Below are 57671 nucleotides of genomic sequence, written 5' to 3' on the forward strand. Positions count from 1 at the left end.
TTGGCACGCTGTTGAGTTCTCAAGGTGCGGACGCTTCCTTCGTTCCTGTTCCCAGGCCCTCCGGGCGCTTCCTTCGTTTCCGACTCTATCAGATCTTTCCGACCCGATTTCCTCGGTGCTTTCCGGTCCCTTTCGCTTTCGCTCCGGGCCCTTCCTGCGGTTCCGACTCTATCAGACCCTTTCGGCCCTGACTCCCAGTCAGCGGGTTTTGTCTTTGCGGCTGTTGGGCCGTTCCGACGTCTCGAACTCTAGCGGATTCCCCGGGCGGCCCATAATCGGGCCATTCGAATTGAATTCCGGCACGCCGAAATTCATCCCGGTGGGGAGATCGTGCTGAGTAAGAGGTGCCGCTCGCAGCGGCTGAGTGGTTGCCGAAGAACCGTTCCGGCTCTGTGACAACTCGGAGAACACTACGCATCCGGAAGGGGCGTGTCAACCCCGGTCCACGGAGCCGGTGGGCCCGGGTGTTCAGTCGAGGTCGGTGAGACGGCCGCCCGCGTCCGGCTGGGTCAGCTCCACGCGGCGCAGCAGACGGATGAGGATCTCGCCGAGGACGCCCCGCTCCTCTCCCGTGAGGTCCTGGAGCAGGTCCTCCTCGAAGGCGGTGGCCATCCGCATGGCCTCCAGCCACTTCGTACGGCCCTCGTCGGTGAGCTCCACGATCACGCGGACCCGGTTGTTCTCGTCGCGGTCGCGGGTGACCAGGCCCTCGCCGGCCATCCGGTCGATGCGGTGGGTCATCGCCGCGGGGGTGAGGCCGAGCCGCTTGGCCAGCTCGCCGGGACCGAGCCGGTAGGGCTCTCCGGAGAGGACCAGGGTCTTGAGGACCTCCCACTCCGCGTTGCTGATGCCGAGGTCGGCCAGCTGGCGTCCGTACGCCACGTTCATCCGGCGGTTCAGCCGGCCGAGGGCGGAGACGACCTTCTCCACCTGGGGGTCGAGGTCGCGGAACTCGCGCTGGTAGGCGGCGATCTGCTCGTCGAGGCTCGGCTCCTGGGGAGCCACCGGACCGGACCGCTCAGTGGTGTCGGACATGCGGCCGAGTATTCCACGGTCTCCGTTGGCGGTTAAGTCCTTCGACATGTACTGTTAAGACGTTAACTTTACTGTTGAAGTCTTCAAGGCTCAGGGGTACACCTCTGAACCTGTAGCCGAAGTGGGTGAGTGTGACCAAGGCGAGGGGCGCCGCGATGCGCCGTATTCAGGCAGGCAGCGCGCTGAGCGCGTTCGGACTCGGCTTCACCGTGCCGTACCTCTATGTGTACGTGGCGCAGGTGCGGGATCTGGGCGCGGCCACGGCGGGCATCGTCCTGGCCGTCTTCGCCATGGCCGCGCTCGTGGTGCTGCCCTTCAGCGGGCGCGTCATCGACCGGCGCGGGCCGGTGCCCGTGCTGCTCGTGGCCTCGGCGACGGCGGCCGTGGGCGCCGTGGCGCTGGGCTTCGCGTCCAGCGTGCCCGCGGCGGTGGGGGCGGCGGCGCTGCTGGGTGCCGGTACCGCCGTGCTCCAGCCCGCGCTGGCCACGATGATCGTCTGGTGCTCGACCCCGGTCGGGCGGACCCGCGCGTTCGCCATGCAGTTCTTCCTGCAGAACCTCGGGCTCGGGCTCGGTGGTCTGATCGGCGGGCTCCTCGTGGACACCAGCCGGCCGGGAAGCTTCGTCCTGCTGTTCTCGATCGAGGCCGTGATGTTCCTGGTGCTCGCGGTGGTCGTGGGGACCGTGCGGATGCCCGGGTCTCCGGCTCTGTCGGACAGCCGTCCCGCCGGGGGCGGCAAGGGCGGCGGGATGCGCGCGCTGCTCGGGCACAAGGCGATGGTGCAGCTGTGCGTCCTCGGCTTCGTCCTCTTCTTCGCCTGTTACGGACAGTTCGAGTCGGGTCTGGCCGCGTACGGCACGGAGGCGGCGGGCATCCAGCCGTCGACGCTGGGCATCGCGCTCGCCGCGAACACGGCGGTGATCGTGGCCGCGCAGTTCCTGGTGCTGAAGTTCGTCGAGCGCCGCAAGCGGAGCCGGATGATCGCGGCCGTGGGTCTGATCTGGACCGTGGCGTGGCTGATCGCCGGGTACGCGGGTCTGGGGAACGGCAGCCAGGCGATGGCCACGGCCGCGTTCATCTCCACGTACGCCCTGTTCGGGCTCGGTGAGGCGATGCTGTCGCCGACCGTGGCCCCGCTGGTGGCGGATCTGGCCCCGGAATCGATGGTCGGGCAGTACAACTCGGCGTTCGCGCTGGTCAAGCAGTTGGCGCTGGCCGTCGGTCCGGCCGTGGGCGGTCCCATGGGGGCCGCGCTGCACGGTCCGTACATCGTGACCTTCGTGCTCTTCTCGCTCGGCATCACGTTCCTCGCGGTGCGGCTCGGCAAGCAGCTCACGCCGGAGCAGAACCAGCCGTCGCTGGCCCTGCGCCCGTCGAAGGTCGTCGCCCGGCACGAGCCCGTGCGCGACAGCGAGACCGCTTCCGCCTAATCGCGGAGGGCGAACTCGCACCAGACCGCTTTGCCGCCGCCCGGAGTGCGGCGGCTTCCCCAGGACGAGGCGATCGTCGCGACGATGGAGATCCCGCGACCCGCCTCGTCCTCCGTTTCGGCCCGGCGGCGGCGCGGCAGGTGGTCGTCGCCGTCGGTGACCTCGATGATCAGGCGCCGGTCGGTGCGGCGGAGCCGCAGCCGCATGGGCGGGGTGCCGTGCTGGAGGGAGTTCCCCACCAGTTCGCTGGTGGCGAGGACGCCGAGGTCGCGGAGCTCCACGGGGAAGCGCCAGGACGACAGGACGCCGGAGGCGAAGGCACGCGCGCGGGGAGCTGCCTCGACACCGCCGAGGAGTTCCAGGGCCGCGTTGTGGAACAGCTCCGCGTCGGAGCCCTTGCGGGACGGGTGCTGGACGACGAGGACCGCCACGTCGTCGTCGTGCTCGGCGGTGACGCCCAGGGAGCGGAGCAGCCGGTCGCAGACCACCTGCGGGGTGCCGTCGGCGCCGGAGAGGGCGCGGGCCAGTGCGGCGACGCCCTCGTCGATGTCCTCGCGGCGGCGCTCGACCAGGCCGTCGGTGTAGAGGACGGCGGTGGAGCCGGGCGGCAGGGCGATGGAGCCCGAGGTGTGGAGCCAGCCGCCGGTGCCGAGCGGAGGTCCCGTCGGGTCCTCGGCCCGGCGGACCCCGCCGTCCTCGTCGCGGACGAGGATCGGGAGGTGGCCAGCGGAGGCGTAGACCAGCTTTCCCTCGCTGGGGTCGTGGATCGCGTACACGCAGGTCGCGATCTGGCTGGCGTCGATCTCGGCGGCGAGACCGTCGAGGAGCTGGAGCACCTCGTGCGGGGGCAGGTCCAGGCGCGCGTAGGCCCGGACGGCGGTGCGGAGCTGGCCCATGACGGCGGCGGCGCGCACGCCCCGGCCCATCACGTCCCCGATGACGAGCGCGGTGCGCCCGGCACCGAGGGTGATCACGTCGTACCAGTCGCCGCCGACCGCCGCGTCGGTGCCGCCGGGCTGGTAGGTGGCGGCGATCCGCAGGTCGTCGGGCTGTTCCAGTTCCTGCGGGAGCAGGGAGCGCTGGAGGGTGACGGCGGTCTCGCGGTGGCGGCGCTCGCTGGTCCGCAGCCGCTCGGCGGCCTCGGCGTGGTCGGTGACGTCCGCCGCGTGCACGAGGACCCCGCCGCCGTCGACGCGGGGGCTGTCGACGGGCAGGCAGGTGACCGTGTACGAGCCGCCGTCCCGGGTCCTGCGGGACTTCACGGTGCGGGGCTTGCCGCTGCGCAGGACCTGGTCCATGAGCGGCAGCAGGCCCAGCTCCTCCGCCTCGGGGCAGGTGTCGGCGACGGTGGCGCCCGAGGGGCGCGGTCCGAAGGCCGCGGCGTACGCGTCGTTGACGTACGCGATGCGGTGCTCCGGGCCGTACGCCAGGGCGATCAGGCCGGGGAGGCTGCCGAGCAGCTCCCGGACGGCGAAGTCCTCCAGGGTGGGGACGGCCGCTTCGGCCGCTTCGGGGGTGAGCTGCTCCCGCTGCCGCGCGTACTCACCGCGGGCGGCGGGCACGGAGCCTTCGCTCCCCTGCGCCGCGCGTCGCTGTGTGCCGGGGAGACGGGCGCTCCAACGGGTGAAGTTCACGGATCTGTATGCCTCGTGGTGTCGGTGCCGTGCAGAGTCACGCTGTGCAGGTGTGAGCCCACCTATGGTCACACGTCCAGTGTGGACGAGTGCACTGACAGTGATGTCAGGACGACCGCTCGTCGTCGGGGTCGGGCGGCGGTGCGGCCGCCAGTTCGAATTCGGCGCGCGGGTGTTCCAACGAGCCGAGGGAGACGATCTCCCGTTTGAACAGGCCGGACAGGGTCCACTCGGCGAGGACCCGGGCCTTCCGGTTGAAGGTGGGCACCCGGCTGAGGTGATAGGCGCGGTGCATGAACCAGGCCGGATATCCCTTGAATTTGCGTCCGCGGATGTGGGCCACGCCCTTGTGGAGGCCGAGGGAGGCGACGGAACCGGCGTACGCGTGCGCGTACTCCTTGAGGGGCTGCCCCCGCAGGGAGGCCGTGATGTTCCCGGCGAGGACCTTGGCCTGGCGGACCGCGTGCTGGGCGTTGGGGGCGCAGGCCGCGCCGGGTTCCCCGGCGGTGACGTCGGGGACGGCGGCGGCGTCCCCGGCCGCCCAGGCGTGTTCGACGCCCTCGACGGCGAGCCGGGCGGTGCAGCGGACCCGGCCGCGCGCGTCGAGCGGCAGGCCGGTCGCGGCGAGGACGGGGGCGGGCCGGACGCCCGCCGTCCAGACGACGGTACGGGTGGGCAGCCGGGTGCCGTCGCTGAGGACGGCGACGCGGTCCTCACAGGATTCGAGGCGGGTCCCCAGGCGTACGTCGATGTTGCGGCCGCGCAGCTCGCGGACGGCGTACCGGCCCATCTCCTCGCCGACCTCGGGGAGGATGCGGTCCGCAGCCTCGACGAGGACCCAGCGCAGGTCGTCGGGCTTGACGTTGTGGTAGTACCGCGCCGTGTAGCGGGCCATGTCCTCCAGTTCGGCGAGCGCCTCCACGCCCGCGTACCCGCCGCCGACGACGACGAAGGTGAGGGCGGCCTCGCGGACGGCGGGGTCGCGGGTCGAGGAGGCGATGTCCATCTGCTCGATGACGTGGTTGCGCAGCCCGATGGCCTCCTCGACGGTCCTGAAGCCGATGCCGTGGTCGCGGAGGCCGGGGACGGGGAGGGTGCGGGAGACGGAGCCGGGCGCGAGGACGAGTTCGTCGTAGGGGAGGGCGACGGCTCCGACCCCCTCCTCGGCGGTGGCGAGGGTCGCCAGGGTCGCGATCCGTTTGGTGTGGTCGACGGACCGGACCTCGCCGATGACGATCCGGCAGCGGCCGAGGACCCTGCGGAGCGGGACCACCACGTGGCGCGGGGAGATCGAACCGGCCGCCGCCTCGGGCAGGAACGGCTGGTACGTCATGTACGGCTCGGGGGTGACCACGACGATCTCGACGGCACCGGCTCCGAGCTCGGCCCTGAGCTGCCGCTGGAGGCGCAGCGCGGTGTACATGCCGACGTAGCCACCGCCGACGACGAGGATGCGCGCAGGTTCGGTCACTGTCCCATGACGCACCGCCGTCCGTTGTTTGTCCACAGGCCCGGCAAATTGTGTGACGGGAGGGGTGCGGAGGCGCGGGGTGGCGCGCGCTCCGGGGGCGGACGCAACCACGCAGGTCACGATGGCCGCACCGGGTCGTGAGGGGGGTCGGAATCGGGAGTGATCCGGTCCTTGCTCCGATCGGGGGGCGCACCGTACGGAACTCCCCCTTCTGAATTGACCCCGACTCAACTATGTTCGTACTTCGTCGGGGTGTCGGTGGGGAGCGCGTGGACCGATGCGCTCGCAGACCGGAAGTCCCGTTTCAGGGCGGGGAGTCTCCGGGGGGAGACACCATGAGCGGGGGAACGCTTATGCAGATTCAGGATTCACGCTGGCAGTCGGGTGCCGGTACGGCGACCGTGGACGACGGGTTCCACGCGGGCGCCGGTGGCGTCGACGCACGGATCGGCGCGTCGGCCGGTGGCCGGTCCGCGCCGCTGCGGGTGGACGCCCAGCGCAATCTGGAGCACGTACTGCGCGCCGCGCGCGAGGTGTTCGGCGAGCTGGGCTACGGGGCTCCGATGGAGGACGTGGCGCGCCGCGCCCGGGTCGGCGTCGGCACCGTCTACCGGCGTTTCCCCAGCAAGGACGTGCTGGTGCGCCGCATAGCCGAGGAGGAGACCTCCCGGCTGACCGATCAGGCGCGTGCCGCGCTCGGGCAGGAGGACGAGCCGTGGTCGGCGCTCTCCCGGTTCCTGCGGACCTCGGTGGCCTCGGGCGCGGGCCGTCTCCTGCCGCCGCAGGTGCTGCGGGTGGGCGTGGACGACTCGGTGGTGCTGCCGTTCTCCGACGGCACGGACGACGCGGCCCGGGTGCCGTACCAGCGGGGTGTCGGCGAGCCCGCCGACGCGCGCGTGGTCGCGCCGCGCGCCGTGCCCGCCGGTGAGCGGGACGACGCGGGGGCCTCGGAGCTCCTGGAGGTCGTGGGACGGCTCGTGGACCGGGCGCGGGAGGCGGGTGAACTGCGGCCGGACGTGACGGTGTCGGACGTGCTCCTCGTCATCGCCACCGCAGCCCCGGCGCTGCCGGACGCGGTGCAGCAGGCGGCTGCCTCGTCGCGCCTGCTCGACATCCTTCTCGAAGGGCTGCGCTCCCGGTAGAGGGAGCGGTGCGGGGGCGTTCGGCGCGGAGGGCCGTGCCGGTGCCGGAGACCGCCCCGGCCTGACCGTCCCGGCGCGGGAGACCGTCCCGGCGCGGGGTGCCTGACTCGTCCTCGTACGGCTCCGGTCTTCGGTGACGGGAGTCGGCCGGGGTTCCCGTGTGCCGTCGGTCACGGACGTGCCGGGGGGCTTGGTGCGCCGGGCGCCTCCGGGGCGCGGGGATCTCCGTGCGCCGGGCGCGCACCCCGTGGTGTGCGGAGACCGCCGGAGTGGCTGGGGGCGTCGCCCCTGCGTCCGGGCGGACCAACCGGCTGACACGAACGTGTGAGCGGTTACGCCCGGATATGCGAAGTCGCCCCGGACGAGTGGTAAGTGGACGCGGCGCTTCGGCGTGCCCGCGCTCTGTGGCAGGCTTGACCGGTGTTCGGGTCCGAGCGTGCGTACGGGGGCTTCCGCGATGAGCGGTGACAGTCGGGACGGTCCACTGGGCGGAGGCGGCTCGGAGACCGGTGGCCCGCCCTCCCGGCAGGTACCGAGCCAGGGCGGGCCTGGCGGCCAGTCCGGCGCCCCGGACACGGGCACGGCCGGTACCGAGCCCGGTACGGGCACGCCCGGCACGGACCCCCGGGAACTCGGCACGGACCCGCCGGACTACGACCCGGACGCCAGCGTGCCCCCGCAGCGGGCCGGGCACTCCCCCGCCACCGGGTGGGGACCCCGCCCCGACAGACCCTCGGGCACCGGGGGCACTCATCCCGGAGCGACGGCTCCCGGGGGCGTCGCGGGGGCGTCCACCGGGGGTTTCGGCGGAGACGGGGCGGGTGCCGGGGACTTCGGTGACTGGGGCTCCGGTACCGGGGACCCCCGTGCCGGTGACTCCGGTCCTGACGGCCTCACTACAGATAGCGCCGGTACAGATAGCACCGGTACAGATAGCACCGGTACAGACGGCTTCGGTACGGACAGCGCCGACGCGGAGAGCTTCGGTGACGAGGGCGAGGAGCCCGACACCGTACTGCCGCCGCCCCTCGAACTCCCGCCCTCCGACTCCGAGCTCGTCCAGCTCATGCGGGACGGCGACGACTCCGCGTACGAGGAACTGTTCCGCCGCCACTCCGACGCCGTGCGCCGCTACGCCAGGACCTGCTGCCGGGACGCGCACACCGCCGACGACCTGACCGCCGAGGTCTTCGCCCGCACCCTCCAGGCCGTCCGGGGCGGCGCCGGGCCCGAACAGGCCGTGCGCGCCTATCTGATGACCACCGTCCGCCGGGTCGCGGCGACCTGGGCCAGGACCCAGAAGCGCGAACACCTCGTCGAGGACTTCGCGCTCTTCGCCGCCGACGCCGCCCGTACCTCCGAGGTCTCCGACCAGGACACCCTCGACCTCGGCGCCGACGTCCTCGCCATGCACGAGGCCGAACAGTCCCTCGCCATGCAGGCCTTCCGCTCGCTGCCCGAGCGCTGGCAGGCCGTGCTGTGGCACACCACCGTCGAGGAGGAGTCCCCGAGCGAGGTCGCCCCGCTCTTCGGACTCACCGCCAACGCCACCGCCGTCCTCGCCAGCCGCGCCCGCGAGGGCCTCAAGCAGGCCTACCTCCAAGCCCACGTCAGCCAGTCCCTGACGGCGGGCGGCGACTGCGCCCGCTACGCCGACCGGCTCGGCGCCTACGCCCGCGGCGGTCTGCGGATGCGCGCCGAGCGCGGTCTGCGCAAGCACCTCGACGAGTGCGCCCGGTGCAGGCTCGCCGCCGGTGAACTCGCCCACGTCAACGCGGGCATCCCGGCACTGCTGCCGATCGCGGTCATCGGCTGGTTCGCCGCCGGGTACTCCCTCAAAGCCGCCGGGGTCGTCGCCGGTGGCGTCGCGGGCGCGGGCGCGGCCGGTGCCGCCGCAGCCGCCACCGGGTCCACCGGCACCTCCGGCGGCGCGGCCTCGGGCGGCGCCGTCGCCGAGGGCCTCGGCGCACCCGCGAAGGCGGGCATCGCCGCCGCCGTCGCGGTCGCCGCCGCCGCCGGGCTCGTCTGGGCGATGAGCGGGAACCCGCAGCCGGTCGCCGCGCCCCGGCCCGCCCAGCCGGTCGTCACCCCCGCCGTGCCGGCCGCCCCCGCCCCGCCGCCCCGGGCGGTGCCGAAACCCGTACCGCCGCCCCCGCCCGTACCGACCGTGGTGCCCGCGCCGACCCCGACGCCCACCCCGAGCCCCGAGGCGCCGACCCCCACACCGACCCCGACCCCGACCCCCACCCCGGAGCCGACGCCCCCGCCCGAACCCAGCCCCACCCCGACGCCCACCCCCACACCCAGCCCCGAGACGCCGTCCCCTGAGCCGGCCCCGACGACGCCGCCGCCCGAGCCGCCGCGCGTCTACCAGGTCAGCGAGCTGGAGTACGGGATCTTCGGCGACGGCACCAAGCCCGAGGTGTCCCTCTCCGACAGCGGCTGGATGTGGCAGCGGGAGAACCTGTCCATCGGCGGCACCCCGTACGCGCACGGGGTGAGCGTCCACTCGCCCTCCTCGCTGCTCATCGACCTGAACCGGCAGTGCACCCGCTACGACGCGGTCGTCGGCGTCGACGACCTGAGCGCCCTCCTCGGCATCGGCGGCGTCCGCTTCTCCGTCTACGGCGACGACGAGCGGCTCTGGCGCTCGGACGTGGTCCGGGCCGGTGACCCGCCGGTCCCGGTGGGGGTGGACATCTCCGGCCGCCGCACGATCCGGCTGGTCGTCGAGGAGCGGTCGGCGTTCGGCCGGGCCGCCGTCGCCGACTGGGCGGAGTCCCGGATCAGCTGCTCCTGACCACCGACTCCGCGAGGGCCAGCACCTCGTCGACACCGAGGCCCGCGCCCGCCGCGCGGGCCTCGGCCACGCCCGCCGGGCCCAGCGCCGCGAGCGCCCGCTCCGTCACCTGACCGGCGTCCCGCGCCCGGGGCACCGAGCGCGGCCCCCGGCCCGGCCACTCCTCCACGGCGGCCAGGACCCGTATCGCGGGACCCGCCGCGCCCGCCTCCGACAGGACGACGGCGAGACCCTCGGCCAGGCCCGTGGTGATGAACTCGGCGGACTCCGCGTCCCGTGCGACGCGCAGCGCCTCCACGGCCGTGGCGACCGCGTCCGCACCGGGCTCCTCCTGCGACCGCACGCGGGCCGTGAGCCCCACCATCACCGCCGCGAAGTGCGGCGGCGGCGCGCCGGTCGCCACCGTGGCGCCCGCCGTCTCCAACTGGGCGCGGGCCTCCGCCGTCGCACCCCGGTGGACGGCGAGGGTGGCGCGCAGGAAACACACGTACACGCCGGAGTCCCGCACGTGGTGGCGCTCCGCCTCGTGGGCGGCCTCGTCCAGGCCCCGCTCGGCGGCCTCCGTGTCGCCCATGCGGAAGGAGAGTTCGGCCAGGCGGGCGAGGAGGAACGGGGACTCGGCGTGCGCGCCCACCTCGCGGGCCAGCCGCAGGCCCTCCACGTACGCCTCACGTGCCTCCTCGCTGCGCCCGCGCATCATGTGGGCCTCGGCCGTGGCGCTGGCGATCTGCGCGCCCATCCAGCGGTCGCCGACCCGGCGGGCGAGGACGGCCAGCTCGGCCAGGTCCTCGTCGACGCCGGGCATACCGCCGGGCATGTCGACGACCATGTGCGTACGGAACATCAGGCTGACGCCGATCTCCCAGTCACCGCCGTAGCGGCGGCAGTTGGCGACGGCCGCGTCGAGCAGCCCGCGGATCACGGCGGGTTCCTCGGTGAGGTACGAGGTGAACGGCCAGAGCAGGCCGGGGAACCGGGCGGCCTCGGGTCCGGGGCGGGCCCCGAAGGCGTGCCGCACCCGGCGGACCAGCGCGATCGTCTCCGGCTGCTGGAAGTCGCCCACGGTGTGGCTCTCGACCGCGAGGAAGAACTGGAGCATCCGCAGACGCATCCGGGGCCAGTGCCGGGGGTCGTCCTCGTCGTCCGGGTCGGTGCCGAGGGCGGCTGCCCGGTCGGCCCAGTTCAGGCCCTCGGGGCGGTAGTTGCGCAGCCACCAGAACCAGCCCATGGCGAAGACGAGCCGGTGGGCGGCGGCCTCGTCGGGGGCGGTGACGAGGGTGCGGTGCAGGGCGGCCCGGATGTTGTCGAGGTCGCCCTCGATCCGCTCGATCCACGGAAGCTGCTCGGCAGACCGCAGCTCGGGCTCCGCCGCCTCGGCGAGGGCGGTGAAGTGGGCGGTGTGGACGGCCTCGGCGGCGGCCAGCAGCTCCGGGGTCCCGGCGGCGCGCCCGGCCGCGTACTCGTGGATGGTCTCCAGGAGCCGGTAGCGCATCTCGCCGCCGGTGGCGGGGGTGGCGACGACGAGGGACTTGTCGACCAGGGCCCCGAGGACGTCGGCGGCGCGCGGGGAGAGCGCCTCGGCGGCGGCCAGGTCCCAGCCGCCCGCGAAGACCGAGACCTGGCGCAGGAGGGTCCGTTCGTCCTCGTCGAGGAGGTCCCAGGACCAGTCGACGACCGCGCGCAGGGTCTGCTGCCGGGGCAGGACGGTCCGGGAGCCGGAGGTGAGGAGCCGGAAGCGGTCGTCGAGACGGTCGGCTATCTGTCTGGGGGTGAGCAGCCGCAGCCGGGCCGCGGCGAGTTCGATGGCGAGCGGGAGTCCGTCGAGGCGGCGGCAGATCTCGTCCACGGCCGCACCGCCGTCCCGGGCCAGGTCGAAGGAGGGGCGGACCGCGCGGGCCCGCTCGGTGAAGAGGCGGTGCGCGGGGTGGGGCGGCAGGGGCTCGACGGGGCGGACGGACTCGCCGGGGACCCCGAGGGGTTCGCGGCTGGTGGCGAGGACGCGGAGGCCGGGGCAGTGGGTGAGGAGGGTCTCGGCGAGGGCGGCGGCCACGTCGATCACGTGCTCGCAGTTGTCGAGGACGAGGAGCAGCGGGCGGCGCGCGAGGTGCTCGACGAGACGGGCGGCGGGGTCGTCCTGGAGGGCCGTGCCCTCGCGGTTGATCAGGTTGACCTCGCGGAGGCCGAGCGCGGAGAGGACGGCGCCGGGTACGGCCCCGGGGTCGTCGAGCGGGGCCAGCTCGGCGATCCAGGCGGCGGGCCCCTCGGCGCGCAGCGCGGCCTCCTCCGCGAGCCGGGTCTTGCCGGAGCCGCCGGGCCCGGTGAGCGTGACGAGCCGCGAACGGGTCAACTCGGTCCGTAGCGCGGCGAGTTCGGGCTCCCGCCCGACGAAGGAGGTGAGCCGGGGACGGATGTTGCCGGGAGTGGGGGTGAGGGTGGGGGGCTGGGCGGGGGCAAGACCGAGCGCCCGGTCAGGGGCGGAACTGATGACCCGGTCGGGGGCCGGGCCGGAGGCCCGGTCAGCGACCGGGCTGGTGCCCCCGGCCGGGGTGGAGCCGGGCGCCGTGCCGGGCTCGGGAGGTGGGGAAGGGGCAGGCGTACGGGGCGAGGGGGCGGGTTCCTGGGACGGACGGGGGTGGCGATCCGGTGGGAGCGGGGGCCGGAGGCCGGGTGGGGCGGCGGGGCCCGGGGGCTCGCCCGGATCGCGGCTCGGGTGCCTGTCCGGGCGCCGGCTCAAGGGCTTGTCCGGGGAGGTGCTCCGGGGGGCGCTCGGGGAGAGACCCCGGTGCGGGCTCCGGGAGATGCCCGGGGCCCGCCTCGGGGAACTGTTCGAGGGCGGGCTCGGGGGCGTGCCCGTGAGGAGTGCGCGGTGGAGGGCGGTGAGCTCGGGGCCCGGGTCGGCGCCGAGTCCGTCCGCGAGGGTGCGGCGGGCCGCCTCGTACGCGGTGAGGGCGTCCGCGTGCCGCCCCTCGGCCCGCAGGGCGCGTATGAGGTGGGCGCGGAAGGTCTCGTCGTACGGATACGTGGTCGTCAGCTCGGACAGCTCCGGTACGAGTCCGTCGGTGGCGCCCCGGCGCAGATCGGCCTCGACGCGCCGCCGCAGGGCCGCGAGCCGCTGGGCCTCGGGGCGGACCCCCGCCGGGTCGGGCAGGTCGGCGAGGGCGGGGCCGCGGAAGAGCGCGAGGGCTTCTCCGAGGAGCGCGGCGGCGGTGTCGGGGTCGCCCGCGTCGAGACGGGCGCAGGCGTCCCGGACGCGGCGCTCGAAGACGTACAGGTCGATGTCGTCGGGGGCGGCGACGAGCCGGTAGCCGGGTCCGGGGGTGGAGACGACGGCCTCCCGGCCGAGGACGCGGCGGAGGCGGCCGACGAGGGCCTGGAGTGCGGCGGGGGCGTCCTGCGGCGGTTCGTCGCCGTACACGTCGGCGGCGAGTTCACCCGTGGAGGCCGCCCGTCCGCCGCGCAGGGCGAGCGCGGCGAGCAGCGCGCGCAGCCGGGCGCCGCCGAGGGGGAGGGGCGTGCCGTCGGGACGAAGGGCCTCGGTGGTGCCGAGGATGAGATACCGCACCGGCTCATTGTGTCCGGTGGTCCGGGCGGGCGCCTCGGGGTTTACCCCGGAGTGTCCCTGGTAAGGCCCCGGGGGCGTGCGCGCGGGGGCGCGTGGGGCGTGCGGCATCGGAGGCGGGACGCGGGCGGGTCCACGCGGGCGTACGGCACCGGACGGGAGCAGGTCCACGCGGGGTGCGGGCGGGAGGGGAAGCGGGAGTGCGCCGGACGCCTACGGGGTGGGGAGGACGGTCTCCGGACGCTGGTGGCCCGTCAGGCGTGGGCGGCCCCTCGCTCGCGTACGGCCTCCGGACGCGGGTGGCCCCGGACACGGGTGGCACCGGACGCGGTTGGCACCTGGAGCAAGTGGCCTCTGAGGGCGGCCCCGAGGGGGCGTTCTCCGGACACGTACGGCCGCTGAAGGGCGGGCGGCCCCGGACGCGTACGGCCCCCGTGGGACGGGCCGCCTCCGGACGGAGGTCGGGTCAGGTCAGGTCAGGTCAGGTCAGGTCAGGTCAGGTCAGGTCAGGTCAGGTCAGGTCAGAACGCGCCGGTGTCCAGTTCGAAGCCGAGGGGGGCCGGGAGCGGGACGACCGTCCCCAGCTTGTGGACGTGCTTGTGGGTGTAGTCGTCGCCCCGGGGTTCGGCGCAGACGACCGCCTCACCGGCCTCGCGGTCGACGAGCAGGTACAGGGGGATGCCCGCGCGCGCGTAGGCCCGGATCTTCTGTACGCGGTCACGGCTCGCGGTGGAGGAGGAGGTCACCTCGGCGACGAGGAGGACGGGGCCGGGCGCGTGCCACTCGTGCTGGTCGTCGAAGCTGCCCTTGGGGGCGATGACCAGATCGGGAATGACCCGGACGGCGTCGGTGGTCCCGGGGAGACTGAGGCCGATGCCGGTGTAGCGGCCGACCCCCTTGTCATGGTCTCGGACCTGCCCGTTCAGTTCCGACACGATCTCCTCGTGCTCGCCATTGGCCGGAGGCACCACGTAGATCTCTCCTTCGATCAGCTCCACGCGCCAGCCCTTGGGTGCCAGCGCACTGAACAGCTCGAAGGTCTCTCCGACACTCGCGCCCTCGTGGTCGGGCGTGCCCGGGGAGAACGCTTCTTCCGGAACCGGCAGGGGCATCGCCATGCTGGACCTCCTTCGCTCGGTGCGACGCTCTCAGCTTAGGGCGGGCGGTCCCGCCGGGTCGGGAACCGCTTCACCCGAACGAGCGTGCTGAGACGTTTCCGCCGTTCCCCGCCCCACAAGCCCTCACGGCCCGGCGCGCCTCACGCCAGGAGCGATCTCGACGCCGGGACCAGGGGGCCCTGGACCGCGCGGTGGGCGCGGGGTTCCGCGGTGCTGGTCCAGCAGGAGCCCCGGCGGGCCAGGAGGCGGCGGAGCCAGAGTTCGGTGGAGACGAGGTCGGCGAGGCCGTCGAGGGGGACGGGGGCGCCGTCGGCGGCGGCGCGCAGGGCCTCGCGGACGACCCTGGCCTCGACGAGGCCCGCGTCGGCGAGCAGCGGGGCGTCGAAGAGGGCCATGAGGTGGGGGAGGGCGGCGCGCAGCCCCGCGCGGGCGGCCGCGGCCGGGACCGCCGGGTGCGGGGCGCCCCAGCCCGTCGGCAGCTCGTGGACGCCCGCGCCGGAGAGGACGGTGCGGAGCACGCCCGCGCGTGCGTCGGGCTGGACCCGGAGCGATTCGGGCAGCGCCCGGCAGGCGCGGACGACCTGGTTGTCCAGGAAGGGGGCGTGCAGTCGCTGGCCCCGGATCTCGGCGGCCTGTTCGAGGACGCGGTGGTCGGCGGCGGCGCGGACGAGGGCGGCACGTGCGCGTGCCTCGCCCGGCCGCTGGACGGAGGCGGGCAGGGTCGCCGCCCGGTGCAGACGAACCGATACTTCGGCCAGCGCCTCCCCCGTCAGCCAGCGCGCGGCGGGCCCCGGCCGCGACCAGGCCAGTGCGGACAGGGAGGCGCCCAGCGGGCCGAAGTCGTCCTGGGGGGCGCGGTTCGCCTCCAGGACCCGCCGGGCGGCGGCCTCCAGGCCCGTGCGGTACGGGGTGCGGGCCAGTCTCCGGGCCGCCCGGTAGACGGTCAGCGGCACCAGGAGCGAGCCCGCCGAGGGCCCCGAGGCCTTGGCGAGCGCGGTCACGGGGCGGACCAGGGACCGGCGCCTGCGGTCCATCAGGAGGTCGGCGAGGCGCGCGGGGTGCGCGTCGAGGACCTGTTTGGCACCCATGCCGGTGAAGTGGTCGGCGCTGCCGCCCGCGAGCCGTCTGCGGTGCCGTTCGGCGGAGACGAGGGCGGGTCCCGGCTCGTCGGTGAGCGGCCCGTCCAGGGCCGCGTACGGCAGGGCCTCCTCGCCCGCCGCGACGACCACGTGGTGCAGGCGCGGGTCGGCCGCCAGCTCACCCGCCCGTTTGAGCTCCTCCGCGCGGCCGGACCCCGCGCGCGTGGCGAGGTCGTTGAAGGTGACGGCGAGGAGCCGTTCGCCCGCTCCGGTGCCGTGTCCGGTGATCGTGCCGGGCACTCCGGGGAGCCCGGCGGCGAGCAGGGCGAGGGTGCCGGAGGCGCTGCCGCCGGAGAGGTCGGCGCCGATGCCGGGGGCCGGGCCGGCGCCCCGGGCGGCCCGCCGGTCGGCGGGGCCCATGCCGGGGACGGGTCCGGGATCGGGCAGGGGGGCCTCGGGGGCGTGCCGAGGGGCGGTGAGCCGGGCCCGTACGGCTTCGACGAGGGCGTCCCTGACGCCTTCGACGGCCTGTCGGGGGTCCGCCTCGGGGGCGGCGACCGCGAGCGAGGCGACCTGTTCGTATCCGGTGATCTCGCGGGCGCCCTCGCGCAGGATGAGGGCGTGGCCCGGGGGGACCCGCCGGACCCCTTCGTAGGGGGTGGTGTCGCGCAGGGCCTCGGGGGTCTCGGGGCAGGCCAGGAGGGCGGCGAGGTGGCCGATGTCGAGCTGGGCCTCGACGAGGTCGGCGAGCGGCAGGGCGGCGGTGGCGTAGGCGGTGCCGCCCGCCCAGGGGGTGTGGAAGACCGGCCGGGCGCCCGCGACATCACCCGTGACGGTGACGCGTCGACCGGCCTTGACGACCGCGGTGTAGCTACCGGGCCAGGCGGTGAGGTGGCGCAGGGCGCCGCCGCGCGCGGTGAGCAGGCCGATGCGGAGGTCCTCGTCGCTCGCGGCGCAGCAGCCGAGGACGGCGAGCCGGGTCCGGTCGTCGACGGCGATCACGCGGACCTCGTCGGGGCGCCAGTCGCCGACCGCCCACAGCGGGTCGGGGTCGCCCCAGAGGAGTTGTGCGCCCACCGGTTGCACCGTGCGCCCCTCGGTGGCGGTGGTGGGGCCCGCGCCGGAGGTCCGGGAACCGCGGCCGTCCCCGGGCGTGCCGTGCGCGCCGCTGACGTACCCGCCCCGCTCGTCGCCGTAGCCGCCGGGGCCGCCGTGTCCGCCTGGCCCGGCGCCGTATCCGCCCCGTCCGCCGCCGGGGCCGTCGTACCCGTCTCCGTACCCTCCGCCGTACCTCTCGCCGTGTCCCGAGGGGGAGCCGTACGGGCCGCTCGTCGGTCCCGTCCGTGGCCCGGGGGCGGCGGCGAGGTTCGCGGCGGCACTGCTCCAGCCCACCAGCCATCGCATCGGCGCCTCCACGTCCGTTCCGGTGGAGGACATGCTGCCACGACAACGGCGCACGGGGCGGAGACGGGGTGCAGGGGCGCGAAAGGTGAATGCGCCCCTGGCATGGGCCAGTTGGGCACCGACGTCATTCGGCCAAATATCGCCCCTGCCCCGAGGGGCGGGAAGGCGCGCGGGCACGCGTCGGCGCACCCCGGCGACGGCCGGGCCTCCGGCAGTCCGGGGGGCACGCGCGCCCCCCGGAGCCGTCCGCCGCCCGCGGGGAATGGGGCGGCGATGTCCCCCAGCCCACTGGTCCGGGACACCGCTCCCGGCCGAACGGGCCGACCCACGCGTCATTCATGGAAGCGTTCTCCGGCCGAGGACGACGAGAGCGCACGGCCGGGCGCACGGCCACACGGCGGGAGCACGGGCCGGACGGCCAAGAACGATCGTCGGTCGTTCACACAACAATCTCGCCATACGGAACACCGCCCCTTAACGGTAGGGATGCGGCGAACTACGCTGTGCTTACGAATGCCGCACGCCTATGCCCGGTGTCGTGGCGGCCGTCTGGGTGGTCGAGGGGTGGCGTCATGTCCAGGGAGCAACGCGGGCCGAACGAAAAGCTCGGCACGGTTCTCGGCCTCGCGGGAATCAGCAACGCCGGGCTCGCCCGGCGCGTCAACGACCTCGGTGCGCAACGGGGTCTGACGCTTCGTTACGACAAGACCTCGGTCGCCCGGTGGGTGTCCAAGGGCATGGTGCCGCAGGGCGCGGCGCCGCATCTGATCGCCGCCGCGATCGGGCAGAAGCTCGGCCGTCCCGTGCCGCTGCACGAGATCGGGCTCGCGGACGCCGACCCGGCGCCCGAGGTGGGGCTCGCCTTCCCGCGCGACATCGGCGAGGCGGTCCGCTCGGCGACCGACCTGTACCGGCTCGACCTCGCCGGACGCAGGACCGGGGGCGGGATCTGGCAGTCGCTCGCCGGGTCGTTCGCGGTGAGCGCGTACGCGACGCCCACCTCCCGCTGGCTGATAACGCCCGCCGACCCTTCGGTGGAGCGGGACGCGCCGCGCCCGGCGGGCGCCCCCAGACCCGGGACGGTCGCGGAGCACGTGCGCGTGGGCCACAGCGACGTCGCCAAACTCCGCGAGGCGGCCGAGGACGCCCGCCGCTGGGACTCCAAGTACGGCGGCGGGGACTGGCGCTCCTCGATGGTGCCGGAGTGCTTACGGGTGGACGCGGCCCCGCTGCTCCTCGGCTCGTACTCGGACGAGGTCGGCAGGGCCCTCTTCGGCGCGACCGCCGAGCTGACCCGGCTCGCCGGCTGGATGGCCTTCGACACCGGGCAGCAGGAGGCGGCCCAGCGCTACTACATCCAGGCCCTGCGGCTCGCCCGCGCCGCCGCCGACGTGCCCCTCGGCGGTTACGTCCTGGCGTCCATGTCCCTCCAGGCCACCTACCGGGGCTTCGCCGACGAGGGCGTGGACCTCGCCCAGGCGGCGCTCGAACGCAACCGGGGGCTCGCCACCGCCCGCACCATGTCCTTCTTCCGGCTGGTCGAGGCGCGGGCGCACGCCAAGGCGGGCGACGGGGCGGCCGCGGCCACCGCGCTCAAGGCGTCCGAGGGCTGGCTGGAGCGCTCCCGGGACGGCGACGGCGACCCGAGCTGGCTGGGCTTCTACTCGTACGACCGGTTCTGCGCCGACGCGGCCGAGTGCTACCGCGACCTGCGGATGCCCCGTGAGGTCCGCCGCTTCACCGAGCAGGCGCTCTCCCGGCCGACCGAGGAGTTCGTCCGCTCGCACGGGCTGCGCCTCATCGTCTCCGCCGTCGCCGAACTGGAGTCGGGCAACCTGGACGCCGCCTGCGCGGCGGGCACGCGCGCGGTGGAGGTGGCGGGCAGGATCTCGTCGGCACGGACCACGGAGTACGTACGGGACCTGCTGCACCGGCTCGAACCGTACGGGGACGAACCGCGCGTCATGGAGCTGCGGGAGCGCGCCCGCCCGCTGCTCGTCGCACCGGCGTGATCCGCGTCCCACGGCTCGGGCGTTTAACCGCGTTGTCAGTGGGCCAGTGCACTATCGGGGGTGGGAGGTGGCGCTGGTGTTTGACTGTGACGTGCTGGTGATCGGCGGCGGGATCGTCGGTCTCTCGACGGCGTACGCGCTGACGCGGGCCGCGCCCGGCACCCGGGTCACCGTCCTGGAGAAGGAGCACGCCCTCGCGCGCCACCAGACCGGGCGCAACAGCGGGGTGATCCACAGCGGGATCTACTACCGGCCGGGCTCGCTCAAGGCCCGGTTCGCGGTCGAGGGCGCCGCCGAGATGGTCAAGTTCTGCGCGGAGTGGGACATTCCGCACGAGGTGACGGGGAAGCTCGTCGTCGCCACCGCGCGCGAGGAGCTGCCCCGGCTGCACGCACTCGTGCAGCGCGGCCGGGAGAACGGCATTCCGGTGCGCGAGCTGGGACCGGCGCAGATCAGCGAGTACGAGCCCCGGGTGCGGGGCCTGGCCGCGATCCACGTCGGGACCACCGGCATCTGCGACTACGGAGCGGTGTCCGCGCGGCTCGCCGAGTCCTCCGGCGCCCGGATCGCGTACGGGGCGGAGGTCGTCCAGATCGACCGGCGCCCGTGGGGCGTCGCCGCCCGGACGGCGGACGGCCGGATCGTCCGGGCGCGGGTCCTGGTGAACTGCGCGGGGCTGCACTGCGACCGGATCGCCCGGCTCGCGGGCGACGACCCGGAGATGCGGATCGTCCCCTTCCGGGGGGAGTACTACGAGCTGACCGACCCGTCCCTCGTGCGCGGACTGGTCTATCCGGTGCCCGATCCGGCGTTCCCCTTCCTCGGGGTGCACCTGACCAGGGGCGTCGACGGCGGCGTCCACATCGGGCCGAACGCGGTCCCGGCGCTCGCCCGCGAGGGGTACGGCTGGTCCGTCGTCCGCCCCCGCGAGCTGGCCGGCACCCTCGCCTGGCCCGGCTCCTGGGCCATCGCCCGCGCCCACTGGAGATACGGGGCGGGGGAACTGCGCAGGTCGGTGTCGAAGCGTGCCTTCACCGAGGCGGTACGGCGGCTGCTGCCGGTCGTCGAGGAGTCCGACCTGCGCCGGGCCGCACCCGGCGTACGGGCGCAGGCGGTGCTGCGGGACGGGACGCTCGTCGACGACTTCCTGATCCGCGAGGCCGCCCGTACGGTCCATGTGCTGAACGCGCCCTCGCCCGCCGCGACCGCCTCGCTGCCGATCGGGCGTGAGGTGGCGGGCCGGGCGCTGGCCCTGCTGTAGCCCGCCGCTCCCGGACCGCTCCCGTGGGACGGCCGCTTCCGGCCCGTACGGGCGCGGCCGGACTCGGGAGCCGTACGGGCGGCATGGCCGTGCTCACCGGCCGTACGGGCGCGGCCGTCCCGCCGGGGTGCGCCGGTCCGCCGGGGTCCGCCCCACCCGTAAGGCCCCGGAGCGCCTGAGGGCCGTCGGGCGCGCCGTTAGAATCGGGGCATTGTGTCTGAGCAGCCAGAGAACACCCAGCAGCCCGCCGCCGCGCCCGCCGAAGCCGTCCAGCCCGCGCGGCGGGGCAGCCGGATGTTCGCCCCCGGTGAGGGCCCCCTGCCCGACCCCGCGGGCGCCCACCACGAGCGGCGCATCCGGAGCTTCCAGCCGCGCCGCAGCCGTGTCACCTACGGGCAGGCCGAGGCCATGCTGAAGCGCTGGCCCGACTGGGGTCTCGACATCGACGGCAAGCGGGTCCTCGACCTGGGCGAGATGTTCGACGGTCTCCCGGTCGTCCTGGAGATCGGCTTCGGCATGGGCGAGGCGACCGCGCAGATGGCGGCGGCGGACCCCGGCACCGGCATCCTCGCCGTGGACGTGCACACCCCCGGCCAGGGCAATCTGCTGGGCCTCGCCGACCGGAACGGTCTGACGAACGTGCGGGTCGCCAACGGCGACGCGATCATCCTGCTCCGCGAGATGCTGGAGAAGGACGCCCTCGACGGCTGCCGGGTCTACTTCCCCGACCCGTGGCCCAAGGCCCGCCACCACAAGCGGCGGCTGATCCAGGCCGAGTTCCTCACCCTGCTCGCGACCCGGATGAGGCCCGGTGCCGTGCTGCACTGCGCGACGGACTGGGAGGAGTACGCGGAGCAGATGCTGGAGGTGCTCTCCGCGCACCCCGACTTCGAGAACACGCGGGACGACGGCGGGTACGCGCCCCGCCCCGACTTCCGCCCGGTCACCCGCTTCGAGGGCCAGGGCCTGGACAAGGGCCACGTCGTGCACGACGTCCTCTTCAGCCGGAAGTAGCCGGACCGGGACCGGGACCGGGACCGGGACCGGGACCGGACCGGGGCCGGACCGGGGCCGGGGCGGGCCTGGCCCCATCAGTCGGGCCCGGCACCGGACCCCGACCGGCCCTCACCACCGGACCCGCCGGGACCGGACCCCGCCCGGCCGCCCGCTCGAAGTGACCCTGTCCACGCAATCGCCTCGCCCTGTACCGGTGCCGGTCGTTAGGGTCGCTGACGTGTCGAACCCCGTCCCCACCACAGCGGAGGCCACGGCGGACGCCCTGGCGGAGACCACGGCGGACGCCGCGCCCCAAGCCGCTCCCGTGCCCCACCGGGACACCGAGGAACCGGCCTTCCCGGCCGCCGCCGACCGGTCCCAGTGGCGCTACCGGCCGCGCCGGGACTTCTGGCGCAGCCGGCTGTTCCGGGCCCTCGTGGTCATCACCGTCCTCACGACCTGCGCCCTGGTCATCCTGGCCCTCGTCCGCGAACAGACCGGCACCCAGGGCTTCCTCGTCGGCCTGGGGCTCGCCGTGCTTCCCGTACCGCTGCTCATGGCCGCCTTCCGCTGGCTCGACCGGGTCGAGCCGGGCCCCTGGAAGAACCTGCTCTTCGCGTTCGCGTGGGGCGCCTTCGCCGCCGCGCTCGTCGCGATCCTGGCGAACTCCTTCGCGGTCCGCTGGATCGCGACCGCCACCGCCGACCCCGATTCGGCGGACACCCTCGGCGCGACGGTCGTCGCGCCCGTCGTGGAGGAGAGCGCGAAGGCGGTGGCGATCCTGCTGCTCTTCCTCCTCCGGCGGCGGAACTTCGTCGGGCTCGTCGACGGTGTCGTGATCGCCGGATTCACCGCGACCGGCTTCGCGTTCACCGAGAACATCCTCTACCTCGGCAACGCCTTCGGCGAGGACCAGGAGTTCGGCTCCGCCGGGCTGGGCTCGGTGACCGCCACGACCTTCTTCGTCCGGGTCGTCATGTCACCCTTCGCGCACCCGCTGTTCACCGTGCTCACCGGCATCGGCTTCGGTCTGGCCGCGCTCGCCCCGCGCGGAAGACGGCTGCGGAAGGTGCTGCTCCCGCTCACCGGACTGCTGCTCGCCATGGGACTGCACGCCGCCTGGAACGGCTCGGCCACCTTCGGCGGCCCGCTGGCGTTCTTCGCGGTGTACGGGGTGCTGATGGTCCCGGTCTTCGCCCTGCTGACCTGGCTCGCGCTGTGGAGCAGGCAGCGCGAGCTGCGCACGGTCTCCGGGGAGCTCCCGGCGTACGCGGCGGCGGGCTGGCTCTCCCCCGCCGAGCCCTCGGCGCTCTCCTCGATGCGCGCGCGGCGGCTGGCCCGCTCCTTCGCCGCCCGCGCGTACGGGCCGTCGGCCGCACGGACCGTCGGCGAGTACGAGTCGTTCGCCACGGCCCTGGCGTTCCTGCGGGACCGGGCCCGGCGGGGGGCGGCCGAACCCGATTTCGCCGCCCGCGAGCAGGAGCTGCTCCATCACCTCTGGCAACGGCGGCAGATCGCGTCCCCGGCGCTCACCCACGCGGCGCGGGCGACCGGCCGGGCCTGGTCGCCGCCGCAGTACCTGGACTACGACGGCTACAACCCGTACCGGGGCTGACCGCCCGTCCCCCGTCCCGGGACGTCCCCGCCCGCTGGGACGGACCGCCGGGTTCCGGCCACGCGTACCTTGGGGGGACGACGGAACGGGGTACGGCACGTGCCCCGTTCCGACGGGGGTACGCGGAAGCCCCCGGTCCGGTGGAACGCCGGGCCGGGGGCTTCCGCGCGTCCGGTCAGACGGACGCCTCCGTGAGCAGCTTCAGCTCGGCCTCCGAGAGGGTGAGCCCGGCCGCGGCCACCAGCGCCGGGACCTGCTCGACGGTCCGCGCCGAGGCGATCGGGGCGGCGACGGTCGGGCGGGCGGCGAGCCAGGCGAGGGCGACGGTGGCCGGTTCGGCGCCGTGCGCCCCGGCGACGGTGTCGAGCGCGGAGAGGACGGCCCGGCCGCGCTCGGTGTCCAGGTGCCCGGCCGCCCCGGTGGCGCGGACGCTGTCGACGGCGGCGCCGGGGCGGTACTTGCCGGTGAGGAAGCCCGCGGCGAGGCCGTAGTACGGGACGGCGGAGAGCCCGGCCCGCTCGACGGTCTCCAGGAGGGGGCCCTCGTAGGTGTCGCGGGAGACCAGGTTGTAGTGCGGCTGGAGGGCCACGTACCGGGTGAGGCCCTCGGACTCGGCGAAGTCGAGGGAGGCGCGCAGCCGCTCCGGGGAGATGTTGGAGGCGGCGACGGCCCGCACCTTGCCCTCCTTCACGAGCTGGTCGAGAGCGGTGACGATCTCCTCCACGGGGACCGTCTCGTCGTCGAAGTGGGTGTAGTAGAGGTCGACGCGGTCGGTGCCGAGGCGGCGCAGGGACGCCTCGGCGCCCGCCTTGATGGTGGTCGCGGAGAGGCCCTTGAAGCGCGGGTGGGCGCCGACCTTGGTGGCGACGACGATGTCGTCGCGGTTGCCCCGGGAGGCGAGCCAGCGGCCGATGACCGTCTCGGACTCGCCGCCCTCGTTGCCTTCGGCCCAGGCGGAGTAGGCGTCGGCCGAGTCGACGAAGTTGCCGCCCGCCGCCGCGTAGGCGTCGAGGACCGCGAAGGACTGCGCTTCGTCGGCGGTCCAGCCGAAGACGTTGCCGCCGAGGGCGAGCGGGAAGACGCGCAGGTCGGAACTGCCCAGCGGGCGGAGAGAAGTCATGGGACGCTCAACTTCCGCTTCGCCCGGAGTATTCCGGCCCCATCAGGGTGGGCCCCGTAAGGGAGGGCTCCGGCCCGTAGGGGAGGACCCGGTCCCGTCCCGGAGCGTTCCGGGACGGGGGCGCGGTCAGAGCGACAGGCCCTTGGAGCGGAGCCAGGAGGCCGGGTCGACGCCCGCGCCGCCGGGGGTGTGGACCTCCATGTGGAGGTGGGCGCCGGTGACGTTGCCGGTGGCGCCGACGCGGCCGATGGTCTCGCCGGTGCCGACGGACTGGCCCGCACCGACCGTCATGGACGAGAGGTGGCAGTACCAGACCTCGCTGCCGTCGGGCAGTTCCAGGACGATCCGGTAGCCGTACGAGCCGGACCAGCCCGCCGACTTGATGGTGCCGCCGTGCACCGCCTTGACCGGGGTCCCGGTGGGGGCGGCGAAGTCGAGGCCGGTGTGCTGGCCGGAGGACCACATCGAGCCGGACTGCATGTAGGTGGCGGTGAGGGTGTACGAGGAGACCGGCAGCGAGTAGCTCGCGGCGAGCCGGGCGAGGCGCTCGGCCTCCTCCTTGGCCTTGGCGGCGGCTTCCGCCTCGGCCTTCGCCTCCGCCTCCGCCTTCGCCCTGGCCTTCGCCTCCGCCTCGGCGACCGCCTTCTTCGCGGCCTCGGCCTTGGTCTGCGCCTCCGCCGCCGCCTTCTCGGCCGCCGCCTTCTCCACTGCGGCCTTCTCGGCGGCGACGGCGGAGACCTGCTGCTGTTCGGCCTGCTGGAGGATGCGGGCGCGCAGGGCCTCGCCCGCGTCGCCGGTGGCGCTCGCGGCCGTGACGGTCCGCTCGGCCCGTACGGCGGTGGTGGCGCCCGGCTTCTCGTCGAGGGAGGCGTAGGAGGCGGTCAGCGGGTGCGGGTTGGCACGGGCGACGGGGACCGTCTCGTGGTCCTCCTCGGGGAGGAGGTCGCCGACGAGGGGGAGGTCGTGGGCGTCCGGGAGGTCCGGCAGGGATATCGCGACCTTCGGCTTCTCCTGCGCGGTGGCGAGGCCGCCCGCGCCGACCGCGGCGATGACGCCGACGCCGAGGACCGTGGAGGAACGGGCGAAGTTGGAGCGCTGCTTGACGACCCGGTGCCGGCCGCCGGAGCGGTTCTGGGCGCGGAGGGTGTCCTCGGTCGGGTTCCACTCGGTCCCGGGGGCGGCGGGAGCCGAGCCACCGCCGAAGGCGTCGAAGGGGGTTTCGGGTACGGGAGTGTGGGACGCCACGGGGGCGCGCTCCTTTCCTTCCTTCTCGCCTACCGGGTTAGCTGACGGGTTCGGAGCAGGAAGGTCTCCTACGGGCCGGTCGCACGGGTGCGAAGGGCCCGATTCACCCCAAGTGGTGGTTCCCCGGTTCCCTTTCGGGATTCGGCGCGTGCGCACGGTGCCGCCTCTTGCGACGGCTGGGACGACCGCGCTGCGTTATCGAACGTTAATAGACAGGGGTGCTCGATTCCAAGCTGTCCCTCTTGATCATTAACAGGAATGAGGGGGAATCGGGCGAGTTGGCCGCGCTTCGGTGGAGACCGGCACGGGCGACGAGATCTGACGTTATGTCAATTGTTATCGCAGCGACACCCGGTGACTACAGCCGGTGACCGGGTCTGCCCGGCGGCACCACCGGTATCGTCCGCCGCCTCGCCGGCTGCCCCGCCGCCGGGCGGCTCACCGCGAGCAGGGCCATGTCGTCCGTCGATCCGCCGCCCGTGTGCAGGCGTACGTCGTCCACCAGCGCGTCGAGGAGTTCCTCGGGGCCCGGGAAGATCCGGCCCAGCAGGCGCGCCCCCGGGTCGTAGAAGACGCCCTCCGCGTTCCGCGCCTCCGAGAGGCCGTCGGTGTGGAAGAGCAGGGTCGCGCCCGGCGGGAAGGGCCGCGCCTCGGCCCGGTCGGGCCAACTCGCCAGATCGCCCATGCCGAGGGGCAGCGCGGGCTCGGACGGCTCCAGGAGGTCGAGGCGCCCGTCCCCGTGCAGCAGCAGCGGCGGCGGATGCCCCCGGTTGACCGTCCGTACGAAACCGTCGAAGGTGCCTCCGCCGTCCCCGCGCGGGATCTCGGCGAGGACGGCGGTGGTGAACCCCTCGAAGGCGTCGATGCCCTCTCTCCGGATGCCCTCCCGGGCCAGCGCCCCTTCGAGACGGCGGGCCACGCCCTCCAGGTTCCGTTCCTGCTCGGCCGCCTCCCGGAAGGCCCCGATGATCACGGCGACGGCCTCGACCGCCTCCAGCCCCTTGCCACGGACGTCCCCCACCACCAGCCGCACCCCGTAGGGGGTGTCCTGGACGGCGTACAGGTCGCCGCCGATGAACGCGCCCGCGTGCGCCGCCTCGTACCGGGCCGCGCACTGGAGTCCTCCGATCCGCTCGGCGGGCGTCGGGAGCACGGCCCGCTGCACGGTCTCGGCGATGACCCGCGCCGAGGCGAGCCGCTCGCCGCTGCGGCGCACGACCCGGTTGATGAGGAGGGCGAGCGCGGAGACCGTGGCGACGGTCAGGGTCTCGGTGAGGGCCGGGATACGGCTCGCGGTGTCGTTGTAGAGGTGGAGCCCGGCGGAGGCCAGGACGGCGGCGATCCCGGTGAGCAGGGTCGTCAGGGTGGAGAAGAAGGGCGCGGCGATCAGCGGGGCGGCGGAGAACAGCGGCGAGGCCGTGTACTCGGGCGGGGTCAGGATGTCGTAGACGGCCCCGCCCAGGATGATCAGCGGGGGCAGGGCGCGGATGAACCGCCGGGCGCGCCCGTACGGACGCCCGTCGTCGCCCCGCCATCCGCCGCCCACCGCTCTCAGGGGGTGCCCCACCTGTACTCTCCTGCCCGGTCCGTACCGGCCGCGGCCCCGTACCGCGCCCTCCCAGGGTGGCCGCCGCCGGGCCTGGCGGCGACCCCCGGGGGCCGACTGGCGTACGGAGGGGTGGTGCGGCCCGGAGCCGAGCGGGAGCCCGGCCCCGTAGGGCCCCTACGGCCTCAGGAGCCCTACGGGTCTCACGGGCTTTACGGATCCCCACAGCCCTTAGGGGTCCCACGGATCCCACCGGACTTAGGGGTCCCACGGATCCCACCGGCCTTACGGGTCCACGGGTCCCACAGGCCAGGGCCCCTCACACCCCCAGCCGCCCCCCGCGTGACAGCAGGGCCATCGCCGCCGCGCACATCAGGCCCACCGCGCACAGCGCCAGCCACGGCACCGCCGACCAGCCGGTCACGTCGAGCAGCGCGCCCGTCCCCAGGTTCCCCAGAGTGATCCCGATCCCGCACACGGTGTTGTAGAGCCCGTAGTGGGTGGCCACCCAGCGGCCCTTGGCCAGGGCGACGACGGTGTCCATCTCGTACGGGTAGAGCACCGCGTTCGCCACGGCCAGGACCGCCGCGCAGAGCAGCAGCCCCGGCAGGCCCCGGCCCAGGGCCGCCGGGAGCAGGAACGCCCCGCCCATCAGGGCGAGCCCGAGGACCAGGCACCGCTCCCGGCTCAGGCGCCGCTTGCACCAGGCGGTGATCCGCAGCTGTCCGGCCAGCGCGACCAGCGCCGAGACGACGAAGAGCGCCGTCGTGGGGCCCGTCCCGCCCGCCGCGAGCGGCAGCGCCAGATAGACCTGGAAGGACAGCACGTACGAGCCGGTCATGGCCAGCGAGAAGAGCCAGAAGGTCCGGTGGGAGAGGACCGTGCGGAACTGCCCCCGCCCTTCCCCGTCCTCGGTCTCCTTCGCGTCCTTCCCGCCCCTTACGGGCATGTACCGGAGCTGCACCAGGGTCAGTACGGCGAACAGCACCGCCGCCACCAGGCACGTCAACTGGAACGACACCCCCGTCAGGGCCACCCCGACGAGCGGCCCGAGCAGGATGCCCGCCTGGTAGTAGACGTTGAACAGGGCGAAGGCCTCCACCCGGCGCTCCTCTCCCGCCTCCGCCGCGAGGCAGGCACGGACGGCGGGGTTGAACAGCGCACCCGCGAGGCCCGTCGCCAGGGACGCGGCGATCAGCATCGGCAGCGACTGGGCGAACGCGAGCGCCCCGAACCCGGCCGTCCGCAGCGCGCAGCCCGCCACGATGAGCGGCTTGAAGCCGAAGCGGTCGGCGAGCGCCCCGCCGACCAGGAACATCCCCTGCTGGGAGAGGTTCCGGGCGCCGAGGACGAGCCCGACCGCCCAGGCCGCCATGCCGAGCCCGTCCGCGAGGTGCGCGGCGAGGTACGGCATGAGCATGTAGAAGCCGAGGTTGATGGTGAGCTGGTTGAGGAAGAGGAGCCGGACGGCCGGTTCGAAGCCCCGGCTCTGCCTCCACACCCCGCCCCGGGCCGCCTTCGCGGGACCCGGGGTGGTGCCGGTCGTGCTGCTCAACGGTTCCGTCCCGCCCGGTCCATGGCCCTGCGGGTCCAGCCGTCGACGGGCGTGCCGTCCTCGTACCCGGCCGGGTCCTCCCGTACGGGCCCGTCGAGCAGGCCGTGCGCGGTGCAGAACTCGTCGTTGAAGACGGTGTCGAAGTAGCGCTGCGGCCCGTCGGGGAAGACGGCCGCGATCCGGGTGCCGCGCGGCCGGGTGCGGGCCAGCCAGCCGGCGACGAGCGCCACCGCGCCGACGCTCCAGCCGCCGGTCGCGAAGTGCCGCGAGGCCAGGCGGCGGGCCGCCCGTACCGCCTCGGCGGGGCCCACCCAGTGGACCTCGTCGAAGGCCCCGTGGTCCACGTTGCCCGGGTGGATGGAGGAACCGAGGCCGCGCATCAGCCGCTCCCCCGCGGGCAGTCCGAAGACGGTGGAGCCGATGGAGTCGACGCCGACGAGTTCGAGGGCGGGGCTGCTGGTGGCGCGCAGGGCGCGGGCGATGCCGCCCGAGTGGCCGCCGGTGCCGACCGCGCAGACGAGCACGTCGATCCGGTCGAGCTGCCCGGACAGTTCGGCCGCGAGCCCGGTGTAGGCCTCGGGGTTGTCGGGGTTCCCGTACTGGTTGGGCCACCAGGCCCCGTCGAGGGCCCCGAGGAGTTCGGTGACCCGGTCCATCCGGGCCTGCTGCCAGCCGCCGTGCGGGCTCGGCTCCGGCACGACGTGGACGCGGGCGCCGTGGGCGACGAGCATCCGCTCGACGATCGGTTCGAGCCCGGGGTCGGTGACGACGTGCACGGGGTGGCCGTGCAGCACCCCGGCGAGGGCGAGCCCGAGCCCGAGGGTCCCCGAGGTCGATTCGACGATCGGGGCGCCGGGCCGCAGCTCTCCGCGCCGACGGGCCCGCTCGACCATGTGGAGGGCGGCACGGTCCTTGATGCCGCCGAAGTTGAAGCCTTCGAGCTTGGCCCAGTAGCCGTCGTCGGTCCACAGGACGGGCGTGTTGCCGACGGTCTGCTCGGCGAGCGGCAGCAGCCCCCCGGGCAGCGTCCGGTCCGTGGGCGACAGCGGGCCCGTGGGGAAGCCGGGGGACGAAGACGAAGGGGACGAGGGGGATGCCACGGGGCCCGGGGAGGTCCGGGTCTCCCCGGAGACCGGGGGGACGGGTGCGACCGGGGAGGTCGCGGACAGTGTGGTGCCGGGCAGCGAGGTGCTCATGACGGATACGTCCTTGGGATGGCATGGGGAAGGAACCTGGTCACGCGTGAGGCGGGACCCGGCTCAGTTCCGGTCCACTCCGAGGGCGATCAGCAGCCTGCCCGGCTGGGGGCCGGGGCCCGCCCGGCCCCGGACGCACCGCGCGCGGGGGTCGTCGCCGAGGACGGAGACGTACGGCAGGAGGACGGCCCCGCCCGCGTCGGGTGTGGCCAGGGAGGCGGCGGAGTACTGCGCGGGGAGGTGGGCGTCGAAGGACCAGCCGCTCCCGGACTGCTCGCAACCGTGCGGCAGGGCGGGCGCGGAGACCGTGGCCTCGGCGCCGGACGAGGGCAGTATGTGCCCCTGCGCGCCGTGGCAGACGCTGACGACGAGCGCGAGGAGCGCGAGCAGGACGAGGAGGGCGGGCGCCCTCCGGTGCACATCGGCGGGCGCCCGCCGATGCACGCCCGTCACAGTGTCGTCACTCATGGTGTGCGCGACACTACGATGGGACACCGCCCGCCCGCAAAACGGCGGGCGCGGTTTTGGACAGCGTTTACTTCCGGTGCTTCCGGGACTTCCGACTGCCGGAGCCGTCCGGCTCCGGACCCCCGGCGCGCCCGGCCTCCCGGCTAGAGGTCGCGCTCCGCGTAGATCTCCAGCGCGTCCCGGACCAGGACGGCGGTGCCCTCGCCGTGCTGGTCGTAGTGGGCGGCGAAGCGCGGGTCGTCGACGTACATACGGCCGAGACCGATCACGTACTCCTTGCTCGGGACCGCGGTCGCCGAGAGCCAGACGACCTGGCGCCGCGCGATCTCCTGCACCGCGTCGTCACCGGCGCCGAGCCCGTCCGCGAGGGCTCGCGCGAAGTCCCGGGCGATGACCTTCTGCTCGTCGAGGAAAGCCCTGCGCTCCCCCTCGCCCAGCCCCCGCCACCACTGGTCGCCCTTCTGGTGAGCGTCACGCCCCCAGCGCTCGGCGACCTCCTTCTCGTACACCGTGTGGTCGAAACCGTCGAACACTTCGTCGGCCATGAGTTCCTCTCCCTTTTCGGTCCTGTCGAGAGTGGTCCGTACGGACGCGATCCGGCGTCCCAGCAGCTCGCGCTCCTGCTCCAGGAGCGCGAGATGGGTCCGCAGGGCCGCCGCCGTGTCCCGCTGCCCCGCGAGGAGCTCGGCGATGGCGGACAGCGAGAGCCCCAGCTCGCGCAGCAGCAGGATGCGCTGGAGCCGTACGAGCGCAGCCTGGTCGTAGTACCGGTAACCGTTCGCGCCGATCCGGCTCGGCTCCAGCAGTCCGCGCTCTCCGTAGTGCCGGAGGGTGCGGCTGGTGGTGCCCGCTTTCCTGGCGACCTCTTGGATCGACCACTCCATGCCGAGAACGCTAGAACTTGACGCCGCGTAAAGGTCAAGCCGCGCGGGCGGGGCCGGGGCGCACACGACGAAGGCCCGGATCCAGTGACTGGATCCGGGCCTTCGCTGCTACTGAGTAGCGGGGACAGGATTTGAACCTGCGACCTCTGGGTTATGAGCCCAGCGAGCTACCGAGCTGCTCCACCCCGCGTCGGTAAACACGACTCTACGTCATGACCGGGGCGATCCGGAAATCGGACTCCACCAGCACCGCGAAACGCGGATCGCCGACACTGGCGAGCAGGGGCCAGGCACCGGCGACCGGGGGCATCCGCGCTGGTCACCGGGGGTTTCAGCACCGGCCACGGGCCGACGACGGCGCCGACCACCGGGGGACGTCAGCGCCGACCCCGGGCTGGCCGTCCACACCGGCCACCGGCCACCGGCCGACATCAGCAGCCGCACTCGCCCTCGACCGGCGCCGTGAGCGGGTCCGCGGTCTTCTCCGCGGGGCCCTCCCACGTCTCGTACGCGAAGCCCTCCCGGACCCAGTACTCGAAGCCTCCGAGCATCTCCTTCACCTGGAATCCCCGCTCGGCGAGGGCCAGCGCGGCGCGCGTGGCACCGTTGCAGCCGGGACCCCAGCAGTACGTGACCACCGGCACCGCCCGGTCGAGCAGCCGCTCGGCCTGCTCCGCGATCAGCGCGGTCGGCAGGTGCGTCGCGCCGGGCACGTGCCCCTGGTCCCACGAGGCGGTCGAGCGCGAGTCGATCACCACGAAGCCCGGGTCGGTGCCGTCGGCCGCGGCGGTGGCCAGCGCGGACGCCACATCGGAGACGTCCGCGTGGAAGGCCAGGCTCGCGGAGAAGTACGCGGCAGCGGCGGCGGGCGAGGCCGGCGGGGTCCGGAGAACGGGGTTGACCTGCGTCGATGTCGTCGTCATGGTGATCAATCTACGGACGGCGACCAGCGGGCTGAAGCGACGATCCACGGCGATCGAGGCCACTGGCCGGGGAATCCCGGGCGTTCACCCCGAGACGGCGTGGATCTCACACACCGGACCGGACGAGCCGGAAACGAGCCGGACCGGAGCGCACCGGCCCGTTGCGGGACGAGCCGCCGCCCGCGCGCCACGAGCACCGCCGAGGCCCGTGTCACATCGGCGCGGTCCGATCCGTCATGAGGGCATGGGCATGACGGTGGTACGCGAACGGGGGAACCGACGAGTGGACCGGCGAGTGGACCGGGAAGACCGACCGGCGGACCGGGAAGACCGGCGCATGGACCGCGACGAGGAACCGCTGGCCCGGCGCTTCGAGGCCGACCGGGCCCGGCTGCGCGCGGTGGCCTACCGGATGCTGGGCTCGCTCGGCGAAGCCGAGGACGCCGTCCAGGAGACCTGGCTCAAGCTCCACCGCAGCGACGTCGACGCCGTGACCAACCTCAGCGGCTGGCTGACCACCGTCATCGGCCGCGTCTGCCTCGACATGCTCCGCTCGCGCGGCTCCCGCCGCGAGGCACCCCTGGAGCACCACGTCCCCGACCCCGTCGCCCGGGTCGCCGACACCACCGACCCCGAGCGCGCCGCCGAACTCACCGAGTCCGTCGGCCTCGCCCTGCTGGTCGTCCTGGAGACCCTCTCCCCCGCCGAACGGCTCGCCTTCGTCCTGCACGACATGTTCGCCGTCTCCTTCGACGAGATCGCGCCCGTCGTGGACCGCACCCCGGCCGCCGCCCGGCAGCTCGCCAGCCGCGCCCGCCGCCGCGTACGGGACGCCGCACCCGCCGTCGCACCCGCCGCCGGGCCGGACGTCCGGCGCGGACGGGAGATCGCCGACGCGTTCCTCACCGCCGCGCACGGCGGGGACTTCGAGGGGCTGCTCGCCGTCCTCGACCCCGACGTGGTGCTGCGCGCGGACGGCGGCCGGACCCTCGCCGCCGTCTCCAAGGTCGTCCGGGGCGCCGAAGCCGTCATCGCCCAGGCCCTCGCCTACGCCCGGTTCCGTACGGGACGCCTCCCGATGGTCGTCAACGGCGCGCCCGCCGTCCTCTCGGTCACGGACGGGCGGCCCGGCGCGCTCATGGTCTTCACCGTCGCGGGGGACCGGATCGTGGAACTGCACATCCTGGCCGACCCGGAGCGGATCGCCGCGCTGGGCCTCACGGAGGAGGATCTGGCGCGGGCGACGGGCTGAGCGGCGAGGGAAGCGTCCGGGGGCCGGGGCGGAGGCGGGGCAGGGGCGGGGCCCCTGAGGATCCCTTGAGGGCCGGTCACTTCCTCCAGGTGCGCGGCAGGGACGCGCCGACCGCCAGCGACACGACGGCGCTCCCCATGCCGAGGACCGCGCCCGCGGCGACATCACCGGGATAGTGCACGCCCGTGTGGACCCGGGAGTAGCCGACGGCCATCGCGAGCACCTGGAGGGGGACCGCCGCCGGGGGCAGCACCACGCCCACGGCGGTCGCGAAGGCGACCGCCGACGCGGTGTGCCCGGACGGGAACGACGCCGAGTCCGGCATCGGCACGTACCGGCCCGCCACCACCCGGACCGCCTCCCGGTCCGGGCGCGGCCTGCGGACCAGCCGCTTCCCGAACAGGTTCGCGGAGGCCGAGGCCACCGCGACGGCCCCGAGCCCGGCGAGCGCCGCCCGGCGCGGACGCCCCGGGAAGAGGGCCAGCGCACCCGCCACCGCGAAGGAGATCTTGGAGTGGTTCGCGGTGGTGGAGAGCCTGCGCAGGCCCGTGTCGAGCGTGGGCGTAGGAGTGGCGGCGACGGCCGCGTACACGGCTCCGTCGAGCGCGCGAAGATCCCGGAGCACCGCCCGGAGGGGTCGGGTCGTGGTCGTTCCGGTGGTGCCGGTCATGTGCCGCTCCTCGGTGCGGGGTGATGGTTCGGAGGGAAGGCGAGCCGGACGACCCGCCGCCAGTCGATGGGCGGCTGGGGGTCCGCGGCCCCGGGCCGGTGCCGCGGCACGAGCACCCGCAGCGCCCGGGGCCGGAGCACACAGACGACGGGGGTGTCCATGACCAGCGCCTCACCGTCGACGGCGACGGCGATGGAGGTGGAGGTGGAGGTGAGACCGGTCCCGGAGCTGGTCCCGATCCCGGAGTCGGAGCCGGTACGGGACTCGGTACGGGAATCAGAGCCGGTACGGGAATCGGAGCCGGTACGGGACTCGGCTCCGAGGCCGGAACCGGAGGCGGGGCCGGTCCCGGAGCCGGGGGCCGAGCCGGGCCCCGGCGCCGGATCGCCGCCGCCCGGGGAGCTGCCCCCGGAGCCGGACGCGGGCCCCCGACCGGAGTCGGACCCCTCACCGGAGTCCGGGTCCGGAGCGGACCCGGACTCCGGGCCGGGGCCCGAGAACAGGCCGGGTCCGGGGCCCGTCGGTGCCTCCGCCTTGCCCGTGACCTCGACGCGGGTCGCGGTCAGGACGTTCAGGCCGGTCGCCTGGGCCCCCCGTACCGCCAGTTCCGCGGCCTGCGCGGCGCCGTCGACGCGGATGCCGATCACGCCCAGCGTGCCGCCGTCGAGCCGGGGCCGCCGTACCGTGGCCGCGCCGAACGGGTCGGGCACGACGTACGGGTTGTTGCTGACGAGCAGGGCCTGCTGGGCCGGGAGCGGGGCACCGTCCACGAGTGCGTCGAGCCGGTCGCCCTCGCCGCCCTGGAGCAGGTCGGGCAGGACGTCGAACGCGGTGCCCGCCTTCGCGTCGCGGTACTCGGGGCGCTGGACGACGTCCGCGTACACGCCGAAGGAGACCGTGTTGACGAAGGGGCGGCCGGAGACCCAGCCCAGGTCGACGCGGAGTTCCTCGCCGTCGACGAGCGCGTCGAGGCAGTTCGCCGGGTCGACCCGGTCGAGGCCGAGGTCGAGGGCGAAGTGGTTGCGGGTTCCCGCCGAGACGACGAGGAACGGCAGGTCGTGCTCGGCGGCCACGGCGGCGACGAGCGCCTGGGTGCCGTCACCGCCCGCCACCCCGAGCAGATCGGCGCCGTCGGCGACGGCCTGACGGGCCAGCGCGGCGACGTCGGTCTCGGCGGAGGGGTCGATCAGGATCACCCGGGCGCCGAGGCGTTCGGCGCGCTCGACGAGCCCGAAGCGGCCGACCTTCCCGCCCCCGGACTTCGGGTTCATGATCAGGACGGGCCTCCGGGGCCGGGGCCGCCGCTCGCCGCGCGCCCGGTCGGTCCGCCCGGCGTCGCCGCGCGCCGCCCGCAGGCGGCGCAGCGAGGCCCGCCCGCAGAGCGCCGCCCCGGCCCACAGGACGAGGGCGACGAGCGCGATCAGCCACAGCCCGCCGACGACGTAGAGGCTGAGCACGGCGAGGGGCGCGCCGACCGCGAGGAGCGCGCCGAGGACGCGCACCGTCCCCCGGTGCGCGAGGAACCACCAGAGGCCCACGGCCGAACAGGCGAACCCGACGAGCCCGCTGAACAGGATCAGCAGCCCCCCGGCACCGAGCCCGGTCAGCAGGACGACGGCACTGGCCGCCGCGGCCCCCAGCGCGCACCGGGCCAGCAGTCTGGCCTCCCCCACCGGATCACCGGATCCGCTCTCCACCATCGACCCCACCTCCACCGTGTCGGACGTCCCCGCCCAGATTCCCCCACGCCACCCGGCACCGCGCCCCGGGAAACCCTTCCGGCCCGGCACCGTCACTCTCCTACCCGTACAACGCGGGACATGCCTCAGGGGGTTGAGCGGCGGGGACGCCTGAGCGACCCCGGAACCTCCGACCGGCCCGGTGGTACCTGGTCAGTCAGGTGTGGGCAGGGGGCAGAGGTTCAGCTTCCGAGACGGCGAAGGAACTCGTCCTCGTCCACGACCTCGATGGGCCAGCCGGCATCGAGCAGGGCCCGCGCTTCCTTCAGCTTGCCGCTCAGTGTGTCGCCGGGCTTGAGCTGGGTCTGCGTCGCGGAAACCAGGATGTCGGTCTTCCTGGTCACCGTCTTCACGGGCTGGGCTCCGGCCTCGGCGAGGCGGTCGAACGCATCGGTGCGCTTCATCGAGGTCAGGGTGCCGGTAAGGCAGACGGTCAGTCCGTACAGAGCCCCTTCGGGGTCGGCGGCGGGGTTGGCACTGGGGACGGGCAAGAGGTCACGGCGGCTCTCGCCCCGGTACCGGCTGCCGTGCCACTGGCGGTCGGCGGTCATGGAGCCCCAGCGGATCCGGTGCTTGTCGAGCAACTCGTCGAGTGTCGTCGTGCCGGCTTCGCGCATGGCCGAGAGCATGATCTCGGCAGAGGCCCGGGAGTCCACTCCGGCCTGGTGATGATCGGTGAAGGCGTGCCCGGCAGCGTCCATGCAGTAGGGCAGTCCGTAGGACAACAGCTTCCAGGTACGGCGGGCGACGACCTGGGAACAGGTGTACCGGAGCTCGGGCCAGGCGATGCCTTCGGTGTCGCAGGCGGCCCGGATGACGCCGAAGTCGAAACCGGCGTTGTGGGCGACCAAGGGCCGCCCGTCGGCGAAGGAGAGGATCTCGGCGAGCGCGGCCTTCCAACCGGGCGCGGCGACGACGTCGGTCGCCTGGATGCCATGGACCCGTACGTTGTAGGGGTCGAAGCGGCCGAGCGCGGGCGGCGGCTGTATCAGCGTGCTCCAAGTGCCCGTGACGGCTTGCCCGTCGACTGCTGTCATGCCGACGGAGCACGCGCTGCCACGGTGCTCGTTCGCCGTCTCGAAATCGATCGCTACCCAGGAAGACATGACTGAAGTGTCCTGAAGCGGTCTACGGGACGACAGGGCCGAAAGTCTCCCCCGACGTCCGCTGCGCCAGCCACTCCGCAGGTGAGAGCGACCGGGGCGTTCCCGGATCTGCCGACGTCGACAGCTCTCCGCCCCGCCGACGTGCTGCTCGGTCCCGGCGAACCACCACGCCGGACAGATGAGTCTCGGCCTCCCGTAGGTGACCCGTCGAAGTCGCGGGAAGGCGGGAAGTCCGTAGTCCGGTGGGCGGCTCACGGCAGCCGGAGGCCCACCGGGCGGCCTTCGGCTGCCGGACGTACCGGCGGGCACGGCCGGGACGCACTCTCCGTACGGGTCATCAGGGACGAAGGCGTCAGCCGTCGGAGGCCTCGCTCACGCACCGAGCCCTCCGACGAAGAAGCGCTCCACCCGGCCAAAGCCGGGTGGAGCGCTTCTTCACAGGTCACAGGCTTGCGCCCGCCCGGTGCTCGGTAGGCCGTGTGGGACTCGAACCCACAACCAACGGATTAAAAGTCCGCTGCTCTGCCAATTGAGCTAACGGCCCGTGGACAGCACACCCGTGCAGCATAGCCCGAGAGGCACCCGGAACCGATCGGGTATCCGACACGGGGGGTCTCGTGCCGTGGGGTGGGGGCCGGGGCGGGCGGCGGGGTCCGCCGTCCGCCCCGGCCGCCGCCGTCCGCCCCGGTCGCCGCCGCACGCCGGGGTCGGAACAGGGGCGGGCGGCGGCAGAGCACCTCGACGACACCGCAGCCGCCGCCCGGCGGGGTCAGAACAGGGACGTGAAGACGTTCCAGCCGCCGCCGAGGAGCACCCGGCCGCCGTACAGTCCGCCGCCCGTGCCGTGGTAGGCGTACAGCGCGCCGCCGGTGTCGCGGGCCACCAGGTCCGTGCGGCCGTCGCCGGAGACGTCACCGACGCCCGCCAGGGACGAGTACGCGCCCCAGCCGCCGCCGACCCGGACCCGGGCCGTGACGCCGCCGGTGGCCGTGCCGTAGTACCGCCACAGCACGCCCGCGGCGTCCACGCCGAGGAGGTCGCCGCGGCCGTCGCCGTTCAGGTCGCCCGCGCCCACGATCTTCTTGTACAGCTTCCAGTTCGTACCGGTCCTGACCCGGCTCTTCACCCGGTGGTCGGCCGTACCGGCGTAGAAGTACATGTCCCCCGTGGACGTCTGGCGGGCGATCAGGTCGGTGTACCCGTCGCCGTTCACGTCGCCGGGGGAGGTCAGGACGTCGTACTGGCCCCAGCCGGAGCCGATCGTGGTGTACGGCGAGGACGCCGACACCACCGCGCCGCAGCCGGGGCGGTACGCGCGGAGCTGGTCGCCCACCTTGGCCAGGACGTCCGCGCAGCCGTCGCCGTTCACATCGCCGAAGGGCACCAGGACGGTGCCCTTCGCGAACTTCGCGCCGGTACCGGTGACACGGGCCGACAGCCCGCCGAACGCGTTGCCCCGGTACATCGACACCTGCCCCGCCGCGTCCGTCGCCAGCAGGTCGCCCTGCCGGTCGTTCCCGGCCAGGTCCCGTCGTCCGGGCGTGCCGCCGGTGAGGGTGACCGTGCCGGAGAGCACCAGGTCGCGGCCCTTGCCGTCGGCGGTGTTCGCCGTCAGGTCCCAGGTGTACGGGCCGTTGGCCGCCGGCTTGCCCGCCGAGGTCCGGCCGTCCCAGACGGCCTCGATCCGGTTGCGGGTCTCCTGGCCGCCGAAGGAGCGGACGGCCGCCCCGGTGTACGGGTCACGGACCGTCAGCCGCCAGATCGACGCGGGCTTGGAGAGCGCCCAGGCCGCCTTCCAGCCGTCCTGGGCCCGTGCGCTGCCCGGGGTCCTCGCCGAGGCGGCGGTCAGGTCGGAGGCGGCGACGCCGGGCCACACCACGTGGACGAGGTCGTCGGCGTCCTTGTAGGCGACGCCCCCGCCGAAGCGGTCGACGGCCCATGCCTCGCGGCGGGGCCCGTGCACCGGGACGGAGTCGACGAGGGCGCTCGCCACGGCACGGCCGGAGGTGAAGTCGACCAGCCGGAGCGAGGAGTTGTTCTGGTCCACGTAGTAGCCGTCGCCGAGGAGACCGCCCTGGCCGTACGAGCGGGGCAGGGTGATCCTGGCGCCGCTCTTCAGGTCCACGACGCCCTGCTTGGCGTACGAGCCGCAGGCCCAGTACAGCCAGCGGCCGCCCGCGGCCTGGAGCTCCGTCAGGGGGCAGCCGGAGCCGGTCGTGACCTTGCCGAGGTCCTTGCCGGTGGCGAGGTCCTTGCGGGTGACCTCGCCGGTGGCCGCCGTGCCGGTGAACAGGGTGTCGCCCCACAGGGCGGCGGCGGTCTGCGTCTGCCGGGACAGGACCTTCGAGGCGTCGGTGTCCACGACGACGGTCTGCCCGTCGGTGACGAGCTGCCCGGGGAAGGTGGGGGTGCCCGTCTGGAAGACCGTCCAGCGGCCGAAGGAGTCGGCGATCCGGCCGTCCTGGCCGACGGCGACCCGGGTCGTCCGGCCGTCGGCGGCGCGGGAGACGACCGCCCGGTCGGTGTACGGGATGCGCGGGTAGGAGACGGTACGGCCGTCGCCGCCGTCGAAGAGCGGGGTCGGCCGCTGCTCGGCGTCCGTCTCGGCGCCCTGCCACACCGGGGCGGACTGTCCGCCGTGGACGGGGCCGACGGGCAGGGTCCGGCCGTAGAAGCCCCGGCCCCCCGGCCCGTCCTGCTCCAGGGTGGTGAGGCGGCCCGCGCCGAACGCGATCCCGTCGGTCCTGGCCGCCAGCGGCTCGATCCGGCGGAGCTTCTCCAGCACCGGGGCGCCGCCGCCCTTGCCGGGGACGGCCTTGAGGAGGGCCCAGTCGGTGGCGGAGGTCCCGCCGACGACGGCAGTGCCGCCGCCGGTGATCTGGGTCAGCCGGTCCTCGGCACCGCTCAGCAGTCGCTGCCGCCGCCCGTCGGGGTGGAGCGCGACGAGCTCCCGTCGCGGCGAGGCGTCGGTGCCGGACGCCTCGCCGAGGACGAGGACCCAGTCCCCGACGAGCCCGATCCGGGCGGCGGAGAGGTCCTCCGGCAGCGCGAAGGCGCGCTCGGCGCCGGTCGGGTCGGTCCGGTCGCGCAGGTGCACGGTCCGGTCGAGGTCCACCCAGGCGAACCGGTCGGGGCTGACGGCGACCGGGGCGACGAGCACGTCCTGGGAGGAGGTGGGGGCCGGGACCACGGTCATCCGGCCGGTCCGCAGGTCGACGAGACCGAGGTCGGTGAAGTCGTAGGAGTACGGGTCGGTGGAGCGCCCGAAACGGATCACGGCCGTGGAGGCGTCTCCGGCGGCGAGCCGCGCGTGGTGCAGATGGGCGTCGGCGGGCCAGCCGGTGACCTCCACGGGCGGTGCGGCCGGGTCGTCGGCGCGGAGCAGGTAGTACCCGGTGGTGGTGCCGAAGTCCTCGGCGGAGGCGTACCGCTGGAAGAGCAGGGTGTCGCCGAGCAGCCCCCGGTAGCTCGCGTCGCGGGGCATGTCGAGCGGGCGCTGGGTGCCGGTGACGAGATCCCGCAGGACGTGGATGCCGATGCCGGGCTGGGCGTACGCGTACCGGCCGCCGGTGCCGAAGTCGGCGAAGGTCCCGTTGCCCACGCCCGCGCCGAGCGGGGTGTCCGCGCCGGTCGTGAGGTCGGTCCACACCACGCCGTCGCCGAAGGACTCGTCGGCGTCCTCGGGCGCGTGCGCGTAGCCGGTCGGGCCGACGGAGAGGACGGTGTCGTGCCGGGGCACGGTCCGGGGGTTCGGCGTGATGTCGATCCGGTCGAACCGGTCGAACCGGTCGGTCCCGGCGGCCGGGGCCGCCGCCGCGAAGGGCGCGAGACCGGCCCCGGAGGCGAGCAGCGCGGTGGTCAGGACGGCGATTCGCGCGCGGGGCCGCCGCGCGCGTGTGAAACGAGACAAGAAGGGTCCCTCCCCGGGGGTGACCTGCTGTGCGGGGCGGAGGGGAGAGCCTTCGCCGGGCCCCCTGGCCGGCGCTCCCCCGTGTCTCCCCCGCGTCGATCGGCCGAGCGTATCCGGTCGTACGGGGGTACGAATTCGGGGCCCGTACGACACGAGGTCGTACGGGCCCCGCACATGACAGGGCCCGTACGAGCGAGTGACGCTCGTACGGGCCCTGTCACATCAGATCAGTGGCGCTCAGCCGTTGCGCTTCCAGCGCGGCTTGTCGTCGCGGCGGGCGAAGGAGCCGCCGGTCGACGGGCCGGTGCCCCGGTGGTCGTCACGACGGCCGTAGGGACGGTCGCCACCGGAACGGAAGCCGGTCGACGGACGGTCGCCGGCGGGGCGGTCGTCACGACGGTCACGGTTGAACGGACGGTCGCTGCCACGGTGGCCGGTGGAGGGGCGGTCGTCGCGGCGCTCGAAGGAACGGCCGCCACGGTCACCACCGCGGTCGTCACGGTTGAAACCACCGGACGGACGGTCGTCACGGTTGAAGCCGCCCGAGGGACGGTCGTCACGACGGAAACCGCCGGACGGACGGTCACCACCGGAGCGGAAACCACCACGGTCGCCACCACGGTCATCACGGTTGAAACCACCGGACGGACGGTCGTCACGACGGAAGCCACCGGACGGACGGTCACCACCGGAGCGGAAACCACCACGGTCGCCACCACGGAAACCGCCGCGGTCGCCACCGCGGTCATCACGGTCGCCGCCACGGAAACCGCCACCGCGACGCTCGAAGTTGCCCCGCTCGTCACGGGCCGGGCGCTCCTCGCGGCGCTGCTCCTCGGCGCGCGCGGCACGCTCGGCCTCGACGGCGGCGGCGGCGACCTCGGCCTCGGCGGCCTCGGTCATCTCGGCCACGGCGGCCTCCGGGTCCTCGCCGCGCTCACGGGCGGCGCGGGCCACCAGGCGGTCGGCCTCCTCGCGGAGCTCGACGGCACGGCGCTGGAGGCGCTCCAGCTGCTTGGTCAGGTCGACGACCTCGCGCTCGGCCTGCTTGGCCGAGTTGTTCGCGGAGTCGGCCTGGACCTCGGTCAGCGAACGGGCGCCGGTGATCTCGGCGACCTCCGGGTCGAACGCGCCGGCACCACCGACGATGTGGCGCGAGGCGTCGACGCCCGCGTCCTCCATCAGCCGGAAGATCTGGCGGCGCTGGTGCGGCAGCGCCAGGGAGACCACGACACCGGAGCGGCCGGCACGGGCGGTACGGCCCGAGCGGTGCAGGTAGTCCTTGTGGTCACCGGCCGGGTCCACGTTGAGGACCAGGTCGATGCCGTCGACGTGGATGCCACGGGCGGCGACGTCGGTCGCGACGAGCGCGTTGACGTAGCCCTCCTTGAAGTCGGCGAGGGTCCGCGTACGGGCGCCCTGGGTCATGCCGCCGTGCAGCGCGTCGGCCTTCACCCCGGAGTCGCGGAGCTGCTCGGCGATGCGGTCGGCGCCCAGCTGGGTGCGGACGAAGATGATGGTGCGGCCCTTGCGGGCGGCGATCGCGGCCGTGACCGGCGCCTTGTCCTTCGGCTTCACGACGAGGACGTGGTGGGTCATGGTCGTGACGTTGCCCTGGGCGCTGTCGACCTCGTGCGTGACGGGGTTGGTCAGGTAGCGCTTGACCAGGGTGCCGATCTCGTTCTCCATGGTGGCGGAGAAGAGGAGGCGCTGACCGCCCTCGGGAACCTGGTCGAGCAGCTCGGTGACCTCGGGCAGGAAGCCCAGGTCGGCCATCTGGTCGGCCTCGTCGAGGACGGCGATCTTGACGTTCTCCAGGGAGCAGGCGCCCCGGTTGATGATGTCGCGCAGGCGGCCCGGGGTGGCGACGAGGACGTCGACACCGCGCTCCAGGGCGTAGATCTGGTTGCCCATGGACGTACCGCCGCAGACGACCTTCATCTTGAGGCCGAGCACGTCGCCGTACGGCTGGAGGGCGTCCGCGACCTGCATCGCGAGCTCACGGGTCGGGGTGAGGATGATGCCGCGGGGCTTCTTCTTCTCGGTACGGCCCTCGGCCAGGGTGGTGAGCAGCGGCAGACCGAAGGAGAGGGTCTTGCCGGAGCCGGTACGGCCGCGGCCGAGGATGTCCTTGCCGGCCAGGGCGTCCGGGATGGTCGCCGCCTGGATCGGGAAGGGGGTGGTCACGCCGTTCTGCGCGAGCTTGCGGACGACGCCCTCGGGGAGACCGAGGTCACCGAAGGTGACGGTCGGCTCGCCGGACTCCTCGTCGGAGTCGGTGTCGGCGTCGAGCTCGGTGTCGGCGTCGATGTCGAACTCACCGTCGATGTCGGTGTCGGTGTCGAGCTCGGCGTCGACGGTGTCGTCGAGGTGGTCGGCCTCGATCACGACGGTCTCGGTGGCCTGGGCGGCCTCGACGATCTCGTCGTTCTCGGGCATGACGGCGTGGTCAGAACTGAAAATGGACATGCGAAATGCGAAACCTTCCGGAGTCTCGGCACGCGCCCGTCAACTCCGTGATTTCGCAAACGACCGCCTCAATGCGGTCAGCCACGGCTAGGGAGAGTACGCGCCACACGGCGCTCTTCTGTGTCGGCGCCGGGCAATGGGATCAAACGATCTACCACCATACGCACCCTCCCCCACCTATGGCAAATCGGACCGCGTCACACCGGTCCGACCTGCGGGGATGCCACCGGCTCCGGGGGCACGCCCGGCCCGCCCGCCATACGGAGGGCACCCATCTGGGTGTCGGTGCCGGACTGCGGCGGATCGGTCGGGTTCGAGGTCGGTTCGGGAGTGGGTTCGGGCGTCGGATTCACGGTCGGTTCGGGGGTGGGTTCGGCGGTCGGCACGGTCGGCTCGGGGGTCGGGGTCGCCCCGCCGGAGCCACCGGAACCGCCACCGCTCCCGTTCCCGCCGCTCCCGCCGGAGCCGCCGGTCCCGGCGGTCCCGCCCGTACCGCCGCCCGGGTTCTCGTGGCCGCCGCCCGTCGGCTTCGGCTTCGGGGTGCCGCCCGGCCCCTCGACCGGCAGCACCGCCCCCGCCGAGGGGTGCGCGGTGCCCGAGGGGGAACCGCTGGGCACCGGGGACTCCCCTCCGGCTCCGGCCACGTCCGGCCCGGTCTGGCCCGGACGTCCGTTCCAGGACCCGGTGTCGCCGCCCGCGCCGCCGCCGGCCTCGGACTCGGCGGCCACGCCCCGCTTCCCGCCGGACGCGCCGGGCGTCGGCTTCGCCCCGTCGTCACTCACACTCATACAGCCGCTCAGACCGGCACAGGCGGCGACGGCCAGCGCGGTGGCGGCCCATCTCACCGGGGTGGGCAAATGGCGCACGGAGGCACCTCCAGGGACACAACAGGCAGGAACGGAACGCGTTGCACTGCCCAACTCCCCAGGCGTCACAAGGGACACGCCCGAAACGGCCTCAGCCGTAGCCGAGGGCGTGCAGCCGTTCGTCGTCGATGCCGAAGTGGTGGGCGATCTCGTGCACCACGGTGATCTCGGTCTCCGCGACGACGTCCTCGCGCGACTCGCACATCCGCAGCGTCGGCCCCCGGTAGATCGTGATCCGGTCCGGCAGCACCCCGGCGTACCACTCGCCCCGCTCGGTCAGCGGCGTCCCCTCGTACAACCCGAGCAACTCGGGATCGTCGGGGGCGGGCTCGTCCTCGACGAACACCGCGACGTTGTCCATCAACCGCGTCAGCTCGGGCGGAATCCGGTCCAGCGCCTCGGCGACAAGCTCCTCGAACTCTTCGCGCGTCATCTCCAGCACGGCCCCATTCTCCCCCCGGCGGAAACCGTTTTGGCGATAGCGCCCGACATCCCATATGCTTCTCACGTCCCCGAGGCGCTGCGAAGCGCCCAGGTGAGCCTCTGGCCCTCATCGTCTAGTGGCCCAGGACGCCGCCCTTTCAAGGCGGTAGCACGGGTTCGAATCCCGTTGGGGGTACGTTACAAACGTGTGCGAGACTTGCTCTCGCGCACCACAAGGTCCTGTGGAGCAGTTGGTTAGCTCGCCACCCTGTCAAGGTGGAGGTCGCGGGTTCAAGTCCCGTCAGGATCGCTGGAACTGGAAACGGTTCCCTTCCCGAGCTCTTCGAGCAGGGGACAGTCCGGCTGGGTAGCTCAGTTGGTACGAGCGATCGCCTGAAAAGCGATAGGTCGCCGGTTCGATCCCGGCCCCAGCCACAAGACAGAAGGCCCCGTTCGAAAGAACGGGGCCTTCTTCGTGTCCGGACGACGCAGGGACGGCGGAGCCCCCGACCGGCGGAGGCTCCGGGACGGCAGAGCCCCGGAGCCGCCAGGCCGGGGCCCTCCGGACGGGAGAGGAGCTGGGCGCCCCTCCCCCGAGCACCGTCACGCCCCTTCCTGCTCCTGCTCCCCCTGACGCCTCCCCCGCCTGCCCCGCACCGCGAGCACCAGCGCCACCACGGCCACCACCGCGACCAGCAGCGCCCAGTCCGGGACCGCCCGGCCGAGGGAGGCCACCCGCTGCTCCACCGCGAACGACTCGTCCACCGACAGCAGCCCCGGCAGCGCGGTCGTCCCGTCGAAGACCAGGAACAGCGCCCCGAGGGCCACGAAGAACAGCCCCGAGAGCACCGAGGTGGAGTGCAGCGTGAACCGGCCGAGCCGCAGCGCGCGACCGCGCAGCCAGGCCCGCCGCCCCAGGTCGTAGCGCTCCCAGAGCAGCGCGAGGACGAACAGCGGGACCGCCATGCCCAGCGCGTACACCGCGAGGAGCAGCCCCCCGTACGCCGGGCTGCCGCTCAGCGCCGCCACCGTCAGGACGCTGCCCAGGATGGGGCCCGCGCAGAAGCCGGCCAGGCCGTAGACCAGACCGAGGGCGTAGACCGAGAACGCCGACGTGGGCCTGATGCGGCCGCTGGCCTCGGCGATCCGGCGGGAGGCGAAGCCGAGACCCAGGATCTGGAGGACCCCGAGCCCGACGATCAGCCAGCCGCCGACGGTGACCAGCAGGTCCCGGTGGCCGTAGAAGAGGCGGCCCGCGAAGGACCCGGCCGCGCCGAGCGGGACGAGCGTGGTCGCCAGACCCGCGTAGAGGATGCCGGTCCTCGCCACCAGCTTCGCGCGCGTGTCGACGGAGTACGCGAAGAACGCCGGGAGCAGCAGGGCGCTGCACGGGCTGAGGAGGGCGAGCAGTCCGCCGAGGAACGCGGCGAAGTAGCCGATGCCGGAGGTCACTGTCCGGCCCCGGAGGGCTCCGGGGTGCCGGGCTTCCCGGGGGTGCCCCCGGTGGTTTTCCCGGGGCTGTTCCCGGGGGCGCTCTTCGCCGCCTCCGCCGCCGCCTCGATGGCCTCGGTGAAGGTCTCCAGGGGCTGGGCTCCGGCGATGGGGCGGCCGTTGACCAGGAAGGACGGGGTGGAGGTCGCGCCCAGGGAGTAGCCCTGCTCCTGGTCGACGCGGACGGCCGCGCGGGCCGCCTCCCCCTCGCTGTCCCGGGCGAACCGGGCCGCGTCGGGGACGCCCGCCTCCCGCGCGAGGACGGTCAGCCGCTCCTTCCCGAAGCCCTTCTCCTTGGCGCCGTCCGCGTAGGCGGCCCGGTGGAACTCCCAGAACCGGCCCTGCTGCCCGGCGGCCCAGGAGGCGCGGGCGACGGCCTCCGACTCGGCGCCGAAGATCGGGAAGTTCCGCCACTCGATGCGCAGGACTCCCTCGTCCACGTACTTCTTCACCAGGAGCGGTTCGGTGTCCCGGGCGAACTTCCCGCAGTAGCCACACTTGAAGTCGGCGTACTCGATGAGCACCACGGGCGCGTCGGCGCGGCCGAGGGCGAGCTTGTCGGAGGGGTCGCGGCGGGCGTACGCCTCCAGCTCGGCGTAGACCCCGGCGGACGGGTCCACGGAGACGTCGGCGACCGGGGAGGAACCCGAGGCGCCGGGGGCCGAGGGCTTGGTCGCGGTGTACGAGACGAGGCCGAGCAGCGCGGCGGCGGCGGCCACCCCGGAGACGACGGCGATCCGCCGGGACCGTGACCCGGCCACGGGCTTGGCCGGGGACTTGGCCGGGGACTTGGGCTTGAGCTTGGGCTTGGACTTGGACATGCGGAAGCGCTCCTGGACACGGAGAAAGGGGACGAGAGGACGGACGGCGGAGGGCGACCGTCCGTCTACACCCTCAGGACGGAGAGCTCCACGGGAGACGGGGGTACGCGCGCGGGTGGCTCCCGGCCCGGCGGGACGGGCGGGGCGTCCGCCCCGGGGTGCCGGGCGCCGGGCACCGTACGGTCGGCGGCGAGCGCGGGCAGCACCTCGGCGAAGCCGTGCGCGCGCGGCGGCAGGACCGGCCGGGCGGCCCCCTCGCTCCCGGACCGCCCTGGACCGTCACAACCGGGCACCCCCATGCCGTCCCCGACCGCGCGGACCTCGGCGGGCCCGGTCGTACGGAAGGAGGAGGACCGGACGGCGGGGGCCTTCGTGAGGAGATCCGTACGGACGGCGGAGGACCGAGCGGTACCGGCCTCCGTACGGACAGCGGGCGACCGGACCGTACGGATCCCGACCGGTCCGGCGGCCGTACGGATCGCCACCTCCCCGGAAGCATCCACCCCGGCAGACGCATCCGCCCCGACAACAGCATCCGCCCCGGTGGGCAGATCCGACCTGGAGGGAACATCCGTCCACGCGGACGCGTCCGCCCCGGCGGCCGGGCCCGTACGGGCCGCGGGGGCGCCCGCCTCGGCGGCGGGTCCGGCCCGGAAGGCGGCAGGCGCCGGGCGGATCACCGGGCCGCAGGTCAGCAGCAGACCCAGCACCAGAGCCGCGAGGGCGGCGAAAGCCACCGGCCCACGGGCGGTGCGGAACATGCGAAACCTCTCCGGTCCGGTCGACGTGTCCGAAATAGTACGCACCCGGGCCGCCACGCCCGGGAACGCCGCCCGTAAATCGGTTCGCCGCTTCTCGGCCGCAGGTGCGATCCTGGACGCCGTATGTCTACTTCCTTCGCCGCCCTCCAGTCCGTCCTGGCCGAGGTCTCGCTGCGGGACTCCCACCGGCTCGGCCGCCGTCTCGAAGGCGCCCGCCGCATCCGCAAGCCCGAGGCCCGCGCGGCCGTCCTGGACGAGATCGCCGCCGAGGCGGCCGCGGCCAAGGAGCGCGTCGACGGGCGCGCCGCCCGCGTGCCCCCGATCACCTACCCCGAACAGCTGCCCGTCTCGCAGAAGAAGGACGAGATCCTGGAGGCGATACGCGACCACCAGGTCGTGATCGTCGCCGGTGAGACGGGCTCCGGCAAGACCACCCAGATCCCCAAGATCTGTCTGGAGCTCGGCCGGGGCGTCCGGGGCATGATCGGGCACACCCAGCCCCGCCGGATCGCCGCCCGCACGGTCGCCGAGCGGATCGCCGAGGAGCTGCGGACCCCGCTGGGCGAGGCCGTCGGCTGGAAGGTCCGCTTCACCGACCAGGTGAACCCCGAGGCGACCTTCGTGAAGCTGATGACCGACGGCATCCTGCTCGCCGAGGTCCAGACCGACCGCGAGCTGCGCGCCTACGACACGATCATCATCGACGAGGCCCACGAGCGGTCCCTCAACATCGACTTCCTGCTCGGCTATCTGGCCCAGCTGCTCCCCAAGCGCCCCGACCTCAAGGTCGTGATCACCTCCGCGACCATCGACCCGGAGCGCTTCTCCCGCCACTTCGGCGACGCCCCGATCGTCGAGGTCAGCGGCCGTACGTATCCCGTCGAGGTCCGCTACCGGCCGCTGCTCGAAGAGGACTCCGAGGACGCGGACCGCGACCAGATCACCGCGATCTGCGACGCCGTCGACGAACTCCGGAGGGAAGGCCCCGGCGACGTCCTGGTCTTCCTCTCCGGCGAGCGCGAGATCCGGGACACCGCCGACGCGCTGGAGAAGCGGAAGCTGTCCGGCACGGAGGTCCTGCCGCTCTACGCGCGCCTCTCGCACGCCGAGCAGCACCGGGTGTTCCAGGCGCACTCCGGACGCCGGATCGTCCTCGCCACGAACGTCGCCGAGACCTCCCTGACCGTTCCCGGCATCAAGTACGTGATCGACCCGGGCACCGCCCGGATCTCCCGCTACTCGCACCGCACGAAGGTGCAGCGGCTCCCGATCGAACCGGTCAGCCAGGCCAGCGCCAACCAGCGCAAGGGCCGCTGCGGCCGTACCTCCGACGGCATCTGCGTCCGGCTGTACTCGGAGGACGACTTCCTCACCCGCCCCGAGTTCACGGACGCGGAGATCCTCCGTACCAACCTGGCCTCCGTCATCCTGCAGATGACCGCCGCCGGGCTCGGCGAGATCGAGAAGTTCCCCTTCATCGACCCGCCGGACCACCGCAACATCCGGGACGGCGTGCAGCTCCTCCAGGAACTGGGCGCGTTCGAACCGGCCGAGAAGTCCCCCCAGGAGGGGAAGCAGGAGGGGAAGAAGGGGCAGCGGCTGACCCCGGAGGGCCGCAAGCTCTCCCAGCTGCCCGTGGACCCGAGGCTCGCCCGGATGGTCCTGGAGGCCGACCGCAACGGCTGCGTCCGCGAGGTCATGGTCATCGCGGCGGCGCTCTCCATCCAGGACCCGCGCGAGCGGCCCTCCGAGAAGCAGGCGCAGGCCGACCAGCAGCACGCCCGGTTCAAGGACGAGACGAGCGACTTCCTCGCCTATCTGAACCTGTGGCGGTACGTCCGCGAGCAGCAGAAGGAGCGCGGCTCGTCCTCGTTCCGCCGGATGTGCAAGCAGGAGTACCTGAACTTCCTCCGCATCCGCGAGTGGCAGGACATCTACAGCCAGCTGCGGACGGTCGCCAAGCAGATGGGCATCCACCTCAACGAGGAGGACGCGCCGGAGCAGTCCGTGCACGTGTCCCTGCTGGCGGGTCTGCTCAGCCACATCGGTCTGAAGGACGTCAAGGAGTCCAAGGACGGGGCGAAGGACGGGGGGAAGGACGGCGGCCGCCGGGAAGGCGGCCGGAACGAGTACCTGGGCGCGCGGAACGCCAAGTTCGCGCTCTTCCCCGGCTCGGCGCTCTTCAAGAAGCCCCCGCGGTTCGTCATGTCCGCCGAACTGGTGGAGACCTCCCGCCTGTGGGCCCGGGTCAACGCGCGGATCGAACCCGAGTGGATCGAGCCGCTCGCCCAGCACCTGGTGAAGAAGACGTACAGCGAACCGCACTGGGAGAAGGACCAGGCGGCCGTCATGGCCTTCGAGAAGGTCACCCTGTACGGCGTCCCGATCGTCACCGACCGCAAGGTGAACTACGGCCGGATCGACGCCGAGGTCTCCCGCGACCTGTTCATCAGGAACGCGCTCGTCGAGGGCGACTGGCGCACCCACCACAAGTTCTTCGCGGACAACCGCAAGCTGCTCACCGAGGTCGAGGAGCTGGAGCACCGGGCCCGGCGCCGGGACATCCTCGTCGACGACGAGACCCTCTTCGACTTCTACGACAAGCGGGTCCCCGAGCACGTCGTGTCCGGCGCCCACTTCGACTCGTGGTGGAAGCACAAGCGCCACGAGGAACCGGAGTTCCTCGACTTCGAGCGCGAGATGCTCATCAACGAGAAGGCGGGGGCGGTCACCAAGGACGACTATCCGGACTCCTGGCGGCAGGGCCCGCTGAAGTTCCGGGTGACGTACCAGTTCGAGCCCGGCGCGGACGCCGACGGCGTGACCGTCCACATCCCCCTCCAGGTCCTCAACCAGGTCACCGACGAGGGCTTCGAGTGGCAGATCCCGGGGCTGCGCGCCCAGGTCGTCACGGAGCTGATCCGCTCCCTGCCGAAGCCGATCCGCCGCCACTACGTCCCCGCGCCCGACTTCGCGGGCCGCTTCCTCGACACCGTGGTGCCCGTGCAGGAGCCGCTGACGGGCGCGCTCGCCCGCGGCCTCCAGCGGATGGTCGGCGTCCCCGTCACCCCCGAGGACTTCGACTGGGCGAAGGTCCCCGAGCACCTCAAGGTCACCTTCCGGATCGTCGACGAGCGGCGCCGGAAGGTCGCCGAGGACAAGGACCTGGAGGCGCTCCGCCTCCAGCTGCGTCCCAAGGCCCGCCAGGCCCTCTCCCAGGCCGCCGCGGCGGCCACCGGCGGCCCGGACGGCTCCGGGCCCTCCCTGGAGCGCACGGGGCTCACCGACTGGACGATCGGGACGCTCACCAAGGTCTTCGAGACCCGGCGGGCCGGCCAGCCGGTCAAGGCCTACCCGGCGCTCGTCGACGAGGGCGCGACCGTCGCCGTCCGGCTCTTCGACACGGAGGCCGAGCAGGAGCGGGCGATGTGGCGGGGCACCCGGAAGCTGATCATGCTGAACATCCCGGTGAACCCGGCGAAGTTCGCCTCGGACAAGCTGACCAACCAGCAGAAGCTGGCCCTGTCGGCGAACCCGCACGGCACGATCCAGGCCCTCTTCGACGACTGCGCCACCGCGGCGGCGGACAAGCTGATCGCGGACCACGGCGGCCCGGTCTGGGACGAGGAGTCCTTCCGGAAGCTGTACGACAGGGTCCGCGCGGACCTGGTGGACACGACGGTACGGACGGTGGGCCAGGTCCAGCAGATCCTGGCGGCCTGGCAGGCGTGCGAGCGGCGGCTGAAGTCCGCGAACAGTCCGGCGCTGCTGCCGAACCTCCGGGACGTACGGGCGCAGCTCGACCGGCTGGTGCCGGCCGGCTTCGTGACCCTGACCGGGCTGAAGCGGCTCCCCGACCTGATGCGCTATCTGGTGGCGGTGGACCGGCGGCTCCAGCAGATGCCGACCGGGGTCCAGCGGGACACCACCCGGATGGAGAAGGTCCAGGAGATGCAGGACGAGTACGCCTGGCTGCTCGAACAGCTCCCGAAGGGGCGCCCGGTGCCGTCCGGGGTCACCGACATCCGCTGGATGATCGAGGAGCTGCGGGTGAGCTACTTCGCCCACGCCCTGGGTACGGCGTACCCCGTGTCGGACAAGCGGATCGTGAAGGCGATCGACGCGGCGGCCCCCTGAGGGGCCCGGCCGCCGACGAGTTCGACCGCACCCGCTGACCTGGGGTACAGTCATCCTCGCAGCCGCTTACAAGGGGTTGCGAGCAAGGTCCTGTGGAGCAGTTGGTTAGCTCGCCACCCTGTCAAGGTGGAGGTCGCGGGTTCAAGTCCCGTCAGGATCGCCGTTCGAAAGGCCCGCATCGTGAGATGCGGGCCTTTCTTCGTGTCCGCTTCCTTGACGGGGCCGGGTGGCCACGGGTACCCCGGACTTCAGGGAAACGGGGCCCCACACCGGAGGTGGCGCATGGCCGCGGCGTCCATGGCACGGCACGACACCGGAGCACTGCTGCGCGCCCATCTGGCGGCCGCCGCGCGCCTCGGGCACCTGACGCGCCGCTGCGCGGTCTGCCACCGGCTCCTGAGGCTCGCCATGGAGGGCGGAGAGGGGCCGGAAGCCGTCGGGTACGGGCGGAAGGCCCCCGGGAGCCCGAACCCCTCCGTGCCGTCCGTACGGGCCGCGCCGCCGGAGCCCCGCGAATCCCCCGTGGGCCCCGCGACCTCCGGGTCCGGCGAGCCCGGCGGGCGGGAGGCCCTCAGCGGCTCCGGCGGGGGCGGCGGGATCGAAGTCCCGGGCGGGCCCGGCGGGTCCCGTGGGCCCGGAGGCCTCGGTGACCCCGGCGGGAGCTCCGGCGCCCCGGGCGGTTCCGGTGACGCCCGTGGTCCTGGAGGCCTCGGTGTCCCCGGCGTCCCCGGCGACCCCGGGGACGAAAGTCCCATCGGCCGGTGACCAACGGCGGGTTGAGCGCACTCCTGTGAGTGGGAGGCTGTTCTTTGGCAAGGCTTCGCCAGTGTGACGGGTGTCACTGAAAGAGTTTAAGAAACCGCTTCACTTACACCCTTCCTACACCAGCGCGATTTAATATGTGCAATTGCACCACCAGGAACAGGGTGGCGCCGGACACAAAAGAAGATCGCGCCAGACCCGGCGGAGTCCAGCGCGATCGGTGGCGGAGTCCCGTTGGGGCGGGAGTTCGCCGGCAGAGCTAGGGGTGGGCGACCGGATTGGGGGATCCGGACGGGCCCGGTGTTACGGGTGGTGCGGGGTGTGCGTGACCTCAGGCCTCGCTGCGCTGCTGGGGAATGCCCGCCAGCAGGGCGCGGACCTCAGCCTCGCGGTAGCGACGGTGTCCACCCAGGGTGCGGATGGACGTGAGCTTGCCGGCCTTCGCCCAACGGGTCACCGTCTTCGGGTCCACGCGGAACATCGTGGCAACCTCGGCAGGGGTCAGCAGCGGCTCGGCATCAGGGGTGCGAGCGGTCATGAGCGGCCTCCTCGGGAGAACCGAACCAATCTCGGTTCTTTCCTCTAAATTCTGCACCTTGACCCGCGTTGCCCGAAATGGCAGAAGCGGGCCGAGTCGGTTATAGGACGAACGGCTTGTCCTCGGCACTACAACTACACCATCCGTCCAGCCACGTCGGCCAAACCGATGGAATTGCCCTCGCAGGTGTTCATCAGCGGCGGAAGTCGATGGACCATGCCATAACGGACAGTCACGCGACTGTGACGATCAGTCACAGAGCGATCAGGAGTCCTCAGACCCCCCATAGAGTGCAATGCTGAGCGTTCCGCCCATAGATGGACGGAAGGAACCCTCCCCGGACTCCTTGTCCTATTTTGGCACGAGGGTGGGTGATGGGCGCAAGGGTGCGTTAAGTGCTGTCCGTCACGCTTGAGCCAAAGGCCCGGATCGGGACCAACGGCCCCACCCGGCAGGTGCCGAAGGGCCCGGACACCACCGCGCGACCAGAACCGGCCACCCGGAACATCCAGGTCTTGAAGATCATTTACCCCGATCGGACATGTCTTGTCGATACCGACCTGACGAAGATGCCCGACTGATGTCAGTTCGCGAACCTCAGCTCCCTGACGATCCGCCAGCGCTCGGCCAGCCGCCCGTACGCCTCGCCCGCCGCCTCCGTGTCCCCCTCCCGCAGCGCCGCGAACCCCTCCGCGAGCTGCGCCGCCGACCGGTCGCCCGCCAGCCACTCCTCGGGGACCGCGTGCACCAGACCGCCGAAGTCCAGCTCCACCAGGGCCTTCGGATGGAACTCCTCCAGCCAGCGCCCCACCTCGATCAGCCCCTCCGTCATCGGACCGTCGTCGATCGACTCCCGCAGCGCCCGGAGCGCCCGCGCGAGCCGCCGGCGCGCCTGCGCCATCGTCGTCCGGTACCGCAGCACCGGGGCCCGGCCCTCCGCGCCGCCCTCCGGCGTCCCCTTGGCCCGCCCCGGCTCGTACTCCCGGTCCTCGTCCCCGAAGAGCGAGAACCACCGCAGCGGCACCTGCCACACCGCCGTACGGATCCACGGGCGCGCGTCCGGGTTCCGCTCCAGCCAGCGCTCGTGGTCCGCCGCCACCTGCGCCCGCACCACCGGCGGCAGCATCGCGTCCAGGACCGGCCCGGGGAACTGGTCCGCCACCTCACGGAGCGCCAGCCAGCCGCGCAGCCGGGTGCGCCACGGACAGATCACCACCACCCCGTCCAGCAGGGCGACGAACGCGTCCGCGCTCTCGTGCACCGGCACCGGGACCGGCGGGGTCGGCAGCAGGTCGGCGAGGGACCCGCGCAGCTCGTCCTGCACCCCCGGGGTGCGCGGGAGCCGCGCGTACCGGGCCCAGTGGGTCCGCTCCGGCTCGGGGAACGCGGCCAGCGGTTCGTACACCCGCAGATAGGACGCGTAGGGGACGAGGACCGAGGAGGCGACCGACATGTCGCGCATACTTCCACGGAGGTACCCCCCGAGGGGGTGATCCTGAGCACTGCCGCTGATCTACGCCCAGGTAGGACTTACCCTCGTGCCGAACTGGTCCTCCCCCACCCTCAGGGAGGCCCGAAACCGCCGCTTCGTACTTGGGAGTCACCACCGTGACCGATGTGACCGGCGTTCCTGCTGACGTACTGCGCACCCTGTTCCACTCGGAGCAGGGTGGCCACGAGCAAGTCGTGCTCTGCCAGGACCGCGCAACCGGCCTCAAGGCCGTCATCGCCCTCCACTCCACCGCCCTGGGCCCGGCCCTCGGCGGCACCCGCTTCTACCCCTACGCCACCGAGGCGGAGGCGGTCACCGACGCCCTCAACCTCGCGCGGGGCATGTCGTACAAGAACGCCATGGCCGGTCTCGACCACGGCGGCGGCAAGGCCGTCATCATCGGCGACCCGGAGCAGATCAAGACCGAGGAGCTCCTCCTCGCCTACGGGCGGTTCGTCGCCTCCCTCGGCGGCCGGTACGTCACGGCCTGCGACGTCGGCACCTACGTCGCCGACATGGACGTCGTCGCCCGCGAGAACCGCTGGACCACCGGCCGCTCCCCCGAGAACGGCGGCGCGGGCGACTCCTCCGTCCTCACCGCCTTCGGCGTCTTCCAGGGGATGCGCGCCTCCGCGCAGAGCCTGTGGGGCGACCCGACCCTGCGCGGCCGCAAGGTCGGCGTCGCGGGCGTCGGCAAGGTCGGCCACCACCTGGTCGAGCACCTCCTGTCGGACGGCGCCGAGGTCGTCGTCACCGATGTCCGCGAGGAGTCGGTGCGCCGGATCACCGACCGGCACCCGCGGGTGACCGTGGTCGCCGACACCGAGGCGCTGATCCGCGTCGAGGGCCTGGACATCTACGCGCCCTGCGCGCTCGGCGGCGCCCTGGACGACGAGACCGTGCCGGTCCTCACCGCGAAGATCGTCTGCGGCGCGGCCAACAACCAGCTCGCCCACCCCGGCGTCGAGAAGGACCTCGCGGACCGCGGCATCCTCTACGCGCCCGACTACGTGGTCAACGCCGGTGGCGTGATCCAGGTCGCCGACGAGCTGCACGGCTTCGACTTCGACCGCTGCAAGGCGAAGGCCGCGAAGATCTTCGACACCACCCTGGAGATCTTCGCACGTGCGAAGTCCGATGGGATTCCGCCGGCGGCAGCCGCCGACCGGATCGCGGAGCGGCGGATCGCGGACGCCCGGCTCGCCTGAGCCGCGCGCGGACCGGCCCGCCGCCCGGGGCGCGGAGGAGGCCACGGCGGGGACCGTGGCGAGACTTCCCTCACGCCGTTCGGCGGGTCGGCCCTCAAGAAGAGGTTAAAATCGCGATTGACCAGCGAGGAAAGGGCACCTCGATGGTTCTGTACCGGGGTATGTGATGCGCGCGGCGTACCGTAGACCCGCGGAAACAGGTACCGTTGAAGCCCTACGGGCCGGTCTCTCTGTCGAGAGTCCGTTCCGACTCATGAACGCGTGTCAAGACTCTGGGGCCGACGAGCCCCGTCACCGAGGGGGTCGAGCCATGGGGCGCGGCCGGGCAAAGGCCAAGCAGACCAAGGTCGCCCGCCAGCTGAAGTACAGCAGCGGCGGGACTGACCTGACGCGTCTGGCCAATGAGCTGGGCGCTTCGACTTCGAACCAGCCGCCGAATGGCGAGCCGTTCGAGGACGACGACGACGAGGAAGACGACCCGTACGCCCAGTACGCGGATCTCTACGACGAGGACGACGAGGACGAGGACGACCAGTCCGGTCCGAGTGGTGCCTCCCCCCGTCGCGCTTGACCTTCTGAAACACCGAAACCCGGTCCGGGACCACCCGGCCGGGTTTCCGTGCTGTCCGCGCACCGCTGCCCGCACACCCTCGTGTGCCGGGACCGGACGCGTCCCCGTATCCACACGGAGGACCGGGCCGCGGGCCCCCGTACGGGCCCCCGGGCAGGGGGCGTCCGGGGGTGTCACGCGGACGGGGCGCCCCCTCAGGAGCGCCCCGTCGCGTACCGCTTCCGTCCCGCCTACCGCGCGTGGTCCCCGACCAGCTCGGCGCCCGTGGCGCGGTCCCCGCGCCCGGTGATCTCGCCCGCCACCCAGGACTCGACCCCGCGGTCCGCGAGCGTCGTCAGGGCCGCGTCGACGGAGTCGGCGGGGACGACGGCCATCATGCCGACGCCCATGTTCAGGGTCTTCTCCAGCTCCAGGCGGTCCACCCGGCCGGCCGTGCCGACCAGGTCGAAGATCGCGCCCGGCGCCCAGGTCGAACGGTCCACGGTGGCGTGCAGACCGTCCGGGATCACCCGCGCCAGGTTGGCCGCGAGGCCGCCGCCCGTGATGTGGCTGAAGGCGTGGACCTCCGTGGTCCTGGTGAGGGCCAGGCAGTCCAGGGAGTAGATCTTCGTGGGCTCCAGGAGCTCCTCGCCCAGCGTCCGGCCGAGCTCCTCGACCTGCTGGTCGAGGCTCATCCCGGCGCGGTCGAAGACCACGTGCCGGACGAGCGAGTACCCGTTGGAGTGAAGCCCGGAGGAGGCCATGGCGATGACCGCGTCCCCCGTACGGATGCGGTCGGGGCCGAGCAGCCGGTCGTGCTCCACGACGCCGGTGCCCGCGCCCGCGACGTCGAAGTCGTCCGGGCCGAGGAGGCCCGGGTGCTCCGCCGTCTCGCCGCCGACCAGGGCGCAGCCCGCCAGGGTGCAGCCCTCGGCGATGCCCTTGACGATGGCGGCGACCCGCTCCGGGTGGACCTTGCCCACACAGATGTAGTCGGTCATGAAGAGCGGCTCGGCGCCGCAGACGACGATGTCGTCCATGACCATCGCGACGAGGTCGTGGCCGATGGTGTCGTACACGCCCAGCTGGCGGGCGATGTCGACCTTCGTGCCGACGCCGTCGGTGGCGGAGGCGAGCAGCGGACGCTCGTAGCGCTTGAGGGCGGAGGCGTCGAAGAGTCCGGCGAAGCCGCCGAGGCCGCCCAGGACCTCGGGGCGCCGTGTCTTCTTCACCCACTCCTTCATGAGCTCGACGGCGCGGTCGCCCGCTTCGATGTCGACGCCCGCGGACGCGTAGCTGGCACCGGTGGTCTCAGACATGGGTTGAGAGCTTTCGTGTCGTACTGCGGGGCGCAGCGGGGCGTGACGGGATTACGGGCGGCGGAGCGCGTCGGCGGCGGCGGTGGCCGCGGGACCGGCGGCCAGCTCGGTCTCCAGGAGCTGCTTCCCGAGCAGCTCGGGGTCCGGCAGCTCCATCGGGTACTCGCCGTCGAAGCAGGCACGGCAGAGGTTCGGCTTCTGGATGGTGGTCGCCTCGATCATCCCGTCGAGGGAGATGTACGAGAGCGAGTCCGCGCCCAGCGACTTGCCGATCTCCTCGATCGACATGCCGTTGGCGATCAGCTCCGCGCGGGTGGCGAAGTCGATGCCGAAGAAGCACGGCCACTTCACCGGCGGCGAGGAGATCCGGATGTGGATCTCGGCCGCGCCGGCCTCGCGGAGCATCTTGACCAGGGCGCGCTGGGTGTTGCCGCGGACGATCGAGTCGTCGACGACCACCAGGCGCTTGCCCTTGATGACGTCCTTGAGGGGGTTCAGCTTCAGCCGGATGCCGAGCTGGCGGATGGTCTGGGAGGGCTGGATGAAGGTGCGCCCGACATAGGCGTTCTTCACCAGGCCGGCACCGAAGGGGATGCCCGAGGCCTCGGCGTAGCCGATGGCGGCGGGGGTGCCGGACTCCGGTGTCGCTATGACCAGGTCGGCC

At 73.4% G+C, this 57671-nt stretch carries 41 protein-coding genes, 6 tRNA genes and 1 riboswitch (1 of these 48 running past the window's edge); of the genes, 17 read left to right on the forward strand and 30 right to left on the reverse strand.

Annotated elements, in window-relative coordinates:
- Positions 1-468: 468 nt before the first annotated feature.
- Positions 469-1035: a MarR family transcriptional regulator gene (locus ACIO92_RS09425; RefSeq protein WP_366444895.1), complete on the reverse strand. Its 567-nt coding sequence runs from the start codon at positions 1033-1035 to the stop codon at positions 469-471.
- Between the two features lie 131 nt (positions 1036-1166).
- Here ACIO92_RS09425 and ACIO92_RS09430 point away from each other — a divergent pair, with 131 nt between their 5' ends.
- Complete coding sequence (locus ACIO92_RS09430) at positions 1167-2465, forward strand: MFS transporter (RefSeq protein ID WP_402280341.1); 1299 nt, start codon at positions 1167-1169, stop codon at positions 2463-2465.
- Here ACIO92_RS09430 and ACIO92_RS09435 read toward each other — a convergent pair.
- Both ACIO92_RS09435 and ACIO92_RS09440 read right to left on the reverse strand, forming a co-directional pair.
- Positions 2462-4099, reverse strand: coding sequence for a SpoIIE family protein phosphatase (locus tag ACIO92_RS09435; RefSeq protein ID WP_366444893.1), 1638 nt, complete (start codon positions 4097-4099; stop codon positions 2462-2464). The genes ACIO92_RS09430 and ACIO92_RS09435 overlap by 4 nt on opposite strands.
- Positions 4100-4205: 106 nt before the next feature.
- Positions 4206-5570: an FAD-dependent oxidoreductase gene (locus ACIO92_RS09440; protein WP_366444892.1), complete on the reverse strand. Its 1365-nt coding sequence runs from the start codon at positions 5568-5570 to the stop codon at positions 4206-4208.
- 353 nt (positions 5571-5923) lie between these two features.
- Here ACIO92_RS09440 and ACIO92_RS09445 point away from each other — a divergent pair, with 353 nt between their 5' ends.
- Both ACIO92_RS09445 and ACIO92_RS09450 read left to right on the forward strand, forming a co-directional pair.
- Positions 5924-6712: a helix-turn-helix domain-containing protein gene (locus tag ACIO92_RS09445; RefSeq protein WP_366444891.1), complete on the forward strand. Its 789-nt coding sequence runs from the start codon at positions 5924-5926 to the stop codon at positions 6710-6712.
- Between the two features lie 457 nt (positions 6713-7169).
- A complete protein-coding gene (locus ACIO92_RS09450; protein WP_402280339.1) occupies positions 7170-9512 on the forward strand; it encodes a sigma-70 family RNA polymerase sigma factor in 2343 nt (780 codons plus the stop codon).
- Here ACIO92_RS09450 and ACIO92_RS09455 read toward each other — a convergent pair.
- From ACIO92_RS09455 to ACIO92_RS09465, 3 genes are all read right to left on the reverse strand, one after another.
- Positions 9499-13074, reverse strand: coding sequence for an AfsR/SARP family transcriptional regulator (locus ACIO92_RS09455; protein WP_402280337.1), 3576 nt, complete (start codon positions 13072-13074; stop codon positions 9499-9501). The two genes, ACIO92_RS09450 and ACIO92_RS09455, sit on opposite strands and share 14 nt — an antisense overlap.
- A 518-nt stretch (positions 13075-13592) precedes the next feature.
- The gene (locus tag ACIO92_RS09460) at positions 13593-14183 is read right to left on the reverse strand and encodes a Uma2 family endonuclease (RefSeq protein WP_402280387.1); all 591 of its coding nucleotides are present in this window, start codon (positions 14181-14183) and stop codon (positions 13593-13595) included.
- 146 nt (positions 14184-14329) lie between these two features.
- Entirely contained in the window at positions 14330-16672 is a 2343-nt protein-coding gene (locus ACIO92_RS09465) for an asparagine synthase-related protein (RefSeq protein ID WP_402280385.1), read from the reverse strand.
- A gap of 572 nt (positions 16673-17244) precedes the next feature.
- On the opposite strand from ACIO92_RS09465, the gene ACIO92_RS09470 reads away from it, so the two are divergent.
- The 4 genes from ACIO92_RS09470 to ACIO92_RS09485 all read left to right on the forward strand — a co-directional run bounded on the left by ACIO92_RS09470 (position 17245) and on the right by ACIO92_RS09485 (position 22556).
- The gene (locus ACIO92_RS09470; RefSeq protein WP_366444887.1) at positions 17245-18684 is read left to right on the forward strand and encodes an MFS transporter; all 1440 of its coding nucleotides are present in this window, start codon (positions 17245-17247) and stop codon (positions 18682-18684) included.
- A 76-nt stretch (positions 18685-18760) separates the two neighbouring features.
- A complete protein-coding gene (gene lhgO, locus ACIO92_RS09475) occupies positions 18761-19945 on the forward strand; it encodes an L-2-hydroxyglutarate oxidase (protein WP_366444886.1) in 1185 nt (394 codons plus the stop codon).
- Between the two features lie 294 nt (positions 19946-20239).
- A complete protein-coding gene (gene trmB, locus ACIO92_RS09480) occupies positions 20240-20959 on the forward strand; it encodes a tRNA (guanosine(46)-N7)-methyltransferase TrmB (RefSeq protein ID WP_402280383.1) in 720 nt (239 codons plus the stop codon).
- 220 nt (positions 20960-21179) lie between these two features.
- Positions 21180-22556, forward strand: a complete 1377-nt coding sequence (locus ACIO92_RS09485) for a PrsW family intramembrane metalloprotease (RefSeq protein WP_402596715.1) — start codon at positions 21180-21182, stop codon at positions 22554-22556.
- 175 nt (positions 22557-22731) lie between these two features.
- Here ACIO92_RS09485 and ACIO92_RS09490 read toward each other — a convergent pair whose 3' ends face one another.
- The 9 genes from ACIO92_RS09490 to ACIO92_RS09530 form a co-directional block, all read right to left on the reverse strand.
- Entirely contained in the window at positions 22732-23676 is a 945-nt protein-coding gene (locus ACIO92_RS09490; RefSeq protein WP_366444885.1) for an aldo/keto reductase, read from the reverse strand.
- Positions 23677-23802: 126 nt separating this feature from the next.
- A complete protein-coding gene (locus tag ACIO92_RS09495; protein ID WP_366444884.1) occupies positions 23803-24921 on the reverse strand; it encodes a M23 family metallopeptidase in 1119 nt (372 codons plus the stop codon).
- Positions 24922-24932: 11 nt separating this feature from the next.
- Positions 24933-25078: riboswitch (cyclic di-AMP (ydaO/yuaA leader) on the reverse strand.
- Between the two features lie 201 nt (positions 25079-25279).
- Positions 25280-26488: a PP2C family protein-serine/threonine phosphatase gene (locus ACIO92_RS09500; RefSeq protein WP_401235450.1), complete on the reverse strand. Its 1209-nt coding sequence runs from the start codon at positions 26486-26488 to the stop codon at positions 25280-25282.
- A 298-nt stretch (positions 26489-26786) separates the two neighbouring features.
- Complete coding sequence (locus ACIO92_RS09505; RefSeq protein ID WP_402280334.1) at positions 26787-28022, reverse strand: MFS transporter; 1236 nt, start codon at positions 28020-28022, stop codon at positions 26787-26789.
- Entirely contained in the window at positions 28019-29218 is a 1200-nt protein-coding gene (locus ACIO92_RS09510; protein ID WP_366444882.1) for a PLP-dependent cysteine synthase family protein, read from the reverse strand. The genes ACIO92_RS09505 and ACIO92_RS09510 overlap by 4 nt, the downstream gene beginning before the upstream one ends.
- Before the next feature lie 63 nt (positions 29219-29281).
- Positions 29282-29686, reverse strand: a complete 405-nt coding sequence (locus ACIO92_RS09515) for a hypothetical protein (RefSeq protein ID WP_366444881.1) — start codon at positions 29684-29686, stop codon at positions 29282-29284.
- A 143-nt stretch (positions 29687-29829) separates the two neighbouring features.
- On the reverse strand, positions 29830-30570 hold the full coding sequence (locus ACIO92_RS09520) for a MerR family transcriptional regulator (protein ID WP_366444880.1): 741 nt from the start codon (positions 30568-30570) through the stop codon (positions 29830-29832).
- Positions 30571-30686: 116 nt separating this feature from the next.
- Positions 30687-30760, reverse strand: a tRNA-Met gene (locus ACIO92_RS09525).
- A gap of 241 nt (positions 30761-31001) precedes the next feature.
- The gene (locus ACIO92_RS09530; RefSeq protein ID WP_366444879.1) at positions 31002-31493 is read right to left on the reverse strand and encodes a rhodanese-like domain-containing protein; all 492 of its coding nucleotides are present in this window, start codon (positions 31491-31493) and stop codon (positions 31002-31004) included.
- Between the two features lie 337 nt (positions 31494-31830).
- Here ACIO92_RS09530 and ACIO92_RS09535 point away from each other — a divergent pair, with 337 nt between their 5' ends.
- The gene (locus ACIO92_RS09535; RefSeq protein WP_402280330.1) at positions 31831-32745 is read left to right on the forward strand and encodes a sigma-70 family RNA polymerase sigma factor; all 915 of its coding nucleotides are present in this window, start codon (positions 31831-31833) and stop codon (positions 32743-32745) included.
- A gap of 76 nt (positions 32746-32821) precedes the next feature.
- Here the strand turns inward: ACIO92_RS09535 and ACIO92_RS09540 are convergent, their stop codons facing one another.
- From ACIO92_RS09540 to ACIO92_RS09575, 8 genes are all read right to left on the reverse strand, one after another.
- Entirely contained in the window at positions 32822-33415 is a 594-nt protein-coding gene (locus tag ACIO92_RS09540) for a phosphatase PAP2 family protein (RefSeq protein WP_366444877.1), read from the reverse strand.
- Complete coding sequence (locus ACIO92_RS09545; RefSeq protein ID WP_402280328.1) at positions 33412-35115, reverse strand: diacylglycerol kinase family protein; 1704 nt, start codon at positions 35113-35115, stop codon at positions 33412-33414. Before ACIO92_RS09545 ends, ACIO92_RS09540 begins: the two co-directional genes overlap by 4 nt.
- Before the next feature lie 221 nt (positions 35116-35336).
- Positions 35337-36260 (reverse strand): exonuclease domain-containing protein, encoded by a 924-nt coding sequence (locus ACIO92_RS09550; protein WP_402280326.1) that lies wholly within the window; start codon positions 36258-36260, stop codon positions 35337-35339.
- 471 nt (positions 36261-36731) lie between these two features.
- Positions 36732-36804, reverse strand: a tRNA-Lys gene (locus ACIO92_RS09555).
- Positions 36805-37029: 225 nt separating this feature from the next.
- Complete coding sequence (locus ACIO92_RS09560; RefSeq protein WP_402280324.1) at positions 37030-40170, reverse strand: FG-GAP-like repeat-containing protein; 3141 nt, start codon at positions 40168-40170, stop codon at positions 37030-37032.
- 237 nt (positions 40171-40407) lie between these two features.
- On the reverse strand, positions 40408-42639 hold the full coding sequence (locus ACIO92_RS09565; RefSeq protein WP_401235427.1) for a DEAD/DEAH box helicase: 2232 nt from the start codon (positions 42637-42639) through the stop codon (positions 40408-40410).
- Positions 42640-42836: 197 nt separating this feature from the next.
- Positions 42837-43505, reverse strand: coding sequence for a hypothetical protein (locus tag ACIO92_RS09570; protein WP_402280321.1), 669 nt, complete (start codon positions 43503-43505; stop codon positions 42837-42839).
- Positions 43506-43596: 91 nt separating this feature from the next.
- A complete protein-coding gene (locus tag ACIO92_RS09575) occupies positions 43597-43947 on the reverse strand; it encodes a metallopeptidase family protein (protein ID WP_033208941.1) in 351 nt (116 codons plus the stop codon).
- 104 nt (positions 43948-44051) lie between these two features.
- Between ACIO92_RS09575 and ACIO92_RS09580 the strand changes: the two genes are divergently transcribed.
- The 3 genes from ACIO92_RS09580 to ACIO92_RS09590 all read left to right on the forward strand — a co-directional run bounded on the left by ACIO92_RS09580 (position 44052) and on the right by ACIO92_RS09590 (position 44363).
- Positions 44052-44124, forward strand: a tRNA-Glu gene (locus ACIO92_RS09580).
- A gap of 40 nt (positions 44125-44164) precedes the next feature.
- Positions 44165-44238, forward strand: a tRNA-Asp gene (locus tag ACIO92_RS09585).
- Positions 44239-44289: 51 nt separating this feature from the next.
- Positions 44290-44363 (forward strand) — tRNA-Phe (locus tag ACIO92_RS09590).
- A 168-nt stretch (positions 44364-44531) separates the two neighbouring features.
- Here the strand turns inward: ACIO92_RS09590 and ACIO92_RS09595 are convergent.
- From ACIO92_RS09595 to ACIO92_RS09605, 3 genes are all read right to left on the reverse strand, one after another.
- Positions 44532-45380: a cytochrome c biogenesis CcdA family protein gene (locus ACIO92_RS09595; protein WP_366444863.1), complete on the reverse strand. Its 849-nt coding sequence runs from the start codon at positions 45378-45380 to the stop codon at positions 44532-44534.
- A complete protein-coding gene (locus ACIO92_RS09600) occupies positions 45377-46240 on the reverse strand; it encodes a DsbA family protein (protein ID WP_402280319.1) in 864 nt (287 codons plus the stop codon). The genes ACIO92_RS09595 and ACIO92_RS09600 overlap by 4 nt, the downstream gene beginning before the upstream one ends.
- 65 nt (positions 46241-46305) lie before the next feature.
- Complete coding sequence (locus ACIO92_RS09605) at positions 46306-47001, reverse strand: hypothetical protein (protein ID WP_366444861.1); 696 nt, start codon at positions 46999-47001, stop codon at positions 46306-46308.
- 123 nt (positions 47002-47124) lie between these two features.
- Here ACIO92_RS09605 and hrpA point away from each other — a divergent pair, with 123 nt between their 5' ends.
- The 3 genes from hrpA to ACIO92_RS09620 all read left to right on the forward strand — a co-directional run bounded on the left by hrpA (position 47125) and on the right by ACIO92_RS09620 (position 51903).
- A complete protein-coding gene (hrpA, locus tag ACIO92_RS09610; protein WP_366444860.1) occupies positions 47125-51138 on the forward strand; it encodes an ATP-dependent RNA helicase HrpA in 4014 nt (1337 codons plus the stop codon).
- Positions 51139-51224: 86 nt separating this feature from the next.
- A tRNA-Asp gene (locus tag ACIO92_RS09615) sits at positions 51225-51298 on the forward strand.
- A gap of 122 nt (positions 51299-51420) precedes the next feature.
- A complete protein-coding gene (locus ACIO92_RS09620) occupies positions 51421-51903 on the forward strand; it encodes a DUF6274 family protein (protein WP_402280316.1) in 483 nt (160 codons plus the stop codon).
- 328 nt (positions 51904-52231) lie between these two features.
- On the opposite strand, the gene bldC is transcribed toward ACIO92_RS09620, so the two are convergent.
- Positions 52232-52438 carry a developmental transcriptional regulator BldC gene (gene bldC / locus ACIO92_RS09625; protein ID WP_003949541.1) on the reverse strand — a complete coding sequence of 69 codons (207 nt, stop codon included), beginning with the start codon at positions 52436-52438 and terminating at the stop codon, positions 52232-52234.
- Positions 52439-52833: 395 nt separating this feature from the next.
- Here bldC and ACIO92_RS09630 point away from each other — a divergent pair, with 395 nt between their 5' ends.
- Entirely contained in the window at positions 52834-53019 is a 186-nt protein-coding gene (locus ACIO92_RS09630) for a hypothetical protein (protein WP_402280314.1), read from the forward strand.
- Positions 53020-53021: 2 nt separating this feature from the next.
- On the opposite strand, the gene ACIO92_RS09635 is transcribed toward ACIO92_RS09630, so the two are convergent.
- Positions 53022-53891, reverse strand: coding sequence for a hypothetical protein (locus tag ACIO92_RS09635; RefSeq protein ID WP_366444896.1), 870 nt, complete (start codon positions 53889-53891; stop codon positions 53022-53024).
- Between the two features lie 155 nt (positions 53892-54046).
- On the opposite strand from ACIO92_RS09635, the gene ACIO92_RS09640 reads away from it, so the two are divergent.
- Together ACIO92_RS09640 and ACIO92_RS09645 are read left to right on the forward strand one after the other, a co-directional pair.
- Positions 54047-55138 carry a Glu/Leu/Phe/Val dehydrogenase dimerization domain-containing protein gene (locus ACIO92_RS09640; protein WP_366444857.1) on the forward strand — a complete coding sequence of 364 codons (1092 nt, stop codon included), beginning with the start codon at positions 54047-54049 and terminating at the stop codon, positions 55136-55138.
- A 310-nt stretch (positions 55139-55448) separates the two neighbouring features.
- Positions 55449-55709, forward strand: a complete 261-nt coding sequence (locus tag ACIO92_RS09645; protein WP_351789820.1) for a DUF3073 domain-containing protein — start codon at positions 55449-55451, stop codon at positions 55707-55709.
- A gap of 230 nt (positions 55710-55939) precedes the next feature.
- On the opposite strand, the gene purM is transcribed toward ACIO92_RS09645, so the two are convergent.
- Together purM and purF are read right to left on the reverse strand one after the other, a co-directional pair.
- Positions 55940-57007, reverse strand: a complete 1068-nt coding sequence (gene purM / locus ACIO92_RS09650) for a phosphoribosylformylglycinamidine cyclo-ligase (protein ID WP_401235419.1) — start codon at positions 57005-57007, stop codon at positions 55940-55942.
- Positions 57008-57058: 51 nt separating this feature from the next.
- Positions 57059-57671 carry the final stretch of an amidophosphoribosyltransferase gene (purF, locus tag ACIO92_RS09655; protein ID WP_366444855.1) on the reverse strand. The gene runs 914 nt beyond the window's last position, so the window shows 613 of its 1527 coding nt (coding positions 915-1527); its start codon lies beyond the right edge, outside the window; the stop codon is at positions 57059-57061.

The organism is Streptomyces sp. NPDC087215 (assembly GCF_044744885.1).
In the GTDB taxonomy this organism is placed as follows: domain Bacteria; phylum Actinomycetota; class Actinomycetes; order Streptomycetales; family Streptomycetaceae; genus Streptomyces.

Excerpts from the sequence above, each read along its gene's own strand:
- ACIO92_RS09425 (WP_366444895.1), bottom strand. The coding sequence starts at position 1,035 with ATGTCCGACACCACTGAGCGGTCCGGTCCGGTGGCTCCCCAGGAGCCG.
- ACIO92_RS09445 (WP_366444891.1), top strand. The coding sequence starts at position 5,924 with ATGCAGATTCAGGATTCACGCTGGCAGTCGGGTGCCGGTACGGCGACC.
- ACIO92_RS09450 (WP_402280339.1), top strand. The coding sequence starts at position 7,170 with ATGAGCGGTGACAGTCGGGACGGTCCACTGGGCGGAGGCGGCTCGGAG.
- ACIO92_RS09460 (WP_402280387.1), bottom strand. The coding sequence starts at position 14,183 with ATGCCCCTGCCGGTTCCGGAAGAAGCGTTCTCCCCGGGCACGCCCGAC.
- ACIO92_RS09465 (WP_402280385.1), bottom strand. The coding sequence starts at position 16,672 with ATGCGATGGCTGGTGGGCTGGAGCAGTGCCGCCGCGAACCTCGCCGCC.
- ACIO92_RS09470 (WP_366444887.1), top strand. The coding sequence starts at position 17,245 with ATGTCCAGGGAGCAACGCGGGCCGAACGAAAAGCTCGGCACGGTTCTC.
- trmB (WP_402280383.1), top strand. The coding sequence starts at position 20,240 with ATGTTCGCCCCCGGTGAGGGCCCCCTGCCCGACCCCGCGGGCGCCCAC.
- ACIO92_RS09490 (WP_366444885.1), bottom strand. The coding sequence starts at position 23,676 with ATGACTTCTCTCCGCCCGCTGGGCAGTTCCGACCTGCGCGTCTTCCCG.
- ACIO92_RS09510 (WP_366444882.1), bottom strand. The coding sequence starts at position 29,218 with ATGAGCACCTCGCTGCCCGGCACCACACTGTCCGCGACCTCCCCGGTC.
- ACIO92_RS09515 (WP_366444881.1), bottom strand. The coding sequence starts at position 29,686 with ATGAGTGACGACACTGTGACGGGCGTGCATCGGCGGGCGCCCGCCGAT.
- ACIO92_RS09520 (WP_366444880.1), bottom strand. The coding sequence starts at position 30,570 with ATGGAGTGGTCGATCCAAGAGGTCGCCAGGAAAGCGGGCACCACCAGC.
- ACIO92_RS09530 (WP_366444879.1), bottom strand. The coding sequence starts at position 31,493 with ATGACGACGACATCGACGCAGGTCAACCCCGTTCTCCGGACCCCGCCG.
- ACIO92_RS09535 (WP_402280330.1), top strand. The coding sequence starts at position 31,831 with ATGGACCGCGACGAGGAACCGCTGGCCCGGCGCTTCGAGGCCGACCGG.
- ACIO92_RS09540 (WP_366444877.1), bottom strand. The coding sequence starts at position 33,415 with ATGACCGGCACCACCGGAACGACCACGACCCGACCCCTCCGGGCGGTG.
- ACIO92_RS09545 (WP_402280328.1), bottom strand. The coding sequence starts at position 35,115 with ATGGTGGAGAGCGGATCCGGTGATCCGGTGGGGGAGGCCAGACTGCTG.
- ACIO92_RS09550 (WP_402280326.1), bottom strand. The coding sequence starts at position 36,260 with ATGTCTTCCTGGGTAGCGATCGATTTCGAGACGGCGAACGAGCACCGT.
- ACIO92_RS09565 (WP_401235427.1), bottom strand. The coding sequence starts at position 42,639 with ATGTCCATTTTCAGTTCTGACCACGCCGTCATGCCCGAGAACGACGAG.
- ACIO92_RS09600 (WP_402280319.1), bottom strand. The coding sequence starts at position 46,240 with ATGTCCAAGTCCAAGCCCAAGCTCAAGCCCAAGTCCCCGGCCAAGTCC.
- ACIO92_RS09605 (WP_366444861.1), bottom strand. The coding sequence starts at position 47,001 with ATGTTCCGCACCGCCCGTGGGCCGGTGGCTTTCGCCGCCCTCGCGGCT.
- hrpA (WP_366444860.1), top strand. The coding sequence starts at position 47,125 with ATGTCTACTTCCTTCGCCGCCCTCCAGTCCGTCCTGGCCGAGGTCTCG.
- ACIO92_RS09620 (WP_402280316.1), top strand. The coding sequence starts at position 51,421 with ATGGCCGCGGCGTCCATGGCACGGCACGACACCGGAGCACTGCTGCGC.
- bldC (WP_003949541.1), bottom strand. The coding sequence starts at position 52,438 with ATGACCGCTCGCACCCCTGATGCCGAGCCGCTGCTGACCCCTGCCGAG.
- ACIO92_RS09635 (WP_366444896.1), bottom strand. The coding sequence starts at position 53,891 with ATGTCGGTCGCCTCCTCGGTCCTCGTCCCCTACGCGTCCTATCTGCGG.
- ACIO92_RS09645 (WP_351789820.1), top strand. The coding sequence starts at position 55,449 with ATGGGGCGCGGCCGGGCAAAGGCCAAGCAGACCAAGGTCGCCCGCCAG.
- purM (WP_401235419.1), bottom strand. The coding sequence starts at position 57,007 with ATGTCTGAGACCACCGGTGCCAGCTACGCGTCCGCGGGCGTCGACATC.